Origin of the sequence: Archangium sp. (genome assembly GCF_036277355.1) — a bacterium.
In the GTDB taxonomy this organism is placed as follows: domain Bacteria; phylum Myxococcota; class Myxococcia; order Myxococcales; family Myxococcaceae; genus Archangium.
The window spans coordinates 1-56,799 of record NZ_DASUNC010000187.1; the positions used below are offsets into that span (position 1 = coordinate 1).

Genomic DNA, 56,799 nt, shown 5'->3' on the forward strand with positions numbered 1-56,799 from the left:
ACCACGCAAGACTCGCTTCCGGCTGGCGGCCTCCTTTGCCGGGCGGGGTTTGAACCCGCAGGGTCCCTTCGTGAAGTTTCCGCTCCTACATCGCTTCCTCCTCACCCAGGCTTCGCCTGGCGCACTCCAACTGTTGGACAAGTTCGTGAAGACCGCGCCCGGCTGGGACCTCCTCCGAGGGCCCGGCTCAGCGGCCGGCCGTGGCCGCCCCGGGTGCCAGGACGATCTCGATGCGCCGGTTGAGGCTGCGGTTCTCCGGCGAGTCGTTGGGCGCGATGGGCTGGTACGGGCCATAGCCCGCCGCCGACAGCACCGTGGGGTCCACCCCCGCGTCCTGCAGCGAGCGCACCACCGCCATCGACCGCGCCAGGCTCAGCTCCCAGTTCGACGGGAACGGCCCCTTCGGGTCCGTGGGCACGTCGTCCGTGTGCCCCTCCACCCGGATGATCTTCCCCTGCACCCCCTTCAGCGCCTCGGCGATCTTCGCCAGCGCATCCTGGCCCTCCTTGCCCACCCGCGCCGAGCCCGAGGCGAACAAGATCTTGTCCTTCAGGTTCACCGTCATCCGGCCCTTCAGCTCCGACAGCTCGATCTTCCCCTCGGAGATCTCCTTCTCCAGGCTCTTGGCCAGGCTCTCGTACTCGGCGCTCCGCTTCTCCAGCGCCTCCTTCGCCTCCGCCAGCTTGCGCCGGGAGCTGGCCAGCTCCTCGTTGAGCGCGGTGAGCTCGGCGTTCTTCTGCTCCAGTGCCCGGCGCTCGGCCGCGCCCGCCGTCAACCGCGCCTCCGCCGTGTTCAGCCGCGTGCTCAGCGCCGCCTGGTCCTGCTCCAGCCCCGCCACCTTCTCCTCCAACCCCTTCACCTGCTCCTCCAGCTGGCGCACCTTCGCGTCCGCCGCCGCCCGGGCCCCCTTCTCCTCCTGCAACTGCTCGTCGAGCGTCTGCGCCCTCTGCATCGCCGCGTCGTACTTGCCCTGCGGCACGCACCCCGTGGCGAGCACGAAGGCGCACAGTGGTGCCAGCAGCTTCTTCCCCATGTCCCGTCCTCCTGGAATATAGTTTGAGCAGCAATCATACCCCTCCACGGGCGCCTGGCGAGCGGGAAGCGCCCGCTCCCCCGCCGCTGGACGTGGGCCTCGCGCTTCGCTCTTCTCCCCGCCATGAGCCATCCGCGCGGCCTCCACCGCCGCTCCTTCCTCAAGGCGAGCACGGCCCTCGCGCTGCCCTTCGTGCTGGGCCGCTGCACTCTTCCCGAGAACGGCAGAGGCCTGCTGCCGGACCCCGACGGCGTGTTGGAGCTGCCCGAGGGCTTCCGCTACCGCATCCTCGAGCGCCGGGGAGAGCGGATGAGCGATGGCTACCGCGTCCCGGGACAGCCCGACGGCATGGGCTGCTTCGCCGGGCCCGAGGGCGGCAACACCCTCGTGCTGATGCGCAACCACGAGCTCGAGGCGGGCCAGGAGAACATGGGCCCGTACTTCCCCGGGCAGCCGGTGCCACCCCAGGCGTACCGGCCCCAGGGCGGCAACCCCGGCGGTGTGACGCGCGTGGTGGTGGACGCCAACACCTTCACCCGCGTCTCCAGCAACCTCGTGCTCACGGGCTCCGCGCGCAACTGCGCCGGTGGCGCCTCACCGTGGGGCTGGCTCACCTGCGAGGAGACCGTCAAGGAGGGCCACGGCTCCGTCTTCCTCTGTGACCCGGCGGCCAGCGAGGTGCGGGACGCGGTGCCCATTCCCGCGCTCGGCAAGATGAACCACGAGGCGGCCGTGGTGGACCCCACCACCTTCGTCACGTACCTCACCGAGGACCGGGGTGACAGCTGCCTCTACCGCTTCGTCCCGGAGCGCCCGGGCGAGCGGCTCGGGCCGGAGTCGCGGGGCCGGTTGCAGGCCCTGCGCGTGGAGGCTGAGCCCGGACGGGACATGAACGCGCGCGTCCGGCCGGGCGACACCTTCCAGGTGGACTGGGTGGACATGCCCCGCCCGGATGCCCAGGACGACTCCCTGCGCGCACAGGGTGCCGGCCGCGGGGCCGCCCTCTTCCGCCGGGGCGAGGGCATCTTCTTCCACGAGGGCGCCCTCTACTTCTGCGCCACCACGGGCGGCCCCGAGTCCGGCGGGCAGCTCTGGCGCTACACGGCCTCGGGGCCGCAGGGCGGTACGCTGCGGCTGCTGGCCCAGGCGGAGGATCGGGGCCTGCTCGACATGCCGGACAACATCTGCGTGGCTCCCTGGGGCGACGTGGTGATGGCCGAGGACGGAGACGACCCGCGCAGGCCCGACGAGCACCTGCGCATCCTCACGCCCTCCGGAGAGGTGAGGAACCTCGCGCGCAACGCGCTCTCCCAGGGCGAGTTCGCCGGGGTGTGCTTCTCTCCGGATGGGCGCGCGCTCTTCGCCAACATGCAGAGCGACGGCCTCACCCTGGTCATCACCGGCCCCTTCCAGCGGTACACCGGCACGGGGCTCTGAGTCCCTTCAGGAAGTCACGTCGACTTCCCGGGTTGGAGAACAGGGACAGACACCCTCACCCCGACCCTCTCCCGGGGGGAGAGGGGATATATCCCTTCACTTGTGGTCGCGTGAGCCGCCCACCCGGCCGGCGTCGAGCACGGCCCGGGAGAGATCGTCCATCACCCGCAGCAGCTCCTGCCGGACCTCGTCGGAGGAGCTGCGCAGCTGCGTGGTGAGGATGTGCAGCGCGTCTCCGGGGGCGGAGGCCTCATGCAACATGCGGGCGGCCGTGCGCGTGGCGGTGAGCGGACCTTCCACGTCCTCCGCCACGAGCCGGCGCAGCCGCTCCAGGACGGTGTTGGTGGCGCTGGCGGCGGGCGCCGGAGCCGGAACGTGGGCGGGCTCCGCGCCCACCGTCACCGGGCACACCCGGTTCCGGCCCTGGCGCTTGGCGTTGTAGAGCGCCGCGTCGGTGAGCTCGATGAGCTCGGACATGGAGGTGGCGTGCGCGGGGTAGCAACCCACTCCGGCGCTGATGGTGAGCGCGCGGCTGCCGCCCCGGGCGCCGTGCACCGTGGCCCCGTCCACCGCGGCCCGGAAGCGCTCGGCGGCGATCAACCCGTGCTCCAGGTCCGTCTCGGGGAGGATCATCGCGAACTCCTCGCCTCCGTGCCGGGCCACCACGTCCGTCGAGCGCGCCGTCTGCCGCAGCCGCAGGGACACCTCGCGCAACGCCTGATCCCCGGCGGTGTGGCCGAGGTTGTCGTTGACCTGCTTGAAGTGGTCCAGGTCCAGCAGCACCAGCGTCATCGGGTGCTTGTAGCGCTGGGCACGGCGGAACTCGACGCCCAGGGCCTCGTGGAAGTAGGCGCGGTTGTACAGCCCGGTGAGCGGATCCGTCACCGCCACCAGCATGGCGCGGTCACGCGAGGTGCGCAGCTGGCGCTGGCGGCGCTGGCGGCGCAGGGCACTGGCCAGACGCGCGGCCAGCTCGGCCATGGGCGTCTGCAGGGTGAGGTAGTCGTCCGCGCCCGCGTCGAACGCCAGCACGCGCCGCGAGGTGGACTCCACCTCGTCCACCACCAGCAGGGCGGGCGCCTCCTCGTCGAAGCCGAAACGCTTGAGCAGCGGCTGCTCCCCCTCGAGCGCCACCGGGTAGCTGACGATGAGCAGATCCGCGTCCGACGTGCCCAGCCGCTGCGAGGGCGCGCGCTGGGTGAGCTGGAACTCGCCGCCCACGGGCGTGCCGCGCAGGGCCCGGGCGAGCCGCTCGCTCACCACGGGCATGTGGTGGACGATCTCCACCCGCGCCTGGGGAGGGGTGGGCGCGTCCGGCTCGCGCATGACGCGGGCCATGGCCTCGTGCTGCGCCTGCAGCTGGGCGCGCATCTTCCCCAGCGAGATGAACGAGCGCACCCGCGCCAGCATCTCCGCGTCCGGCGCCGTCTTCGTGAAGAAGTCGTCGGCGCCCGCCACCAGGCCATTCACCCGGTCATCGGTGGAGTCCAGCGAGGTGAGCAGGAGGATGGGCGTGTTGCTGGTGCGCGAGTGGCTGCGCAGACGGCGCGTCAGCTCGTGGCCATTCATCTCCGGCATCATCACGTCGAGGATGAGGAGATCGAACGGCTGGGGGCCCTCGGTCGCGAGCCCGAGGGACTCGCGAGGCGAGGTGGTCATCACCACGTCCAGCCCGCTCTCCATCAACCGGGAGCCGATGGCTTCGAGTGCGATGGGGCTGTCATCCACCAGGAGGATGCGGCCCGTGGTTCCGAGGGAATTGAGCGCTGCCATGGGATCCGATCTGTCTGCCGACCTTCAGGCTATCAGGTGGAAGGGAGGGAGGGAGGGAGGGGGGCGGGAATTGCTCCCTCCCGGACACCCTCCCCTGCCTGCTGGGGAAGCCCCCCTCACCAGGTGATGACGTAGGTGCAGCGATCGCCCCGCCACTTGCGGCACGGCTTCGTCTCGTCATGCACCACGCGTGCACTCGACTCGTAGCGCTGGGCCATGCCCGTGAGCACGCCGTGGTCGAACGCGCAGGGGTACGGCGTCTCGCACAGGCTGATGATCTTCCGCTGCCGCGGCACCGGCTCGTAGCCGTAGTGGCCGATCCCCTCTTCCATCCGCCCGGTCTCCAGGTCGAGCATGGGCCGGCCATTCTTGCGGTGGTTCAGGTGGTACGACACGTCCACCGTCTTGAGGGCGCTGTGGATGTCGCGGATGCTCTCCGGCAACCGCACGCTGCGGGGAATCGCCATGCCGATCTGCATCAGCAGCCCGTCCCCCACCTGCTTGCCGATCTGCTGCAAGCACAGCAACCAGGAGCGCTGCGGGTACCAGCCCTCCAGCTCCAGGTGTGCCAGGCCCTGGGCAGTGGGCGTGCCAATGCCCTCGTCCAGCAGGTAGGCGCTCCCCAGCACCGCGAAGTGGCTGAAGCCATCCACGACCGCTTTCACCGCATGTCCCTTGACCTCGATGCCCTCTTCGAAAGGGACGAATTGCATGTCGCGGCCCCTCCCCGTGGCCCTACCTTTCAGGACTGTAACACCCAACGCCGGAAAGCAGACAAGTCCGGCCTTCTTCCCTCTGCACGTGACCGGGTACGTCTTGACACGTGACCGGGTACACGTTGACCCCTCAATAGGGCTTCTCAATAGGGGTTTCCCGCTACCGCCGCGCCGCAGAAGTGGGTGATGGCGCGGGTCAGGTACGCCTCGCAACGGATCAGATCCTCCAGGGGGACGTACTCGCCCGTCTGGTGCGCCACGCGGATGTCCCCCGGGCCGAACACCACGGCCTGCGCGCCCAGCTCCGTGAGCTGCGGGGCCTCGGTGCCAAAGGGCACCGTGATGGGCGCGTTGCCGGACAGCTCCGCCAGCACCCGCACCACCTCCGCGTCCGCCCGCGTGTCCACCGCCGGCTCCGCCCGCAGCAGCTGGATGCGCGCCTCGTAGCCGGGCTCGTCGCGCACCAGCTCGTGCCGGATGGACTCCAGCAGCTCCAACACCCGCTCCTTCGGCTGGCGGGGAATGGGGCGCCACTCCACCGTGAAGCGGCACGCCCCGGAGATGACGTTGGGCGCCTTGCCCCCGCTGATGAGGCCCACGTTCACCGTGGTGAAGGGAGGCTCGAAGGACTCGTCCCGCTCCTCGCGCAGCCGCGTGCGCGCCAGCGTCTCCAGCTTCTGCAGGAAGCGCCCCGCGCGGAAGATGGCGGACGCGCCCTCGTCCGGGTACGCGCTGTGCCCCTCGCGCCCCCGCACCTCCACCTCCGCCAGGCAGTACCCCTTGTGCGCCCGCACCGGCACCAGCCTCGTGGGCTCGCCCACGATGGCGTGCCTCGCCCGCCCCTTGCCCAGCGCCACCAGGTGCTTGGCTCCCTCGCAGCCCAGCTCCTCGTCCGCCGTCAGCAGCACCATCAACGGCGCCTTCAGCTTCCCCGTGAAGTGCGTGGCCGCGTACAGCGCGCAGGCGATGAAGCCCTTCGTGTCACACGATCCCCGGCCGTACAGCTTCCCGTCCCGCTCCGTCAGCCGCAGCGCGTCCGTCCACGCCGCGTCGTACGGCACGCAGTCCGTGTGCCCCACCAGCGCCAGCCCCGCGCGCTCCTCGCCGCCTCCGCCCTTCACGGCCACGAGGTTCACCTTCTCCACCCCCGCCCCGTCCCGGTACGTGACGCGCTCCACCTGGAAGCCCGCGGCCTCCAGCCGTGCCCCCGCCAGGTCCACCAGCGGCGCATTGGGGCGCGTGGACGTCGTGTCCAGCGCCACCAGCTCCCTCAACGTCTCGCGCAGCTCGGGCAGGGTGTCACTCACGGTGGGGCCTCCGGGGCTCGGGATTCCGCGCTCCGCGCGGGGTGGGCACCGGAATGTAGACCCTCACCCTGGCCCTCTCCCAGGGGGAGCGGGGATTTCTCCTAGGCCTGCACCTCGGCGCCTTCGTCGGCCACCACCCAGGGGCGTTGGCGCACCGCGTCCTTCACCCACGTGATGTGCCGCTCCTCGTCCCGCCGGTTCTTCTCGATGAGCGAGCGCACCGCGGGGCTCCACTCGAAGTTCAGCGCCAGCTCGTAGGCCCGGTTGGTGAACTCCTCGTTGCCGAGCATCGCCACCAGCGCCGCCTCCGTCCCCATCATGCTCGTCATCGCCGTCAGGCCCTTCATCGCCGCGCCCTTCAGGTCCGGCCGCAACTCCACCGGCTCGCCCCCGAACTGGCGGATGAACGCGTTGAGGTCCTGCACATGCCGCACGTGGTCCACCCGGAAGTCGTTCAGCCGCTCGCGCACCAACGGCTCCTTCACCCGCGCGATCGCCGCGTCGTACGCCCCCACCGCGTCCACATCCATCTGCGCCAGGCTCCGCAGCTTCTCCACCTCGGACTTGCGACCCATGTCTCCTCCCCGCCCCCTCGCCTCAGAGTCCCCGGCAATCTGATCGGACCCGCCCGCACGGCCAACCCCACCGCCCCGGCGCCCGCCCGGACAGCAGGCGGGGAGGCTCACCCGCTCCGCGTCCTCCCCCGTGCGCACCTTTGCCCCACACCTCTCTCCCAGTGGAGGCACTGGAACATGAAGAACGAAGACGCGGTCACCACCCATGTCGAGATGCAGACGCGGCGCATTCCCTCCATCGGCTTCCTCGGCGTCGCCATCGGGTGCATGGCCGCCAGCGCCCTCCTGATGATCAGCGGGCGCAAGACGTGGGCGAACTTCGTCGGCCAGTGGGCCCCCACCATCCTCATCCTCGGGACCTACAACAAGATCGCCAAGACGTTCTCCGCGCCCCTCGACGAGGAGCAGCGCGTCCAGCACGGCGGCCACCCCTCCCTGCTGAAGTCGCCCGAGGAGCTCACCCGCCAGATGTCTCCGCAGCCGGTGAGCTGAACCCGGTGGCCCCCTGCCCCTCCCCCGGGAGGCGCCTGGGGGCCCTCACGCCCTCGCGGGGCGCATGCCCGTGGGCGCCGGGCCGGGCTGGGACTTGCGCCGCTCCGCGCGCCGGTGCTTCAGCACGATGGCGAGCCCCAGCAGAGCACTGAGCAACATCAGCGCGTTGGTCACCACGAAGACCCAGTTGTCCACCAGCACACTGTAGAGGGTGAAGCCCGTGGAGGCGGTGAGCTGCCCCACGAAGAGCCACCTGGACACGCCCTGGCTGCTGCCCGAGCGCCACTGTTTGTAGACCTGCTGGGCGATGGTCAGCACGAGCACGAACGAGCTGAACCAGCCGATGGCTTCGCTCCCCATGTTCTCAACGATGCGCACGCCCACGGCCGCGCGAGGCCCTTCCGCCTGGAGGGCGGGCGTCCAGTCACGGGCAGGGAATGCGGAATACGCGGCAACCACGCCGGAGCGGACACACCCTCCCCTGCGAAGCATCCACATCCAGCCCTGAGGTGCGTCCCATGAAGATTCGCGACGTGATGACTCCGGACGCCGTCGCCGCCCACCCGGAGACGACGTTGATGGCCGCCGCCGAGATGATGCGCCTGCTCAACGTGGGCTCCCTGCCCGTCGTGGAGGGCGAGCGCGTCGTGGGCATCCTCACCGACCGGGACATCGTCGTGCGAGGACTGGCCCTGGGCTTCAACCCGCGCACGGCCTCCGTCGCCGACGTGATGACGCGCAACGTGCAGACGTGCTCCGTGGACGAGGACGTGGAGGACGTCGCCCACCAGATGAGGGAGCTCCAGGTGCGCCGCCTGCTCGTCGTGGACGAGCGCGAGCGGCTCATCGGCATCGTCTCCCTGGGGGACCTGGCCATGGAGATGGAGGACCAGCGGCTCGCCGGCCGCGTGCTCGAAGGCATCTCCGAGCCCTCCTCCTCCATGACGCACTGAGGGCCCCGCTCAGAAGCCGAGCGGCACCAGGAAGGCCGTGCCGTTCTGCGTGCCGGTGCGGTAGCTCAGCGGCGCGCCGACGACGAGCGTGGGCGGAGAGCTGCCACTCCCCGCCAGCAGCGCCAGGTCGGTGCCGAAGCCCGAGCGCTCCGCCACGTCTCCCGTCAGCGTCAGCATGGGCGTGAGCGCGCCGGCCAGGTTCGGCCCGCCCGCGTACACGAACACCGCGCCGCCACCATCCGAGGCCACCGACGCGCCCGGTGCGCTCACCACCAGCTCCGGCGCGCCGTCACCCGTCAGGTCCACCCCGCCGGCCAGCGCCGAGCCGAAGCCCACCGCCCGCGTGCGGTGCACCACGATCTGCGGCTGCACGGCGGCCTCCATCGCGCCCACCACGTCCTTGCCGGACGTGCCCAGCCAGGCGTCCTTCAGCTTCTCCGTGTCGAAGAGCATCACCGCCGGCTGCGTCACGCCGTTGTAGGGCACGTTCGTCGCGCTCACCGCGAGGTAGTCCGCGCCCGTCTTGCCCAGCACGCGGCCCACGCGGGCGATGGACAGGCCCAGGCCCAGGTAGTTCATCCCCACTTCCGGGTCCGCCGCCAGCCGCACCAGCTTCGCCGTGGTGCGTCCACCGCACCGGGCGCCGCCCTTGTCGAAGCCGAACAGCACCGCCACGCCCGAGCGCGTGCTGCCATCCGAGTAGCGCCACGCCACCTCGTGGCAGCCATCCCCGTTCAGGTCCCCCAGCGCCACGGGCACCGAGGTCGTCTGCGCGAAGAAGGGCGAGGAGTAGACGGGATCGCACCCCATGGTCCGCCTGGCCAGCGAGGCGTCATCCGGCGCACGTCCCAGGAAGAGCTCGAAGCCGTTGTTGCGCAGCGCGCCGATGTCCTGCAGACCGTCGCCGTTGAGGTCGAAGCCGCCCACCACCCCGCGCCCGATGCCGCCGCGCGAGCAGGTGCCACTGCAGTTCTCCGTGATGTTGCCGATGGCCCACAGCCGGTACGCGGCCTTGTAGGTGCCATCCGCCTGGGCCAGCGACACCAGCACGCCGCCCGCCTGCAGGTCGGTGGAGCCCGTGGGCAGACACTCGGTCCGCACCGTCTGGTACGCGTTGCCCAGCTCCGTGGCGCTCGAGGCCGTCCTGGGCACGGTGAAGGACGGCGCGCCCAGCACCAGGTCCGCCCGCCCATCCCCGTTGAAGTCCGTGAAGGCCACGTCCGTGCCCACGTTGCGCCCGTTGTACAGCGGCGAGTTCGTCCCCTCGGCCACCAGCGTGCCCGCGCCACCGGCCGCGCCATACGTCCACGCCCGGCCCGCCGACAGGTCGTTACCGTCGGCGTTGATGCCCGGGCCATGGAAGCCCGGCGAGCCCACCAGCGCCACCACGGCCCCGGACGCGTCGCGCGACACCGCTACCGCCTCGCCGAAGCGCTCCACGCTCGGCTTCGCCGGCACCAGGTAGCTCGTGCGCGCCCACTCCGCGAACGAGGCACCCGCCTTCACGAAACCATCCACCCGTCCGGTGAAGGCGCGCCCGTCCGGCGCGGAGGCCCGGCCCGCGAACACCACCAGCCCCGGGTTGCCCGGCAGCGCCCACGGCGCGATGCCCACGCCGAAGGCGTCCGACTTCGCCACGCCCGGCAGGAAGGTGACGGGCTTGTTGAGGGCGGTGCCCCGGGCCAGGTCCTTCAGCGGGTACACCAGCACCTTGCCGCCATAGCGCAGCGAGGTGGTGCCCGAGCCGACGGTCGCGTAGGGCGCGCCCAGCAGCAGCTCCACGCCGGGCGTGCCGTCCACGTCCGCCAGGGCCCAGCCGCGCCCCGCCACGATGGAGCTCGCGTCTCCGTAGAACCGCGCATACGCGTTGGCGAGCAACTGCTGCGGCGGCGTGGCCGAGGGCTCGCCCGTGGGCGCGTACGTGCTCACGTCGAAGAGCAGCGCCCCGCCCGCGTCCGTCATCGCCGCCAGGCCGCCGGTGCTCCGGAGGTCCGGCGAGTCCGCGCGGTCCAGCAGCACCACCAGCAGCGGCGGCCGCGACCCCTCGGCCGGGAGGGTGCCCAGCCGCCAGGAGCCCTCGTTGCCGTCCGCGGTGTTCGTGGGCAGCACGAAGACGTCCGGCGAGGCGCGGAAGCGATTGCCCTCGGCGCGCGCGAAGAACACGGACACCGCGGGCTGGATGACACCCAGCGAGGTGTTGTCCGCCCGGTAGCGCGACGTCTTGCCCAGGGCCGCGATGTCCGCCCGTCCGTCCCCGTTGAGGTCCGCCACCACCACCGCCTGGCCCAGGTTCGTCCGGGAGCGCTGCTCCACGGCGCCGCTCACGCTCTGGTCGCTGCCGCCCAGACGGAGGGTGGGCAGGTCCGGCACGGGCTGGCCCGGGGTGAGCTGGAAGATGTCCACCACGCCGCGGTTGGTGAGGCTGCCGCTGGACGCCAGGTCACCGTTGGGCGAGCCTGCCAGCAGGTCCAGGTCCCCGTCTCCGTCCACGTCCTCAAGCGCCAGGCCCGTGCCGAAGGCGGCCCGGCCCACTCCGGCGAGGGGCGGGCGGATGCGCTCCGGCCCGCTGGTGCCGAAGCGGTACAGGTACACCGCGCCCGAGCCGTCGATGGTGACGTCCGCGCCCGGCGAGGACACCACCAGCTCCGCCCTCCCGTCCTTGTCGATGTCTCCCGCGGCCAGTCCGTCGCCGAACCGGGCCGTGTCCGTCTCGCCGGTGAGCACCCACGTGGGCTGCGCGGGCAGGCCCGACGTGCTCCCCTTGAAGATGAGCACCGCGCCCCCCTGGGGCCGGGCCAAATCACTCTCCGGCCGGCCCACCGCCACGTCCGGCACCCCATCCCCGTCGAAGTCCGCCGTCACCACCGCGGCCGTGTCGGTGATCTGCCCGTGCGGCAGCGTGTCACGCGTCAGCTCGTCCAGCACGCGCACCGACACCGAGGCCTTCTGGCCCGTGAAGGGATCCGCCGCCTCCAGCACCGCCGCGCCCTTCGCACCCGGCTCGGCCAGGAAGCGGCCAGCCGCCACGGAGCCCGGGCCGGACACCTTCGTCCAGATGACGCGGTCACTGCCGCCCACCGTCGCCAGATCCACCGAGGAGCCCGCGGGCACCGCCAGCAGCGCCGGCTCTCCGCGCAGCACCGCGTCCGTGCGGACCTCGAATTGGAGCAGGGCCTCGTCGCCCGTGCGGCTGTCACGCACGCGCACCAGGTCCACACCCGTGCCCGTGCCCGCCGTGTACAGGCCCGAGGGCGTCACCGTGCTGTTCGCGTCGCTCCTGTCCAACGAGAAGACGGGCTCACCCATCTGCCCCGTCACCTGCACCTGGAAGGACGTGCCCGGCTTCAGCATGGCCCGCGCGGGCGCCACGTCGAAGGCCGCCACCACCTCCACCTGCGCGCTCGCGTCTCCGGGGCAGCGCAGGTCCTCCACCACCAGCGTGTCCTTGGAGGGAGTGAGCCCGGCGATGAAGCGCGAGCCGCGCATCTCTCCCGAGGAGCCTCCGGGCTCGACGAGGTAGCGGTAGTGGCCGCTGCCGCCCGTGGCCGTGAGCGTGACGGGGTCATTCACCCGCGTGCGGGTGGGGCTCGCGGAGAGGGCCAGGGGCGGCAGGCCCGCGCAGGGATCCACCGCCGGAGGGGGCTCGGGAGGCGGCTCCTCCGGGATGCAGCCAGCCGACAACAGGGCGAGCACGAGCGACGCGCGGGTGACTCGAATCATGATGAGAGCGCCTCAGGGGTTCGCGCCGGTGGCCGCCCAGCGCTGGATGAGGGAGATGAGCTGCGGATCCAACGGGCCATCCGCGGGCATGCGCTGATCCTTCACGGCCGCGATGATGAGCTCCGCGTTGTCCTTCCACAGCGTGTACGTGGACAGGGGCCGGGCCGGGCCCGTGTCGTGGCACTTCGCGCACCGCGCCACATGGATGGGACGGATGTCCTTGTCCCAGCCGAGCGCCACGGAGGTGAGGGGCTGGTAGTCGAAGCTCACCGAGCGCCGGGCCTCGGTACCATCCGCGTAGCGCGCCACGGCGCTGAGGGTGTGCGGCCCGGGCTCCAGGCCCACGAAGGAGTAGGCCTTGGGCGTGCCGTCCGCCTCCGTGCCACCGAGGCTGTAGGTGGGGCCACGCACCGGCACCTCCACGCCCGCCACCTCGTAGGTGAAGCTGAGCGGCGCCACGCCCGGCACCAGCCGCGCGCGCACCACCAGCGAGTCCTCCACCACCTGCGTGCCCTCGAGCAGTCCGAGCACCCGCGGCACCGGGCCGTTGGTGAGCGCCACCGTCTCGGCGCCGAGCTGCACCCAGGCACACCCGCTCTCGTCGGCCGACAGGAAGCGGAACTCGCGCGTGTCCACGCCCGAGGCCTCGCCCCACGTGCCCGCCTCGGCGTCATGGACGAGCAGCTTGCCGTCCATGTTCACCCAGACGAAGCGCCCCGCGGCCAGCACCTGCTCCGGCTTGCGCGCGAGCGCCACCTGCCGCCACCCGTCCGCCGCGAGCCGCAGCAGCCGCGACGACGTCAGCACCCACGCCTCGCCCTTGCCCTTCTCCGAGGCGCCCAGCCCCGCCAGCCCCACCACGCGCTCGCCCTCCTGCAGCGGCAGCGAGGTGACGGGACGCACCTGCCACGTGCCCGGGGCCGTGCGCACGGCGACGCTCAGCGTCTCCTGGCGGAGGAACCACAGGCCCTGTGCCCCATCCTCGGCGGGCGCCGAGGCCAGCGCGGTGATGCCCTCCAGCGCCTGGCCATTCACCTTGAGCGCGGACAGCGCGCCGTCCTGCAGCCGGTACAGGCCCGAGGAATGTCCAAGCCACACCGCCCCATCCGGCGTCGCCGCCGTGGCCACCAGCCCCGTGCCTGGCACCTCGCGCCAGGGCGGGGCGATGAGCCAGCCGGACTGCGCCAGGAAGAGGCCGTTGTCCGCCTCCACCAGCGCCGAGCCCGCTCCCAACCGGAAGACGGCGCGGGCGCGGCCCGGCGTCACCGTGTTGCCCGGGTGGCTCTCCAGCGCCGCCCTCGTCCCGTCCAGCCGCAGGCGGATGACGCGTCCATCCGCCGTCGCGAAGATGCCGCCGCCCGTCTGGTCCGCGAAGCCGATCGCCGGGGCGATGGCCACGTCCGTCCGCACCTGCACCGGCGCGAAGGGCTGGGGACTCGGGTGGTCCCGCGGGAGGGAGGGCGTGGGCTCGCAGCCGGACAGCAGGGCCGCGAGCATCAGGGGGCCGATACGGTACGAAGCTCGGTTCATCATCACGTCGCCAGCAGCGGCTTGAGGGGTTCCACGCGCGTGATGCTGTAGTCCAGACCAGCGGACGCCAGCACCGTCGCGATGATGTGCTCGGGGAGGATGTTCTCTCCGTTGTTCGGGTCCCTGGCGCCCGTCTTCAGGTCCACCAGGCCCGCCGCCATGGCGATGTCACCGCTGTGGCCGAACACCCTGTTGTGCTTCACGCCAGCGCCCATCAGCAGGCAGCTGTTCGTCAGGTGGTGGTCCCGGCCGTTGGTGGCGTTGATGAGCGGAGTGCGGGCGAACTCGGAGAACACCAGGAGGGTGGTGTGGTCCATGAAGTTGCCGCCGGACGGGTGCGCGGTGCGCTCCAGGTCATCCACCAGCAGCGACAGCGCGTTGAAGCCCGTGCGCAGGTTCGTCAGGTGCGTCGTCTGCGTGCCGAAGTGGGTGTCCAGGCCGCCCACCAGGTTGATGGACACGCACTGGCTGATGCCCAGCTTCAGCGCCGTGGCCACCAGCGCCGCGCGTCCCGCCGCGCTGTCGTACGGCCCCGCGTCCGGCAGCCCGTAGAAGGCACGGACCGCGTCGTTCTTGGGCTTCAGCGCGAAGTTGAAGGCCTCGTTGAGCCCGCCCGACAGCACCTGCTGCACCTGCTCGCGGCTCGTGTGGTAGGTGTTCCCCACCCCGCCCGCGCCCAGGGCCGCCTCCTCACACGTGACGGGCTCGCCGCCCAGGGCCAGCAGCTCGGTCTCGATCTGGCTGTCCAGCCGCTTCGTGCTCGGCGACAGCGTGTCCACCAGGTCCTTCGAGCGGCTCACCCGCAGCGCGTTGGCGCTGCCGGCGTAGCGGTCGTTGTACGACTCGACGCCGTACGCGATGGACGGAATGGGGACGGAGGGCACCATCTGCCCGACGATCTCCGTCGCCGTGGACGAGCCACGCGCCGCGGAGCCGATGGGGCGCTTGCCGGTGATGAAATAGCGCATGCCCTCTTCATGCGCGAGCGTGGTCATGTTGATGCCACGCACCACCGCCATGCGGTCATAGTGCTTGGCCAGGTTGGCCACGCCCGGACCGAAGGTGATGTTGGAGCCGGCGGGCGTGATGGGGAACGGGGCCGTCCCATCGGTGAAGAGGTTGTAGCCCGGGAGGATGCGCGTCTCCGCCACGCGCTCGGGCGTGAAGACGTCCGGGTCCCTCGGATCGAAGGCGAGGAGCTGGTCCCACCCGCCCGAGAAGTAGACGAAGACGAAGCAGCGGTCCGCGGGCTTGAGCGAGGCGGCCTGCGCGAAGGTGCGGAAGGGCATGCCGCCCAGGAGGCTGGCGCCCAGGAAGCCGGCGCCGGCCTTCAGCAGGGTGCGGCGCGAGGTAGGAGTCGGTTCGTTCTTCTTCATGGTGACATCTCCCCGGAGCCGTCAGTAGGTGAGGAAGCGCGAGTCCGTCATCAACGCGATGCACACCGCGGCCAGCGCCTGGTCACGGCCGTTGGTGATGGCCTCGGCGCGCGCCGCCGCCTTGGTGAAGAAGGCAGCCCAGCGCGTCAGCTCGTCGCCCTGCAGCGGCGAGCCCCAGAAGCGGATGGACAGGTACACGAGCAGCTCGCGCACCTGGGCGTCGGAGAGCTTGCGCAAGTCCGTGAGCGGGCCGGGAATGGTGCGGCTGAGCACGCGCGCCTCGGGGGACGCCAGGCTCTTCTCGGCGGCCGCCTGGGCCATGCACACCTCGCGCGCCCCGTCCTCGAGGAACTTGGCGAAGACGAGGTTGGGCTCGGTGCTCTCCTGGTTGACGAGCGCGTAGTCGGCGCGGCCCAGGGTGGTGGCCAGGCCGCCCTCGAGGCTCGTCCACGGGCGGCCCACGGCCACCTCGATGGAGCGGGCGAGCTGGTTCACGTTGAGCCGGCGCGGCGAGCGGCCCACGCGGCCCTCCTGCAGCTCGGGGTCCGGCAGCGGCGTGCCCATGTCCCCGTGCGGGTTGCCCACGGGCTCGAGCTGGCCGTCCACCGGGGGCGGAGCGGCGGGAGTCTTCTCACACCCGGTGGCGCCGAGCGCGAGCAGTGCGAAGAGGAGCAGGCGGCGCATCAGTCGATCCTCCGGTAGGCATCGGACATCACCACGCGCTCGATGAGCGCCTTGAAGCGGTGGCCGTCCCGCGCGAAGTCATCCGCGAGCGGCTGGAGATACATGCGCTGCTCCTCCGCCGACATGGGGCGGCCGAGGAACTCCTGCCAGACGCGGCGCACCGCGCAGCGCTCCAGGTCTCCCGTCTGCAGCATGCGCTGCGCCAGCAGGGCCGGGCCGCTCTCGATGTTCTTCTCCTCGTCCGCGGTGCGGTAGAGGTACGTCTTGAGCAGACCGAGCGAGTTGGCGCCATCGCCGTCGTAGGCCTGCATCACGTACTGGCCGCACTCGCCGCCACACGAGGTGTTGCCCGAGAGCGCGCAGTCGCGGCACTTGGGGTCATAGCGGGGGAACTGCTCCGGGTGGAGGAAGAGGGCGGCGCGCTCGGCGTAGCGGCCCCAGTGGGCGCCGGTGGGCTCGATGGTGGCGTGGCAGTAGTTGCAGCCACAGCGCCTGGCCAGGTTGTTCTCCCGGTTGCACGCGTCCTCGGCGGCGGGCTGGCGGGCGTTGTCCGGCGGCGCGAAGGACTTGCACAGGAAGGCCGCGTAGAATTGGTTGACGCGCGCGCGCTGGGTGGGGAAGCGGTAGAGGAACGAGGGCGTGGTGAGCACACCCGCGTGCTCGGCGTCACGCACGTACTCCTTCCAGGTGTCCACCTGCGCGTAGGGGATGTCGGGCACCACCTCGGGCGGGGCCGGAGCCGTCACGCTGAGCACGCCCACCGCCTGCTGGGGGTCATGGTACAGCGCGGACAGCGGGCCGTTGACGAAGGAGCGGCGCGTGGTGAGGATGTTGAAGTAGGGCTCGTCGCGGCGCACCACCGACTCGGCGATGAGCTCGGGCTCCTCGTTGATGGCCTCGATGCGGGCCGTGTGCGTGGAGCCGTTGGGCGCCTCGCAGCGGCGCATGCCCTCGCCACAGCCGCAGCTGCGGTCGCCGTTGAAGCGCGCGGTGGTGCAGGGCTCCAGCGTCCAGGGGTTGGCCAGGCGCGTCTGGGCCTCGATGGCGCACACCTTCACGTCCGCGCCGCCCGCGTTCCAGAAGGGCGCGGGCCGGGTGACGTAGCCCTCGCGCTGGACGCAGCCGCGCTGCGGCTCGTAGGAGCCCTTGATCTCCACGCCACCGGTGCGCTTCTGGGTGAGCTTCAGCGAGCAGCGATCGAGCCGGGTGCTGGCGTCCGCGTAGGCCACCACGCGGTTGTTGTCCGCCGCATCCACGACGGCGGCGAGCGTGGCCGTCCGGGGCTTGCACTCATGCGGCACCAGCGTGGAGCCCACCAGGCGCATGTCGCAGAAGTAGCGGATGGAGTCGAGCGACGGCTTGTTGGCGATGGCCGTCTCGCACGAGGTCACCCCGGGGATGGCCGCGCCGCTCGCGTCCCGGTCCAGCCGGGTGCAGGTATAGAAGTTGGTGTCGTAGTCCCAGCTCACCGGCATGGGCACGCCGCGCTCGTCGTAGCGCTCGGCGGCGCACGCCGCGGCGGTGGAGGGCAGCGGCGGGTCCACATGGGTGTCCTGCCGGGCGGTGCACACGTCCTGGGCGATGGCGTTGTCGCAGGTGACGCCGTTGGCGCCGCGCAGCGGGCGGCTGCTGTTGCCGCGCAGGGACAGGGCGTCCGTGGCCGAGCCCGCGCCCGACAGGCGCGAGTTGCCGTTGTTGAAGACGCTGTTGCTCACGTTGCTCCAGAGGAGCGCACGGTGGTAGGCACGGACGCGGGCGTAGAACTCCTCCTTGTCCATGAGGGCGCGCACGTCCTCGACCGTCACCTGCCCCTTGGCCCGGGCCGCCTGGTACTCCTCATGGGTGGGCGGCCGGCCGAGCAGGTCCAGCGAGAGTTGGCGCAGATGACGCTCGAGCGGAACCTTCGAGACCGGGGCACACACCGGTTCTTCCGCGAGCGCGGGGAGAGAAGCCAAGAGAACGGCCGTCGCCAGGGGGGCGAGGAAGCGTCGTGCGAGTCGCACGGGGACCTCCGGGGGGGCGCAGCGGGGGTGACTGCGCTTGCCCTTATGCCAGGAATTCCCGTTAATGGCTATACGCTTGCTCATGTCACGAAGAAGCAAGCGTCGGCAGTTGCATGCGGGGCACAGTCGGGACAGAAAGCTACGCCATGTCTGACGCGACTTCTGCTCCGCAGGCCCCGGTGAGTGACCGTGGCTTCTACGTCTTCACGGCGGTGGTCTCCGCCGCCGCTCTCTCATTTCTCGCGTATCTGCTTCTCATCCGCCGAGGAGGAGCGGTGGAGGGGGTGGATCTGCGCTTCCTGCCGGCGGTGAACGCGAGCCTGAACGCGCTCGCGGCGGCGTTGCTGACGGCGGGCTGGGTGGCCATCCGCCGCAAGGCGAGGCGGGTGCACCAGTACCTGATGGTGTCCGCGTTCGCGGCCTCGGGGCTGTTCCTGGTGTGCTACCTGGCGTACCACTTCGTGCACGGGGACACGCGCTACGCGGGCGGCGGGGTGATGAAGACGGTGTACCTGAGCATCCTGGCCAGCCACGTGCTGCTGTCGATGTTCGTGGTGCCGGGCGCGCTGCTGTCCTTCTACTTCGCGTGGCGCAAGGCCTTCGACAAGCACCGGAAGGTGACGCGGTGGCTGGCGCCCATCTGGCTCTACGTGTCCGTGACGGGCGTGGTCATCTTCTTCATGCTGCGCGACAGCCTGCCCGCGGTGCCCTGAGGGGCCCGGGCTGCTTCAGCCGGCCAGCGCGCGCAGCCACGCCCAATCCACCTGCAATTGGCGGATGTCCTCCGGGAGAGAGGCTTCCTCTTGCGCGGGCAGCAGCCCGGCCGCCGCACGAAGACTGGTATAGGCAACGCCCCGGAGCTCAGCGGCCGCGCTTTCGTCCAACGCGACGCGCGCCAACGTCTTGAACGACTGCTCATCCGGGTGGCCACACCGCTCGACCATGGAGCCGATGGAGCGGGCGGCGAGGAGCTGTACCTCCAGATCCTTCTCGCCGCCCTCCAGCATGGCCCGGAGCATGGGGAGCGTGCGCGGGTGCCCCCAATGAAGACACAGGGCCCAGACGGCTTCGTACCGCAGCTCGGAATCCGGGCTCTTCATCAACTCCAGACCCGCCTCCATGACCTCCTCGGACGGTGGCGTATCCCTGTCCAGCTTGAGCTCCCGAAGAGCCTCCAGGACCTCCTCCGGATGGGAGGAGGTCAGGTGCCGCACTCGCTCCCTATTGTCCACGTGGCCGTCCTCCAGAAAGAGCATCCTCCATCCGGGAGATCATGGACCGGGCCTTGTCCATCGCCCGTTGGACGTACGAACGCACGGCGGGCGAGTGTGCCGGATTCTCCAGACTGCCCTCAAGTGCTCGAACGTGTCTCTTGAGATCCCTGATGGACTGGAGCATCTCGCGCCGGTGATCCCAGTAACCCCCACCGGGTTTGGGAAGCTTCTGGCCAGCCAGCTCCCTGGCAACCCCTTCGAAATCACCCGGCTTGGCATGATCTCGGATGATGTTGTCTATCTTCTGGATATGTTTGGACTGTGATTCGAGCAATGCCTGGGGTGGTGAACCATCATTGTCATCCCGGGTTTGAGCATTGTGCTCGGGAGACAACCCGCCACCCGGCCCCAGGACACTGGCGGCCACGGCCGTGGGCGCCAGGCCCACCACCAGCTCCCTGGCCCCCAGCACCACCGTCCTCACCTGCCCAGCCGCCTCCAGGCTCACCCGCGTGCGTGCCGCGGACGCCAACGCCGCCTGAGGGAACCCGGGCAACCCCGGCCCCCTGCCCACGAACTGTGTCTGTCCCCCGATGGCCGCCGTCGCCAGCAGGAGGAACACGCGCATCCCGTTGTCCCCCAGCACACGACCAAAGCGCCGGCCTGCCTGCTTCACCGCCTCCACGGTCCTCGCCCCCTCGGACTCCTCCAACAACACCCACCCGGCCTTCACCATGGACCACACCGGCCCCAGCCCCAGGTACGCCACCAGGTACACCGTGAGCACCGCCGCCAATCCCTTCGTTACTGGCTCGGGCATCATCAGTGTCAGCAGCCAGGTGCTCATCGCCGTGTAGACCATGACCTTGAAGGCCACCGGGTCGACGAGCTCGCCAAGAGGCACGGCCGCGCCTTCCCAGACGCTGTCCAAGGAGAACGAGAGCGCCAGCCGCATCCGCTCCAGCGTCTCCAGAGGGGGGCGTTCTCCGGCAGCACGAGGCACCCCTCCTCTGGTTCCATGGGCGAACACTGCCCGCGCAGCATCTGTTGGAGCGCATCCCGCTCCCCTCCTCCCCAGGAGGCGAGCACCACCCGGCCCTCCCATCGTGGCGGGGAGAGCTTCAGCGGCATGTGCAGCACCAGCTCCGTCATGGCCTGGACGAGCTCTTCCGGACGCACCTGCACCGGTGGGGGCTCGGCGGCTGGGATTGTGTGGACGATGGGGGCACCACCGCCCGTGTCCAGGACAACCCTGGGCCCACCCATACAGCCCGCCATCCAGGGCACCAGCAGCAACAACCCGAGTCCACGCCACCTGCCGCGCATGTGCACCTCCTCGCCACCTCAACGAATGCCATGTGGGCTCGCGCCAGCCTCGCCGCCCTACATTCCTGGGCGCTTCAAGCGCGGGTGTGCGGGCCGAGCGGAGTATGGTAGATCACGGGAACCCGGCCGGGAAGGTATGCGTCCCGTCCGGGTTCAACGGCAGCCTCGTGACGCTCCGCACGGCCCCGAGGGGAAGCGGGCCGTAGAGGTGTGGGAACAGGCCGGGGCGGGAACGGCTGGCAGCTGGTTCCCAGCGCAGGACGTCCCCGAGCGCGGCGACGTCCACCTCGACCAGGAACAGGTCCGGCTCGCCGGCGCGGTGCTTCGCGGCACTGGCGCGCACCTGCGCGGCGGTGGAGAAATGCAGGAAGCCGTCACGCGTGTCGTCCGCGCTGCCGCGGTACTCGCCCAGGGCTTCGGCCGCCCGCCAGTCCTCGCCGCGCACCAGGGTGTAGATGGAGGTGACGGATTCGGGCGGGCGGGCTCGGTCGCTCATGCGGGCATGATGCCACGCCTCACCGCCACTAGAAGTCCGGGTAGTTGCCCAGGGCGCACTCGAAGTAGGCGTACTGGGTGTTCGACTCCGTCGCCTGGCTGTCGACCACCTTGAAGGCGACCGTCAGCCACTCGGAGGGCTGGCCGTAGCTGGGGGGCGCGCACTGATTGTAGCTGCTGTCCCAGCCGCCCGCGTTCCATGAGCCGCTGCGCGAGTCGAACCAGTATGGTGTGTAATCACCGGTCCCGTTGCTGCCACTGGCGGAGCAGGAGACGACGGAGGAATAGCCGCGCAGGCAGGACAGGGACGCGGTGGGGTTGCAGTACTCGAGGACGCTCGTGGAGATCGTCGTGGGGGTGACGCCGCAGGTGCTGCGGTTGCCCGCGCTGTCGATGACCATGGGCAGGGCCCGCACCTCGACGGAGTGCCAGCCGCAGGACATGCCCGACATGCTGAAAGACCAGGAGCCCGAGCCGGTGCAGCTCGTCGTCCCGCCCAAGGCGTTGCAGCGCTCCTCCGAGCCGCGCCAGACTCCATTGACGTAGTAGTCCAGCCGAATCGCGTTGGCGGGGTAGTTCACCGCCCAATTGCCTCCGCCAGCCAGCTCGCCCTGGTACGAGCTCATGCCTCCAAGGGAGAGGTTGCTGACGCTCGCGCCAGAGCACAGCGCCGACGTCTCGGTGGCCAGCGGCTCCTCGGAGCGCAACGGGTCAGCGCCGGGGACCTCTCCGCACGCGAGCAACCACATCCCAGACAACACGGCATACAGGGGGGAACGAAGCGTGGATCGCTGCATCGATGCCATTCCTCAAGGAGCGTCAGCGTGAAGGAGCGTCAGCGTGACGGCTTCATCACTGACCGCGTTCAATCAAGGATACTAAACTATTGCCACTTAGTTGTAAATACCAGGAAGGTGGGATTTACGGGTGCCGTGGGTGGGACCTCCAAAGGAGGCTCACGTTGGCGTCGTGAACATGGGCGGAGGCAAGGGCCCCAGCACGGCGGTGAGCCGCATGAGCGCCTCGTCCACGAGCCCTCCCCGCGAGGCCGCCAGGCACGGTGCCCACCACCGTCCGTGCTACGCTGCCCGGCCTCCACCCGTAACGCTGTTGGCCGAGGGGTGCCCGTCGTGAGCTATCTCAACCCGCTGCGTCTGCATTTCGCAGGCAAGTTCCAGTCGAACGTGTCGACGGTCAACAACGATCCGGGACACTTCGACAACGCCTCATTCAAACCCAGCTACCAGGACATGCAGACGAGAACCGCCATGAATGGCTGGTTCAATCCGCAGGGCGACGCGGTGTGGCGGCTCCTCGGCTGCCGTGTCACCTCGGCCTGGATGCCGTCCTCCGGTGCGGTCACGTCGGATCCCGTGCTGCAATGCCTCATCGCCGACTCGGACACGCAGGCGCCGGCGAAGCTGGTCGATCTGGATCCCGAGCAGCAGCTCGTCTCGGAGATCTGGGGCCTGCAGGTGCGCATCGCCGACAGCAACGGCAACACGCTGCTGCGCGGCGATTTCACGCCCGCGGCGTTCCTGGACATCTGGGACCGCGCCATCGGCAACCTGAGCGGCGGCGATATCGACGCCGGTGCGACGTACCAGTCCGTGCTCACCAATCTGCAGTGGGCGGACGTCTCCGCTTCCCCGTTCCTCACCGCGCTCCAGGCCGCGGCCAGCGACGGACTCCTGTCCATCAAGTTCAACGTGGACAACATCAACCTGGACTTCACCTCGCCCGACTTCATGTGCGGACGCATCGTCGGGACCATCGGTCCAGCGAGCGCGTCCGAGCCCCAGCACATGGTCCTGGGTCGGCAGTTCATGGCCGCGCCATCCTCGACCCAGTTCAACTTCTTCTTCCCCGCGGGCAACATCAACTTCTTCCCGGCCGTGGTGGATTCGAGCGCCAGCTGCATCCTGCTCGATCTCGGCAATGCCCTGAGCACCGATGCGACGACGGGCCAGCCGAAGGACATCGGCGACCTCTCGCTCACCGTCCCCGGCATGAGCACACCGCTCGGCACGATTGCGTCGACGGGCACCGGCGGCTACTCGTCGGATCCAACCTGGTACTCGCGAACCGCGGGGGTCGTCTCGTTTCCGCTCAGCAGCGCTCAACTCCAGGCCATCGCGGCCGCGCCGTTGACGCTGGCGTCGTCCTCGTCGTCGATCAGTGAAGCGCCGGCCGGCACGTTCGTCCGCGCGGACCGCTTCGTCTACCGCATGAGCCCCGGCGACTCGGCCCAGGTCCAGGTCTACGCGACGCAATGGGGCAACCCGCTCGCCAACACGAGCGTGACCTTCACGACCGATCTCTCGGGCCTGCAGCCGAGCAACTCCATCCACCCGAAAGACGTACCGCCGGTCGGCACGCCGTCGAGCGCGCTCACCTTCTCGCCAACGGCCACCACGAACTGCAATGGCCTCGCGACGCTCACCTTCAACGCCAGCGATCCCGGCACGCCGCGCTACTTCAACGGCGGCCAGGACTACGGCATCGACGGCCAAGTCTACGGTGTCCGGCCGAGCTTCACCGACTCGAGCGACAACGGCGGCCCGGGGAACCCCTGGAACTTCATCAGCTTCCTGGTGTGGAGCGGTTTCACCGCGTCCAATCCGGTGACGTGGACGGACGTCGAGCCCATCTTCGTGCAGTACGGGAACCTCTACCCCGTCATGAATCGCTTCCTGCAGCTCGGCGATTACGCCTCGGTCGTGAAGCACGCGTCGCTGCTCACGCTCGCGTTTGGCCTGGATCCGTCCAATCCGAACGCGATGCCGGTCACGCGAGATCTCTCCCCCGCCAAGCGGCAGGCGATCCTCTCGTTCCTCGCCAATCCCCAGCAGGGCGTTCAGAAGGAGAAGGGGCTCAGGGCCGTGGCGCGCGCCGCCGTGGCCGCGGCCCAGGCGGAGGATCCACCGGGCAAGGTCAAGCTGGCACGTATGGGTGGCAAGGCCGCTGCCGCGGTACGGCGCGTGGTCGTCCAGAGCGCGGTGAAGGGAGGAGCAACGTCATGATCCTGCTGAAACGACAAGTTCTCGAGGGCCTCACCGCTCCCACCAGTGCGCAGGCGCTCTGGCCGGCGCTGCAGCAGGCGATCGAGCTGGAACACGCCACGATTCCCGTCTACCTGTACGCGAAGTACTCGCTCGATCCGACGAAGAACGCGGAGATCAGCAGCATCCTCGACTCGGTGATCATCGAGGAGATGCTGCACATGACGCTCGCCTCGAACGTGCTCAACGCACTGGGCGGCTCGCCCTCCATCGACAAACCCGGCTTCATCCCGAGCTACCCCGGGCCGCTGCCCGGCGGAGTCCAGAGCGGATTAATCGTCAACCTCGCGCCGTTCTCGATGACGCAATTGCAGACGTTCCTCGACATCGAGCAGCCGGAGGATCCGCTCAACTTCCCCGTCGCCGCGCTGGCGGAAGAGGCGGCGCAGCCGATCACGATCGGGCAGTTCTACACGGCCATCTCCGACGCGATCGCGTTGCTGGGCGACGGTGCGTTCGTCAATCCGCCGAGGAATCAGGTGGGGCCCGACATCATGCGGGAGGCGATCGTCGTCACCGATGTCGCCACCGCGCAGCAGGCGCTCACGACGATCATCGAACAGGGAGAGGGCACCAGCACCTCCCCCGAGGAAGTCGTCGGCAAGGGCGTCGCCCACTACTACCGGTACATGCAGATCCAGAAGGGGAAGCTGCTCGTCCCGGCCCCGCCGCCGGCCCACTACGCCTACGCGGGCGCGCCGGTGTCCTTCGACTCGACAGGCGTCTACAACGTGCCGACGAATCCGAAGTCGGCGAACTATCCGGCCGGCGGCGCGCAGCAGTTCGCCTGTGACAACTTCAACTACACGTACACGAGCCTGCTGCTCGCGCTGCACTCGCTCTTCAACGGGCAGAACACGCAGGCACAGTTCAACACGGCCATCGGTCTGATGATGTCGCTCAAGGGGCAGGCGAAGGCGATGATGTCCGGCATCCCGAATCCGGCCGTGTTCACCGGCCCCAGTTTCGAGTACCAGCCGGTCAATCCCAGCCAGACACAATCCCGAGACAGCGGGGCCCCGGCCCAGGCCCGCGCGACTCGCGCAGCGGGTGCATGACGGGCAGCACCCTCCACGGAGCCGGCCATGCGGAACTCCACCGCATGGCCTAACGCTCCAGGTGCTTGGGGTCCAGGGTGTCGCGCACGGCATCACCGAGCAGGTGGAAGCCGAGCACGGTGAGGGCCAGCGCGAGCCCGGGGAAGAGGGCCACGTGGGGAGCGACGAGGAGGTACTGCGTGCCCTGGTCCACCAGCGCGCCCCACGAGGGCGTCCCCGGAGGCGCGCCCAGCCCGAGGAAGCTGAGCGAGGCCTCGGCGAGGATCGCGCCGGGCAGCGCGGATGTGGCCTGCACGACGAGGGGCCCGGCGGCGTTGGGCAGCAGGTGGTGGAAGAGGATGCGCGCGTTGCTGGCACCCAGCGCCCGTGCCGCCTGCACGTAGTCCCGCTCGCGCAGGGTGAGCACCTGCCCGCGCGCCAGCCGGGCGTAGCCCGTCCACCCGGTGAAGCTCAACGCGAAGATGACGTGGGTGAGCGAGGGCCCCAGCACCGCGGTGATGAAGATGGCCAGGAGCATGCCGGGGAAGGCCAGCAGCACGTCGGTGAGCCGCATGAGCGCCTCGTCCACGAGCCCTCCCAGGAACCCCGCGAGACCGCCGAGCACGGTGCCCACCAGGGCCGAGAGCGCCACGGCGAACGCGGCGACGACGAGCGAGACGCGCGCGCCGTACAGCACATGGGTGAGCAGATCGATGCCGTTCTCCCCCGTGCCGAGCGGATGGCCGGGACGAGGAGGAACGAGCTCCGTGGCGAGGTCCATGGCCTCCGGAGCATGAGGGCTGAGGACCGGGGCGAGCAGCGCGACGAGGACGAGCAGCCCCGCCACGGCGAGTCCGAAACGCCCGCCCACGGAGCGGAGGCGGAGCCTCATGCGCGCCTCCGCACGCGCGGATCCACGAGCCCGTAGGCCACATCCGTGAGCGTGTTGACGAGCACGTAGCAGCAGGTGAAGACGAGCACGATGGCGCGCACGGTGTTGTAGTCGCGCTTCTCGATGGCGCTCAGCAGCAGGGTGCCCATGCCGGGCCAGGCGAAGACCTTCTCGGTGACGATGGCGCCGCCGAGCAGGGCGCCGAACTCGAGCCCCAGCACGGTGAGGATGGGCAGCAGGGCGTTGCGGAAGGCATGGCGCCACAGCACGGCGCGGGGAGAGAGCCCCTTGGCACGGGCGACGGTGACGTAGTCCTCGCGCAGGGCCTCCAGCATGGCGGCGCGCGTCATGCGCGCGAGGAAGGCGGAGAGCGCGGTGCCCAGGGTGAAGGCGGGCAGGACGAGGTGCCGCCACGAGTCGGCGCCGGACACGGGCAGCCAGTCCAGCTTCAACGAGAAGAGGATGATGAGCACCGGCCCGAGCCAGAAGCGCGGCAGGGCCACGCCGGCCACCGCCGCGCTCATGGCGGCCGTATCCACCGCCGTGCCCCGGCGCGCCGCGGCGGCCACTCCGAGCGGCAGGGCCAGCACCAGGGCCACGGCCATGGCCGCGAGCGCGAGCACCAGCGTGAGGGGCAGGGCCGCGCCAATGGCCGGCATCACCTTCCGCTGGAAGGGAGGCACCGAGGTGCGCAGCTCTCCGGTGACGAAGTCCCGGGTGAAGCTCCAGAGCTGGAGGTGCACGGGCTGGTCCATGCCCACGGCGCGGCGCAGGGCCGCTCTATCCACCTGGGTGGACTCCTCGCCCAGCATCACGTCGATGGGGTCTCCCGGCACCAGGTGCAGGAAGAGCGAGACGAGCAGCAGCGCACCGCACAGGGCCACCGCCGCCGAGGCGAGCCGCTTCATGGCTCCACCATCCTCGCCCACGCGAGCGGGGTGAACCGGCCGTGAGCGCTCGGCTCGAAGTCCTGGAGCCGGCGGGAGGCCACGGCCACGGAGCTCTCGTGCCACAGGGGCACCACAGGCATCAGCACGTCCAGGCGCTCCTGGGCCCGCGCATAGAGCGCCTGGCGCTCGGGGGTGGAGACGCGGCTGGCCTCGTCGAGGAGGGCGTCGAGCGCCTCGTCCCGCAGCGCCCCCCGGTTGAAGCCGCCCCAGTGGTTGGCCTCCGTGGGCACGTTGCCCGAGTGGTACGCGCTGCGCATCAGGTCCGGCTCGATGACGGAGGCCCACTTGAGGGTGAAGAGCTCGAAGTTGCCCCGGCGGATGTCATTGAAGAAGGTGCCGAACTCGAGCGAGCGCACCTCCACGGCCACGCCGCCGCGTGAGAGCTGCTCCTGGAGGACGAGCGCCACGGAGCGGCGGAAGCGGTCGGTGCTCGTCTTGAGCTGGAAGGAGAGGCGGGGCGCGCCTCCGGGGCCATCCGGGTCCGGGTAGCCGGCCTCGTCCAGGAGCCGGGCGGCCTCCTTCGGGTCGTACCGGCAGCCGGCGACGGGAGCCCAGGCCCAGTGCGTGCGCGGCAGCATGCCGTGGGCGGGCACCGCCAGCCCGTGGAACTTGTACGTGACGAGCGGCCCCACATCGACGAGGTGGCACAGGGCGCGGCGCACCCGCGCGTCCGCGAGCGGCCCGTGGCGCAGGTTGAGGCCCAGGTAGGCGAAGCCGGTGCCCTCCTTCGTGAGGACGCGCAGCGAGGGCTCTCGCTCCAGCGCGGGCAGCACGGCCGGGGACAGGGCGTTGAGGACGAGGTCCGCGCGCCCCTTGAGCAGCTCCAGCACGCGCGTCGTCTCGTCGCGCACCACGCGGAAGTGCAGCCGGGGGATGGCGGGCGCACCCCGGTAGTAGCCCGCGAAGGGCACCAGCGTGAGGTGGTCCTCGTCCGGCTGGGACTCGAAGCGGAAGGGGCCCGCGCCCATGGGGGCCCGGCCCTGGACTTCCTTGCCGGCGGCCGAGGCCCGCTCGGCGGGAAGGATGCCCAGGGACAGCTCGGAGAGCAGGGGCGCATAGGGCCGGCGCAGGTGGAAGCGCACCGTGCGCGCGTCAACCACCTCCACCCGCTCGACGGCCGCGTACCTCTCGGCCCGGGGGCTGGCGATGGCCGCGTCCCACATGCTGTCGTAGGTGGCCTTCACGTCCTCGGTGGTGAGGGCACTGCCATCATGGAAGGTGAGCCCCGGGCGCAGCGTGAGCTCCACGAGCGTGGGAGACAGCTCGCGGAAGGACTCGGCCAGGTCCGGCACCGGCGTGCTGCTGTCATCCAGGGTGACGAGCCCCGGGGTGATGAGCTGGGCGAGGCGCTGGCCCATGGCCGAGAGCGTGAACCGGTCGTCCAGGCTCTCCGGTGGGGCCTCGATGAGCACGGTGATGCCCGGGGGCGGCCGCTCGGCGTGACAGCCGGGGAGGAGCGCCACGAGGAGCGACAGGACGGCGAGGCGGAGCAGCGGGGGCATCAGCGCCTCCGTTGTGTCACATACGTGCAACTTTCTCCAACGCCGGAGTGTGCGGAGTCCGGATGTCTGTCATTCGGGAGCGCTCCGAACACCGGCCCGCTTTCCTCACCCCGGCTCACGCCCTGGCTGAGGGGCTGTCCAGCAGGTACAATGCGCCCCTTCACGCGGGTGATCCGGGAGCGAGGCCATGTACTTCGACCTCAAGCGCATCACGAAGAACCAGGAGTACCGCTGGGAAGTGGTGGAGCAGAGACCTTCCGGCAGCCCCTCCTGGAAGGATGCCGCCGGAAACGAATACTGGGCGGGCGACAAGATGTACCGCATCGCCTTCATCGGACACGGCAGCACCGTTGCCTACTATCTGACCGCCCTGGCGCAAGCCAGCGTGTCGGGCAAGGTCTCGAAGAAGGACCTCTACGAGCGAATGGTGGTGTTCGGCTCCGTTGATCCCTGGGACAGGACCGTGCGGGGCGACGGTTACATCAATCACGAGCGCCATCAGATCAGCCATTGGGGCAAGAAGGTCCCCCAATACAGCCAGGAGTACATGCAGCGGTCCGCGTTCGCGGAGGAGAACGCCAAGGCCTTCGAGAATGCCTTCAGCCAGGGCGCGACCCTCGTCACGAACGAAGTGGTCTCCATCGAGAAGCTCGGAGACGTCTTCCGGATCAATACCCGCCAGGGCTCGTACTCCGCGGCGTTCGTCGTGGTCGCGACAGGACTTGGCGCTCACCGCGGGCTGGGCGACTCCATCTGCCCCAAGGTACCGAAAGACGACCGGGAGGACATGACGGTCTCCCAGATGAAGGACGCCCTCCGGGGCAAGGTGGTGAACCTGGATGAGTTCATGACCTTGTTCCCGGAGACCTCTCGCATCCGGGGGAACACCCGGCACCGGGAGACGCCCGTCCAGAAACTGACGGTGGCCGTCCATGGAACGAACGCTGGAATCGATGCCGCGCAGCGGGCCTGGCAGCTCGGCCACAAGGTGATGTGGATCTGGGGGAACGGAACCCCCATCTTCCTCCCCGGCCACCGGCTCCCCATCGAGAAGCCGCAAACGGACATCGACATCAAGAAGATCGGCCGCAAGCCCGTCACCGTCGAGCCGCAGGGAAATCGCGTCCTCATCAAGACCCACGAGCAGAGCCAGTCTCCGGAAACCCTGGGCGAGGTGGATGTCTATGTCATCTCGCTGGGACAGGATCCGTTCGCCACGGGCTGTGCGGGCGATCTGTTGATCACCCAGGGCAACATGGAGGTGAGTGACTTCGAGCCCATGTACGACTGGAATCAGCACTTCGGCATGCCCTTCCAGACGGTCCTGGGATTCCAGACGAAGGGCACGCGGATGGGGCTCGGACTGCAGATCATCGGTGGGGTGACCGAGAGTCTCGCGAAGGACCTGCAGAAGAGGTTCGCGGTCCAGCACAATTACAAGGACCAACTGGGCCCCGCGGAGCTGAAGCCCACCCGGGAGAGCTGCCAGGCCCAACTGGATCGCTCTCCCTCCATGAAGAAGAAGCACGGCACGGCGGAGAACCTCCTGAAGGAGAAGCTCCCGAACTGGGAGCGGGCTCAGCGGCATCGCGACAGCCACCTCAAGCTGTCCGCGGAATACCTCGGGGCCTCGAGCATGATCCAGCTCCTCACCCACCAGGTCGATCCCAAGGAGGTGCCCCAGGGGCTCCAGGAGATGCTCAAGAAGTACAACTACAAGGAGATGGATTGGTTCCAGAAGTGGCAGGTGGCGACACCGGAGCGGCCATCGGGCTCGGCGGTGGCCTCGGTGTTGCTGCCCTCCCAGCTCGGAGCCGTGCGCGCCGTCGTGGCGGCGCTGAACACGATGATTCCGGACTACGTCAGCGGGGGCGACGCGAACTACAACACGGACGATCGCACGATGCTCGCGGTGTACATCGCGGAGAACTTCCCGAACCTCTCCCCGGAGGAAGCCAATGCGAGGGTGGAGGCCATCATCGATCTGCGCCGCAGGGAGTACACCCCGCTCGGCTTCTATGACGATGACACACGCAAGCTCACCCAGGAGCGGATGCGCCAACAGAAATGAGCGCGTGGCGCCCCCGGCTCAGTATGGAGAGCGCTGGCACTCGGCGTACCCGGCGCGGCCCGTCTTGGGGTCTCGCTGGTAGCACTGGAGCTGCTCGTTCAAGACCTCCGTGCAGTCGCTCGTGTAGACGCTTTCGCCCGAGGGCATGTCGACGAAATTCCCGCACGTCCTGCTCGACTCCTTGATGAGGAGCTGGCGCGGGAAGCCGGCGCCCTGGGCGGTCACCTTCGCGGTGGACACGCCATTCATGAAGCCCATGTGCTCGCCCGTGGAGATGGAGAAGATGTGGCGCAGCTCGCCGTCCTGGGCCTCCCAGTAGGACAGCTCGAAGTAGGTGTTGCGCGAGTCCTCCCTCTGGGAGTCGACCTTGAAGACCTGGCGCACCGGGTCGATCAGGTTCTCGAAGCCGAAGACGGTCTTGCGGTGGTAGGTGTCCGGCAGCCCGGGGAGGAAGGGCATGTCGATGGCGCAGTGGGTGTCCTTCCCCTCGAGCGGGTGGAGCACCACGCCACTCAGGAGCTGGGCCTCCTCGCACACCCGGCCACGCGCCTGGACGACGAGGTCCTGCTGCTCGGCGGAGACGATGCGGGCCTTGAAGACGTCGAGCACCACGGAGGGAGGCTCCTCCTCCTCCTTCTTGGAGCACGACAGCCCGTTCCACTCGATGTTCATCCCCAGCGAGCCGAGGAGCTGCTTCAGCTCCGTGCGCGAGGTGGCGCCACGCACCTTCTTCTTCAGCTCCTGGGGTTTCACCTGGACGCGGCGGCCCTTGGCACAACCCTCCCCGGGCGCCTTCGCGGGAGCGGGCACGGCCGGAGCGGGGTCTGTCTGGGCGAGGGCGGCCGGGACGGTCATGGGGGTGGCCCACAGCACGGCCGCGGCGGCCCAGGATGCATGACGACGAACACGGAGGGACATGAGGGCTCCGGAGAGGGTGTCAAAGAATTCGGGTCACCGGCCTGGCCAGGAGGCTATTCGAGCGCCTTCAGTGTTACCGAGCACGATGGATGAGGGAGAAGTGGGCCCGGGTGAGCGAGTTGGTTGATGGGCAGGCCCCCCGTGAGCAGGGGTAGCCCATCACCGAGACTGGAAAGGTGAGGCACGTAGGCTGATGGGATGGCCACGAGCCCGCGGGTTGGGCGGGTGATACTACTCCGGAAGGAAAGCGAGCAAGAGAGCGGGCAAGAAAGCGAGGGAGCAGCACAGGGCTACCGGAGAGGTCATGGTTCAGGGACGACTCCGAAGGGAGGGAGCCATGGCCCTGGAAGCCATCCTGGAGCGATTCAAGAAGAGCAGTCCGCTGACGGTAACAATGGTGCGGTTGGTGATGCAGCAGGCGCTGAGCCGGGAGTGGATGGAGGAGGTGTTCGAGCGCCACCGGGACAAGCAGTACACGCGCGAGTTGATGTTCTCCACGGTGGTGGACCTGATGGGATTGGTGGCGCTGGGGCTCAAGCCCTCCTTGCATGCGGCGGCGCAGGCAAGCCCCGAGTTGGGGGTGTCCCTCACGGCGCTGTACGACAAGGTGAAGCGTACCGAGCCGGAGGTGGTGGGCGCCCTGGTGCGAGGGAGCGCCGAGAGGCTGACTGCGGTGGTGAAGCCCATGAGGCAGGGGCGAGCGCCCTGGGCAGCGGGATACGTGGTGAGGGTGCTGGACGGCAACCACCTGGCGGCCAGTGAGAAGAGGATGAAGCCGTTGCGAGAGTTTCGCGGAGCGGCGCTGCCCGGACAGTCCCTGGTGGTATATGCGCCGGAGTTGGACCTGGTGGTGGATATGGTGCCCGCCGAGGATGCGCATGCGCAGGAGCGGGCCCTCATGGGGCCGGTGCTGGAGCAGGTGCGGCCGGGGGAGTTGTAGTTGGCCGACAGGAACTTCTCCACCACGCGCATTCTGCTCGGCATTCATGACAAGCAGGCCGCTTTCGTCATCCGCGAGCATGGAGCTTCTCCCAACCCGACGCCAGTGGAGGAGCGGCGGGAGGAGGGGCGAGTGGAGACGGGGCTTGTGTATGAACAGGCCGTAGGGATAGAGGACGAGACAGGGCGCCAGTTGAGGTTGCGGCGCATCGAGTTGCATTTGGACGAGCCAACCCGGCACGGTGAAAACATCATCCGCCTGTTGACGAATGTGCTGGCGGAGCGAGATGATTGCATTACCAGAACCCACATGGCGGCCTTATGAGTTGCAGTCAGCGCCCGAGCTGAGCCGGACGCTGCTGGAACTGGCGGCGAACGTGAGAGTGGCCAGGCTGCGCAAGCACCCGCGCAAATCCAAGAAGAAGACCAAGAAGGAGTACGTCCCGGGAGAGGTCGCCCGACGGCATATATCGACTGCACGAGTGCTACGAGGGCAAGAGCAGACCTGACGGAATGCAGACAATGAGCGCCCCCAGGGTGAAGCCAGGTGTCCCCTGATTCCAGAGGACTGTGCTGGGGCATTGCTTTCGATAAGGATTGGCGGGCCAGCAGCCTTGTCCTGCTCTTCTGCGCCCTGCTCGAGGCTGCCTTTCCATCTCCAAGTGCTTTCTTGCAGGCCCTGCCAGGAGGCGGTCCTCTCCTTCACCTTGAAAGGGCTCACCCTTACGGCGCACGCCCACAATACTGGCTTGTCGCGTGCGCGAGCCTCGGCTTCTACCTCCTCCACTCAGTCCCCGCACCGCTGCACGCCGCCTCACACCTCCCCCAGCTCTTTCCAATCTATTGAAGCGGTATTCCTACTTCGGGCGGGCCACTCCGCCCTTGCGTTTGATGTCGAACCCATACCGGTAGATGTCAGGAACATCAATGCGACCGTCATCACGCTCTTTGAGGACACCGATCCTCAGGAGTTCGTCCAGCACGCTCTCTCCATTCTGCGGGAGACCCGCATGCTCTGCAGGCACAGGCTTCGCCAACCGCCGGATGACTTCATCCCGTTCGAGCATGACCTCCAAACCACGCAGGTTCTCCAGTCGGTTCACGATTGGGTATTCTTCGGAAATCTCTTTGACACGGGCTCGCGAAGTTGGGACCAATGCAGCAACGAGGCTTTGTGGGCTCATCAACCGGTTAATATTACCCGGCGAACGGTTTTTAGCATCTTCAGCAGCATGCCCTAGGAGGACAAGAAACGAACGCGGCACGATGCGCACATTCGCATCTTGCAGGCGGTTCGGAATCCATCTGTAGGTGAACCCTTTTTTTAAACCCTTGCCCATCAATCTGCCAGTAAGGCGATCAGCAAATGCCCTTTGCACTGTTTCTGGCATCTCCCCAGGGAGGAGACCAAAGCCCTGACGTTCCGTGAGTTGAAGCCCCGCGATAGACCGAAGCCATGTACGCATCTCCTTGAGTCTTGAGGGGTGCTCATCGGAGGGTGCGGCAAGTTGACGCACGACAACGCGGTAGAGTGCTTCAACAGTCCAATCGAGCGCAATTGAGCGTGGTCGCAACTTGCTCGCATCGGCAAAACTACCCTCCGCGTCCTCGAATAGATCGTCTCGAAGGAAGATCTTCGCGCGAAGGTGGCGAAATCGGTTTGACAGCGAAAGCCAAAGTGCCAGCAAACTACTGGCGTATCGACTTCGGACCTCACGATCAAACTCTCCGAGTCGGTCAAGATGATCGTAGGTGGCAAAAACCGTGCGCTTCTGCTTCGAGAGATAGCTCTCCAGCCCATCCAAGGCGGAGGCCACCTGACCGATATTCGCCTCGGCCCACGGCAGCCATTGAGCCAGATCATGCTCGCGCCCCTCACGAACCGTCACAAGTTGTGGAGGAAGCGGAGGGCTACCTGGCAAACCAGCTTGGATGCGTACGAGCAGATGCGTCATCCAGAAAACACGCAAAGAGCCCATGGACCTAGTGGCGGCGATACTATCCAGCACGATCGGCTGCGGGTGCGCCTGACTGTCATCGGAGAACGCGTCAATGAAAGAAGCGTCAGGCAGGCTCGTATCCTGAAAAAAATCTCTCAAAAGCGGTCCCGAAGTCCGAAGGAACCGGAACAACGCACTCTTTCCCGTCCCACGGCCTCCTCGGATGATAACCATCTCCGGCCGCAAGGCCATCCGATGCATCGGCAGTGGTAGAAAGACATCGGCCGTGCTGACGTTCTCGTCCTCGACATGCTTGAGGCGGGACATTTTCTCCAGAAGCTTGAGCCTCTCCTGGTTGGTCATTGGATGCCTTCCTCACTCGTGCTTTCCACGTCTTCTTCTGGTTCGCACAATTCGACAATGCGTTCGAGGAGTTGCTTGTAGCCCTCTGAGAACAACACCTCACGTGCGGCACCGAGATGCGTCAGGCGCTCAAGGAGCGGGTGGCGCCGAATGACTTTCGGCCAATGTGGCTCCTCGTCATCCTCAAGCTGAGGACTCTCCGGCAATTTGCCATAAAGGCTTTGGTCAAACGCACGGTAAGCCCTCTTGAGGAACTCCTCCTCCTCAATCTTGGCTTCCTGAGAGGCTGGATCTGGAGGGGCCAATGAGTGAGCCACGACGCAAAGCAGGTCATCCACCTTCTTGCGCCTGCCCAGAGCCTGGAGCGTCAGTTCAAGTCCGCGGTACCCCTGTTCGGATGCACGACTTACGAACACATCTACGTGTGCGAGCCCGTGAAGAGACAGTCCTGCGATGTCATGTAAGCCAGCCCGTGAATCAATAAAGATGTAATCGGCTTGACGACCGCGCAACGCGCCCAGGAGGTGGCGTAGCCCCCGTTCAACGGGACTCTCTCCCTTAACATCCAGCAGCCCGCCCCCGATAAAATCGAGCCGGGACAGCTTCTCGAAGTAGCGCTCATCAAGGTTTCCCGCTGTAACAACCTCAATGTTGCCTTTCAACGGACCCAAGGAACCCGGCGCAGAAACCAACCCGTCCATATCAATTTGGCCAGTCCCAATGAAGTCCACGAGAAAGTCAACCACGCCCCGCCGACTCTCAACCTCGAATAGGGCTGACAATCCAGGAGCCTCGACATCCAGGTCGACTACGACCACCTTCTTGCCCAATTCGGCGAGTTGCCACGCGCACGATGCGAGCAGAGTGGTACGTCCAACACCTCCCTTGAAAGAATAAAAAGTGACGATCGGTGGAGAACCTTCTCTCAAAGGCCATGGGGGCGTCGCTCTCTCGTCCCGAACCCAATCGTACTTGGAAAGCCGCCGTTCGATCTTGTTCCAGCGACCAGGGGTGGCAGGCACCTCTTGGAGCGTGCTCGACTGTACGTAACGGGCATCAGGCCACTGTATGTTGCTCTTGCCCATCAACGCTCGCGCTAGCCGCCCGGGCTCCCGCAGGTCCGTCGTCATTAGCAAAGGGGGCTCGATCCACCGCTGAAGGGCTTGCACGAGAGCTTGCTCCAACGCGCTCATATCTGGTATTGGCTGAGATGGATCTGGCTCTATGATAAGGCGAACACGGCCCTCCAGATCCCGGACCACACCGGCACGCCGAATCGTCGCGGCGACCGACGATTCCTCGATGACGCGCACGAGCGTGGGCAGGACGTCGTCAAAGGTTACCATGTGAACGTCCTCGGAAGCCGACCATCGGCCCAGATCGCCCACACAACCTCATCGACAGCCCTACGAGCGTCGGAGAGAAGCGCCTGAACCTCGGTTGCCGTGAAGCGGCCTGTGCGCGCATATCGGGAGTCGACAGACCACTGCCTCAAGGTTGAGAACCGCTCAGCCCAGTCCCCCAGTCGGTAGCGGTGCGCGACAACGTCCCAGGCAAGAGCTGCGCTTAGCGCCATCTCAGCGCTGGGCCCTACCCCATGTCCAATCGCCTTGTCCAATGCGCGATCGCTCAAAGTCGCCTTCCGCACGCACTCCGGCCCAAATCCCGCCAGATGGAATGCCTGATCGAGAGAGGCATGTGGGTTCGAAGCGTCTGCGAGATGCTCTGCGTCCCGCACATGGCGGAGAGCAGCGGAGAGAGAATCCTGCGCTTTCTCTGAGAGACGTTCCATTAACTCACTGATTCCAGTAGATAGAGAGAGGTCACCAAGGTAGGAGTGCCGCTTGCTCCTACTAGCACGAAGGTTGAGAGCACGAAACGAGGCTGCTTGTCTCCCAACAAAAAGAGATAGAGGCCCCGCTGCGGGCAGCGGGCTGGTGCAGGGCGTCCGCGTAGGGCAACTGCTGGGGTCAGCAAGGCCATGTACGGCGCCAGTGCTGAGGGCCGAGCAACCCCTTGGGGCACACAGCCTCTCCCGAGCCACGGCTCCTCAGAAGGCTAGAGCGACTTGATAGTGGCTGCGCCAGCTTCAGCACCACGTCTGCCAAGCTAGCGTGTTCCAAGTGCCGCAACCAGCATCGGCCCGCCTGAGCAGTCCCTGGTGCTCCAGGATGGCGAGGACCCCACCGAGTGGCCTCAAGTACGCCTGCACCTGCCTGCTGCATCCGCATTGAGAACGGACGAAGACACCCAGCACGAAAGTACGGCGCAGCAGATGCGCATAGTCCACCTACAGCGTCCTCTGCTTCATCGGCTCTTCCAACGTCGCGACCAAGCACGGGCCCTCAACTCTCCTCCGGCCTCGGTTCCGCTCATTGAACCCACCGCCCTACCGCGGACGTGGTATGGCCCGGGTGGACAATATTGACCTGTATGGTCATCAGCCGTGTCGCCGTGCTAGGAACCCGGGATCGGAGGAGCGAATGAAAGAAGAAGACAAACCCTGGAGCGGAGGAGCACTGGGGCCGTATCGCGTCACCCTGCGCCATCGCGCCATCGGCGGTGGGCTGGGCCGCCTGTACGAGGCTCGCAACACCGAGACGGGCAACCCCGCCCTGGTGCTCATGCCCGCCCCCAAGGGAGATCTGCGCGCGGAAGAGAACTGGCAGGTGCGCGCCACCGCCAACGTCACCCCGCCCTACCTCGCGCTGGAGGTGGAGCACGCTCCCGGGAACGGACAACCCCGGCAGCTCACGTGGATGCTCGAGCGATGGGCGGCGACCTTCATGCGCATCGACGCCCGGCCGGAGGTGCGCGCCCACCTGACGGGAGGTCCGAAGGAGTCCCGTCCGCGTCCGGCGGGCCGGCTCGGCTCGCCCAGGGCGGCTCTGGCGCTGGCCGCGCTGCTCGCGCTCACGGTGGTCCTCTGGCCACGGGCCACCGAGCACCCGCCTCAGGAGCTGCACTCACAGGAAGCGCACTCCACGGTGGAAGAACTGGTCCTCAGCCGCACGAGTGACGACTCCTGGGCCGGGATTGAAGGATTCCCCATGCCTGACAAACCCGTGGCGGGTCAGAAGAAGCCTCCGTGCAATCCCAAGCGAGACGAAGTGGAGATCCGCGGTGGGTGCTGGCTGGAAGTCGCCAGACGCCCTCCCTGTTCCGAAGGCGCGGCCGAGTACCAGGGCAAGTGCTACATCGGCGTGGGCGCCCCGATTCGTCCCCCCACTTCCATCGGCCCCTGAAACCTCAGGCCGACTGCTCCTGCTCCACCTGGGACTCGCGCACGCTCAGCGCTCGGGGCAGGCGCACGGTGAAGCAGGAGCCCCTGCCCTCCTCGCTCTCCACCGTGAGCGTTCCGCCGTGCAGCTCCACCAGCCGGTGCGCGCTCGCCAGTCCCACGCCACTGCCAGAAATCACCGGGGCCACGTTCCGGCCCCGGCGGAAGCGCTCGAAGATGTGCGGCAGGTCCGCCGCCGGTATCCCCATCCCCTGGTCCTGCACCTTCAGCCGCACCCAGCCCTCCGGCCCCGAAGACTCCTCGGCCAGCCACACGTCGATGGAGCCTCCGCGCGGGCTGTACTTCACCGCGTTGCCCAGCAGGTTGTCCAACACCCGCTCCAGGCTCGCCTCGTCCCACTTGCCCTGGAAGTCCGTGCCCTCCACGTGCAGGTGCACCGGGTGCGTGGCCACCAGGGGCCCCAGCTCGCGCACCTTCACCCGCACCAGCGCGAACAGGTCCACCTCCTCGCGCTCGAGCGGCCGCTCCCCTCCCCGCGTCACCTCCAGGAGGTGGAAGTCCAGCACCAGCGCGTCGGGCGCTGGAGGGTGGCGCAAGCGCTCCAGGGCCTCCTCGGCGGAGCTGGCCTGCTCCACCTCCCACCGCGTCTCCGTGTCCTTCTCGAGCGCCCTGCGCAGCGCCCGCTGATCCGCGAGGCTGTCGTCGATGAGCAGCACACGCAGGCTCATCCCGTGGGCTCCTCCAGTCCGGGAAGCAGCGCGGCGCTGAACCAGAAGCACTCCAGCGCGCGCGCGGCCTCCTGCAACTCGACGGCGCCGCTCGGCTTGAAGAGGTAGCTGTTGGCACCCCCGCCGTAGGCCGAGCGCACGTCCCGCGCCTCGGTGGAGTTGGAGAAGATGATGACGGGAAGGGAGCGCAGCACCGGGTCCGCCCTGAGCTGGGCGAGCACCTCCTGGCCCCCGATGCCCGGCAGGTTCAGGTCCAGCAGCACCAGCACCGGCTGGGGAGCCTCCGCGTACGCCCCCCGCTGGAAGAGGTAGTCGAGCGCACCACGGGCGCGGACAGCGGCAGCTTGCGGGCCACGCGCAACAGCGCCTCCGAGTCCGGATCACTGTCCTCCACGAGCAGCAGGGGCCGTTGCATCAGCGGGGCCTCTCTCCCAGCGTGAAGGAGAAGGTGGAGCCCTGGCCGGGAGAGGACTCCACCCACAGCTCGCCCCCGTGCAGCCGGACGAGCCTCCGGGCGATGGCGAGACCCGCCCCACTTCCGCCCCCGTAGGCGTGGGCGGGGTGCAGCCGGCGGAACATCTCGAAGATGTCCTCGTGGAACCGCTCCGCGATGCCGATGCCGTTGTCCCGGACATGGAAGACGTACTCATCCGGCCGCCGCCGTGCCGGATGGGACAGGGGCTCGCCCGGGCCGTGGAAGCCCAGCTCCACCCACCGCGGCCCGTCCTTCCGGTGGTACTTGGCGGCATTGGTGAGGAGGTTGGCCCAGACCTGCTGGATGCGGACCCCGTCACACCGCACCCGGGGCAGACGCCGGGGCATCCGCACCTCCAGACGGTTCTCCTGGAGCCGGGCGGACACGGTGAGCAGCACCTCGTCCACCAGCTCCTGCATGTCCACCTCGCCCCAGGCCAGCTCCACCCGCCCCACGCGGCTGTATTCGAAGAGGGCATCCATCTGCCCCTGGGTGCGGCCCGCCAGCCACCGCACCTCCTCGAGCTGCCGGCGCCCGTCCTCGCCGAGCTGCTCGCCATGGTCCTCGAGGAGGAAGCCCACGTACTGCTGGATGCCGCGCAGCGGCTCCTGGAGGTCGTGCGCCACCGTGCCGCCGAAGGCGTCCAGCTCCGCGTTGGAGCGGGCGAGGGCGGCGGCATGGCGCAGCAGCACGCCCACCAGGGCCGAGCGGAAGCTGACGGCGGAGGCCACGTCCTCGGGCGTCCAGGGGCCGCTGGCCCCGCGCACCGTCTCCTGCCAAGCGCCGAAGGAGGCACGCGGGTGGAGGCGGCTGGCGCCGGGCCCGGGCACCACCGGCTTCTGGGGATTGCCGGCCCAGGTGACGGTGCGCGCCACCTCCGGGCGGAACCAGAGGATGAAGCGCGGAGAGGCCGCGTCCAGGCGCACCGCGAGCAGCCCGCTGGCCACGTCCGCGTACTCGGCGGCCGGCGGGTGCGCCTTCGCGAGGCGCTCCGTGTGGAAGGTGCCGTCGAAGTGCTGTCCGGCGAGCCAGGTGGCCAGCTCCCGCACGTCCTCCGCGGAGGGCGTGGTGCCCACGAGCATGAGGGCCTCGCCGAGCAGCAGGGCCACTCCGCCCGCGCCGGTGAGGCCGAGCAGGAGCTCCGTCTGCTGGGAGAGGGCCGCGGGCAGCGTCCCCGCCTGCTCGGAGAGCCGCTCCACCAGCAGGGTCTGCAAGTGGGCGCGGCGGGCGAGCTCGGCGGACACGCTGGCGCGCTCCTCGGCGGCGAGCTGCAGCGACACCAGCCGGGCCAGCACATCACAGGCGCGGCGCGTGGCGGCCGGTACCACCAGGGGCGTGCGGTGGTGGCACGCGATGAGGCCCCAGAGGCGGCCGTCGCGCACCAGGGAGATGGACATGGAGGCCCCCACCCCCATGTTGGCGAGGTACTCCAGGTGCACCGGGGACACGCTGCGCAGGGCCGAGCCGGACAAGTCCAGCGGACGTCCCTCGGAGGGCAGCACGGGGGGCCGCAGCGGCACGGGCGCGGCGCGCGCGTCGGCGATGAGGCGCAGCGTGTGGCGCGTGTAGAGGGCGCGGGCCTGGGCGGGGATGTCGCTCGCGGGGAAGTGCAGGCCCAGGAAGCTGTCCATGGCCTCGTCGCGGCTCTCCGCCAGCACCTCGCCATGCCAGTCCGCGTCGAAGCGGTACACCATCACCCGGTCGAAGCGGGTGAGCGCGCGCACCGCCTCCGCCGCCGCCTGGAGCAGCCCCTGGGGGCCCCGGGCGCGGGCCAGCGGCGTGAGGAGCAGGTCCACCATCCCCAGCGCCTCCTCCTCGTGGGCGCCCGGCGTGCCAGGCTCCAGGTCCAGCACCACCAGCCCGTCACTGCGGTGCGGAACGCCGGTGAAGAAGCGGCCCGCGGCCTCGAGGCGCAGCTGGCCGGAGGCCGGCTGGGACAGGGCCCGGGTGAGCAGGACGAGCGAGGAGGCGTGGAGGACGTCCGACAACGGCCGGCCCAGGAGTGCCTCCGGCGGGCGTCCCAGCAGGGCCTCGGTGTTGGCGCTCACCAGCCGCAGGGTGAAGTCCGGCTCCGAGAAGGCCAGCAACACCCCGTGGGGCTGGATGCCGCCCAGCAGGTGGATGGGCTCGCGCTCGCACTGCGAGAGCTCCACTTCAGAGACGGGAGGGCGCATCGACATGGGCCTCCCGAAGCCAGGCCTCGAAGGCCTCGAAGGTGTCCTGGGCACCCCGCACCACCCGGGGTGCCAGTGCCGGCTCCGGGCAGGCGCGCGTCAGGGCCTCGCCGAAGGCCTTCCACATGGGCCCCACGGCCTCGCCATAGGCCCGGAAGAAGGCGAACCCGCCCACGGCAGCACCCGCGAAGTGCCGGGTGAGGTGGCGCAGGATGAGCTGCCCCCCGAGCGTCGCGCCCTCCAGGACGTACAGGGCCCCGAGCGCCTCGGGCACCCCGGACAGGCAGGGCAGGCCCGGGTGACGGGGCAGACAGGCCAGCGAGGCATCGTCATGGCCGAGGGCCCGGAGGTCCTCCTCCAGCAGGGGCACCTTCCACCGCTCGGCGAGGCGCAGCCCGGGGATGCGGCCCTCCAGGCACGCGGCGAGGGAGGCTTCCACCGGGGCGTAGAGGCCATGGAGGGCCTCCAGGTGGCGCCGGTAGCCGGAGGGGGTGAGGTCCGGAGACAGCAGGCGCACCACGCGCTCGGCGCGCTCGTGGTGCGGGCGGGTCTCGGCCTTCAACGTCTGCAACAAGGAACGGGGCTCTGGTGTACGGGGCTCTGGTGAGAACAAGGCTTTTCCGAGCATGTCCATTGGCCGCGCACCGGGAAACGAGGATTGCGGCCGAGTGTCAACCCCAGGCCAGCCCGGAGAGCCGGCGGAGAGGCAGTCACCCCCTCGCCGCCCGGCCCGTCCTGTCGCGAACAGCGGATCCCTCCCAACCCTCAAGGGGTGTCACATGCTCCGCCACCGGCCCCATCGTCGTAGCAGACGTAGCCTGTCCGGCAGGTGCCCTGGCCTCCCACGCCCGTGCAGGTCGCGAAGCAGTAGGCCTCCGTGCCCTCGGTGTTGGCGTAGCACTTGGAGCCCACCGGGCAGGCGGCGGTGAGACACTCCCGCGTGCAGTACCCTCCCGGGTAGCCCTGCGAGGCCGTCACGCACAGGCCCCCGGTGCCACACTGCGCATCGCTGGTGCAGGACTGTCCCACCACCGGCTCGGGCGACTCCTCCACGGACCTGTAGGGCACCAGGGTGAAGCTGACGTCCTTGCTCACCTGGTCCTGCTTCACGTCGATGGCCTCGAACTCGGTGGCGTCACGCCAGAAGCCCACGCGCTCTCCCTCCTCGAAGAACTCGTTGTCCCCGTCATCGTCGATGGTGGCCAGCGCGTAGTAGGTCCGCGGAGGCAGGGAGAGGGAATAGGCATAGCCGCTCGCCGCCGGCACCAGGGCCACCCCCTCGTCGTCCACCTGCCACTCCCCGAGCAGCGTCTTGTAGGCGAAGGCGATGACGGCGTCCTTGTCCTGCGAGGCCCCCACCCGGAACTTCACCAGCACGTCGGCGGAGCCCGTTCCGGTGGTGGCTCGCAGGGAGAGCTGGGCCACGTAGCTGCCATCGGGCAGCGTGCCCGGGTTGACGCTCACCGTGAGGGGCACCGAGCCGTAGGCGGGAATCGACAACGTCCGGCTGGAGAGGGATACCGAGGAGGCCTGCGCGCCGGTGACACTCGCGCTGGCCTGGAGCGTGCCCCCGCCCAGGTTGCGCACCGAGAGCTGCTGGGAGCCCCCGCCGGAGAAGGAGAGCTGGGTGGAGCCCACCCCGAGCTTCGGCGCCACCTCGGTGCCGGAGGAGCCCTTGGCCCGCAGCACGGCGGCCTGGGCGTTGACGAGGCCGGCGCCACAACCCTCGGCGCACTGGCTGGAGGTGTCGGCCGTCTCCTTGAGGATGGCCTCCACCTGGGCGGCGGTGAGCGAGGGATTCACCGCCAGCATCAGCGCCACGATGCCCGCCACGTGCGGGGCCGCCATGCTCGTCCCGTTGTACCACTCGTAGGAGGGCTGGTTGCGGGCGTCCATCAGGGTGGAGAGCACGCCGTCCGGGTAGCTGTCGCCGTTGCGGTCCTCACTGGTCTGCCCGCCCGCGGCCATCACATCCACCGGAGGGCCATAGTTGGAGAAGCTGCTGCGCTTGCCGTTGAAGCGCACCGAGCCCACGCAGATGACGTTCTGCATGTTGCACGGGAAGGTGTTTGTGGCGTTCTGGTTCTCGTTGCCTGCGGCGATGACGAAGACGGAGCCCCGGGCCACGCCCGCGTTGACGATCTCCTGGACGGACTGGGGCACGCTCCCCGCTCCCCCCAGGCTCAGGTTGACGACGCGCGCGGGCGTGGGGTTGACGGGCACGCCGGGCACCGAGCCGCCCGAGGCCCAGTTCATCCCCGCGGCGATGTCCGCCAGCGAGCCGCCCGAGGCGCCCAGCACGCGCACCGGCTGCACCTTCCCCTTCCAGGTGACACCGGCCACGCCCAGCCCGTTGTTGGACACCGCGCCGATGGTGCCGGCCACGTGCGTGCCGTGGTACGAGGAGCCGCCGTTGGGCGAGTCCTTGCCCATGTCCGTCGGATCATTGTCGACGCCGTTGCCATCCCCCGCGTTGGCGGGGTCCGAGATGAGATCCATGCCCGCGATGACGCGGGAGTCCAGGTCCGGGTGCCGGACGATGCCGGTGTCCACCACCGCCACCACCATGGAGTCCAGGCCGGTGGTGATGTCCCAGGCTGCCGGCAGGTTCATGCCCGGGTAGTGCCACTGACGGGAGTAGAGCGGATCATTCGGAAGGGAGAAGGCCTTCACGCGCAGGTTGCTCTCCGCGTAACGCACCCCGGGCACCGCCGACAGCCGCTGGACGAGCGCGGTGTGCTCCGCGCTCGTCAGGGCGCCCACGGACCGCGCGTCCCCGGCGCCCGGCTGCGACTGAGCCTTCACCCCCGTGGGCTCGTAGCGGATGACGTGCAGGTGCTCGCTGACCCGGCCCCGGTGCACGGCGCGGTAGCCGGGCGCCCGCGCCCGCGCGAGGGCCGTCTCCACGGGCAGGTTCGCCTCGTCGAAGCGGACGATGACTTCTCCCAGGATGAGGGACTCCCGCGCCGGGAGCGGTCTTTCGGGAATGCCCGTACGCAGCACCCCCTTGGAGGCGAGGGCACCGACAACGGCCCGCGAGAGGCTCCGGTCCCCGGTCTCCAGCGGAGAGGGGGTGGTGCGCACGCTGGCCGACTGCCCCTGGAACGGAGTCAGCACGCCCTGCACCGTACCGGCGAGCTCGGGCGTGGGTGGATCTTCTTCGAGGATGGGACAAGCAGTGAGACTCAACAGCCCCAGGATGGCGAGACGACGGCGCATGAACGGCCCCCTGACCCGGAAGTGGGTCCACACCGGACGCTAGGGTGCCATGATGCGACGCGTCCAGCCCCAGACGCACCGGTGAAGCCCGCGCTCCTGGCGCTGGACCCGGTGAGAGCCTTCTCCCTACGATGCGCCCGCGGTCACTCACGGCGCAGCGCATCGAGGGGACACACCGGGTGAGCCATGGCATCGAGCTGGAGAACGTCACCCGCGTGGTGGAGGGGGAGACCCACCTCGCGGACATCCACCTGAAGCTCGAGCCTGGCGCCTTCCACATCCTGCTGGGCCGCACGCTGGCGGGGAAGACGTCGCTGCTGCGGCTGATGGCCGGGCTGGACAAGCCCACCACGGGGACGCTGCGGGCGGATGGGGCCGACGTGACGCGCGTGGACGTGCGCCACCGCAACGTGGCCATGGTGTACCAGCAATTCGTCAACTACCCTTCCCTCACCGTCTACGAGAACATCGCCTCGCCGCTGCGGCTGGCGGGGAAGCTGCGCGGGCCGGAGTTGGACAAGCGCGTGCGCGAGACGGCCGCCGCGCTCCGCCTGGAGCCCTACCTCCAGCGGCTGCCCGCGGAGCTGAGCGGCGGACAACAGCAGCGCACGGCCATGGCGCGCGCGCTGGCCAAGGACGCCTCGCTGCTGCTGCTGGACGAGCCCCTGGCCAACCTCGACTACAAGCTGCGCGAGGAGCTGCGCACGGAAATCCGCCAGCTCTTCCGCAACCGCCCCGCCGTGGTGGTGTACGCCACCACCGAGCCCACCGAGGCGCTGCTGCTCGGCGGGAAGACGTCGGTGCTCCACGAGGGCCGCCTCTTGCAGACGGGCCCGACGCTGGAGGTGTACCAGGCCCCCGCCACCGAACGCGTGGGCCGGATTTTCAGCGACCCGCAGATGAACCTGTGGGACGCCGAGCTCTCCGAGGAGGGAGCGCGCCTGTCGCCCGAGGTGGCCTTCCCGCTGTCCGGGCACCTGCGAGGGCTCGCGCCGGGGCGCTACCGGCTGGGGGTGCGCGCCCACCACGTGCGGCTGTCGCCCGGAGGCCCCGGAGACGTGCGCATCCCCGCGCACGTGGAGGTGGAGGAGGTGAGCGGCTCCGAGACGCTCGTGCACGCGGCGCACGCGGGGCTGGCGCTCACCGCGCAGGTGGAGGGCGTGCACCGGCACCCGTACGGCGCGCCGCTGGAGCTGTTCGTCCCGCCCTCCCGGATGTTCGTGTTCAGCCCCGAGGGCCGGTTGATGGCCGCGCCCCCCTTCTCCTCCGAGGCGCCCGCCCATGGCCAGGATTGAGCTTCGCGGCATCGCCCACGCCTACGTGCCCGCGCCCGCGTCCGAGCAGGACTACGCGCTGCGCCCCCTGGAGCTCGTCTGGGAGGACGGTGGCGCCTACGCGCTGCTGGGGCCGTCCGGGTGCGGGAAGACGACGCTGCTCAACATCATCTCCGGCCTGCTGAAGCCCACCCGGGGACAGGTGCTCTTCGACGGCGTGGACGTCACCGCGGCCCCGCCGCAGCGGCGCAACATCGCCCAGGTGTTCCAGTTCCCCGTCATCTACGACACGATGAGCGTCTCGGAGAACCTGGCCTTCCCGCTGCGCAACCGGGGCATGGGGGCCGCCGAGACACGGGCCCGGGTGGAGGAAGTCGCGGAGTTGCTGGAGCTCACCCCGGACCTGCGCATGCGGGCCAGCGGGCTGTCGGCGGACATGCGCCAGCGGATTTCGTTGGGCCGGGGGCTGGTGCGCCGGGACGTGGCGGCCATCCTCCTGGACGAGCCCCTGACGGTCATCGACCCGCACGTGAAGTGGCTGCTGCGCCGCAAGCTGAAGCAGGTGCACGAGCAGCTGAAGATGACGCTGGTGTACGTGACGCACGACCAGGTGGAGGCGCTGACGCTCGCGGACCGGGTGGTGGTGATGAACCAGGGGCGCGTGGTGCAGGTGGGCACGCCGCAGGAGCTCTTCGAGCGCCCGGCGGACACCTTCGTGGGCTACTTCATCGGCAGCCCGGGGATGAACCTGCTGCCGTGCACGGTGGAGGACGGCGCGGTGGTGGTGGAGGGGCAGCGGCTGCCGCTGGACGCGGGCGTGTGCGCGCGGGCGCGGGAGAACGGGGGCGAGCTGCGGCTCGGCATCCGTCCCGAGTTCCTCCGGCGCGTCCCCGAGGGCACGCCGTCCTCGGTGCGCGTCGAGGTGACGCAGGTGGAGGACCTGGGGCGGCACAAGCTGGCCACCGCGCGGCTGGGGACGCAGGCGCTGAAGGTGCGGCTGCCCGAGGAGGAGCGGCTCGCGCCGGGCGAGGCCTGCTGGCTGGAGCTGCCGCCGCGCTGGACGACGCTGTACGCCGGAGGCCGAGCCATTCCATGAACAAGCCCACGAATCAGCGTGCCTGGCTGCTGGTGCTGCCGGTGCTGGTGGCCGTCGCCTTCAGCGCCATCATCCCGTTGATGACGGTGGTGAACTACTCGGTGCAGGACATCCTCGGCCCGGAGCAGCGGGTCTTCGTGGGCACCGAGTGGTTCCGCAAGGTGTTGAGGGACCCCGAGCTGCACGGAGCGCTGCGGCGGCAGCTCGGCTTCTCGCTGGCGGTGCTGGCCCTGGAGATTCCGCTAGGCGTGGCGCTCGCGCTGGTGCTGCCCAAGGAGGGCCGCGCCGCGTCCGTGTGCCTGGTGCTGCTGGGCCTGCCCCTGCTCATCCCCTTCAACGTGGTGGGCACCATCTGGCAGATCTTCGCCCGCGGGGACATCGGCCTCTTCGGCGTGCTCATCAACGCGCTCGGCTTCCCATACAACTACACGGCCAACGCGCTGGATGCCTGGCTCACGGTGCTGCTCATGGACGTCTGGCATTGGACGCCGCTGGTGGCCCTGCTCTGCTACGCGGGCCTGCGCGCCATCCCCGAGGCCTATTACCAGGCGGCCCGTATCGACGGCGCCTCGGCCTGGGCCACGTTCCGCTTCATCCAACTGCCCCGGCTGCGCGGCGTGCTGACCATCGCCGTGCTGCTGCGCTTCATGGACAGCTTCATGATCTACACCGAGCCCTTCGTCCTCACCGGCGGCGGACCCGGCAACGCCACCACCTTCCTGAGCCAGTACCTCACGCGGCTCGCGGTGGGCCAGTTCGACCTCGGCCCGGCGGCGGCCTTCTCGCTCGTGTACTTCCTCGTCATCCTGCTGCTCAGCTACATCTTCTACACGGCCATGACGGCGACGGCTGGCTCGAAGGAGGCGCGATGAGACGGCTCGCCGTGCCCCTCTACCTGCTGCTCAGCTTCATCCCCATCTACTGGCTGGTGGGCATGTCGCTGAAGACGAACGAGGAGATATTGGGCGGCTTCACGCTCTGGCCCCGGAATCCCACGTTCGCCAACTACGTCACCATCTTCACGGACCCGGACTGGAGCAACGGCTACCTCAACTCGCTCACGTACGTGGGCATCAACACCGTGCTCTCCGTGCTGCTGGCGCTGCCCGCGGCCTATGCCTTCTCGCGCTACCGCTTCCTCGGCGACTCGCACCTCTTCTTCTGGCTGCTGAGCAACCGCATGTCGCCCCCGGCCGTGTTCCTCCTCCCCTTCTTCCAGCTCTACTCGAGCATCGGCCTGTTCGACACGCCGTGGGCCGTGGCCCTGGCGCACATGCTCTTCACCGTGCCCCTGGCCGTGTGGATTCTCGAGGGCTTCATGTCCGGCGTGCCGCGGGAGATCGACGAGACGGCATACATCGACGGGTACAGCTTCCCCCGCTTCTTCCTGCGCATCTTCCTGCCGCTCATCCGCTCGGGCGTGGGCGTGACGGCGTTCTTCTGCTTCATGTTCAGCTGGGTGGAATTGCTGCTGGCGCGCACGCTGACGTCCGTGGAGGCCAAGCCCATCGTCGCCACCATGACGCGCACCGTGAGCGCCGCCGGCATGGACTGGGGCCTGCTCGCCGCCGCCGGAGTGCTGACGCTCGTGCCCGGCGCGGTCGTCATCTACTTCGTGCGCAACTACATCGCCAAGGGCTTCGCCCTGGGAAGGGTGTGAGCCCCCATGGACCTGGAATGGATGGCCTGGACCGCGCCCACGGCCGGCTTCTTCGTGGTCATCGTGCTGCTGCTCGCCGCCTATACCGTCTGGGGAATCCGCTCCCCTTCCCTGCCCCGCCGCGGCCTGCTGCCCATGGCCACCACCCGCGGAGACCGCCTCTTCGTGGGGCTCATGGGCAGCGCCTTCATCCACCTCGCATGGGTGGGGCTGACGGATGCCTCCGTCTGGTTCGCCTTGGGTCTGTCGTTGCTGTTCATGCTCTTCATTGCTCGCTGGGGGTAACCCGTTGAAGAACACGTTGAAGTGTGTGCTGGCACTGGCCGTGGCAGTCCCCATCGCCGGGTGCAAGAAGGAGTCGAAGCCAGAGGAAGGTGCGAAGCCCGCCGCCACCGCCCAGCAGCAGCAGGCGGACCTGGCCGCGCTGGAGAAGGCCGCCGAGAAGTGGGTGGACCAGGAGTTCCAGCCGAGCACCCTCACCCGGGAGCAGCAGCTCGCGGAGCTGAAGTGGTTCCGCGAGGCCGCCGCCCCCTACCGCGGGCAGACCATCAACGTGGTCTCGGAGACGATCGACACCCACGTCTACGAGGCCAAGACGATGGCCAAGGCCTTCGAGGAGATGACGGGCATCAAGGTCAAGCATGACCTCATCCAGGAAGGCGATGTCATCGAGAAGCTGCAGACCCAGATGCAGTCGGGCCGCAACATCTATGACATGTATGTGAATGACAGCGATCTGATTGGCACGCACGTGCGCTACGGGCATGTGATCCCGCTGTCGGACTTCATGGCGGGCGAGGGCAAGGACGTGACGCTGCCCACGCTCGACATCGACGACTTCATGGGGAAGAGCTTCGTCACCGGCCCGGACGGGAAGCTGTACCAGCTGCCGGACCAGCAGTTCGCCAACCTGTACTGGTTCCGCCAGGACTGGTTCAGCCGGCCGGACCTGCGCGAGCGCTTCAAGAAGAAGTACGGCTACGAGCTGGGCGTGCCGGTGAACTGGTCCGCCTACGAGGACATCGCCGAGTTCTTCACCCACGACGTGAAGGAGCTCGACGGCGTCCGGGTGTACGGCCACATGGACTACGGGAAGAAGGACCCGTCGCTGGGCTGGCGCTTCACGGACGCGTGGCTGTCCATGGCGGGCGTGGGAGACAAGGGCCTGCCCAACGGCAAGCCGGTGGACGAGTGGGGCATCCGCGTCGAGGGCTGCAACCCGGCGGGCGCCTCGGTGGCGCGCGGTGGCGAGACGAACGGCCCGGCCGCGGTGTACGCGCTGACGAAGTACATCGAGTGGCTGAAGAAGTACGCACCGCCCCAGGCGGCCGGCATGACGTTCTCCGAGGCGGGACCGGTCCCCGGCCAGGGCAACGTGGCGCAGCAGATCTTCTGGTACACGGCCTTCACGGCGCCGTTGACGAAGCCGGGGCTGCCGGTGGTGAACGCGGACGGAACGCCGAAGTGGCGCATGGCGCCCTCGCCGCACGGCCCGTACTGGCAGGACGGCATGAAGCTCGGCTACCAGGACACGGGCTCGTGGACGATGCTCAAGAGCACCCCGCTGGAGAAGCGGAAGGCGGCGTGGCTGTACGCGCAGTTCACGGTGGCGAAGACGACGTCGCTGAAGAAGTTCCTGGTGGGGCTGACGCCGGTGCGTGACTCGGACGTGCGCTCCGAGCACGTGACGAAGGTGGCGGACCGGTACGGCGGCCTGGTGGAGTTCTACCGGAGCCCGGCGCGCGTGGCGTGGACGCCCACGGGCACCAACGTGCCGGACTACCCGAAGCTGGCGCAGCTGTGGTGGCAGAACATCAGCCTGGCCGTCGAGGGCGAGAAGACGCCGCAGCAGGCCATGGACGCGCTGGCCGAGCAGATGGACGACGTACTGGGCCGGCTGGAGCGCGCGGGCATGCAGAACTGCCCGCCCAAGCTCAACCCGGTGAAGGAGGCGAGCTTCTGGCTGGACGCGCCGGGAGCGCCGCACGCGAAGCTCGCCAACGAGAAGCCCAAGGGCGAGACCGTGCCCTATGAGCAGCTGTTGCAGGCGTGGAAGGAAGGGCGCGCGAAGTAGCGCGTTGTCCGCAACGGCGAGGCGGCGGCCCTGGAAGACCCAGCCGCCGTCTCGTCGAGCCATCCGGCGCATGTGTAGTCACCACGCGTCTTGAGAACAATCCCGATGCGCATGATTGTGCTGCTCTCGCTATGGCTGACCATCCTCGAGGGCTGTGCGGCCGTATCCGGCCCCATGCGCCTGGGGCTCGATGCCAGCGATGAACATGGTTCTGAAATCGTAGCGCTCGGTCCCAAGTTCTTCCGCACGCCACGTATCCGCAACACCCCTTCTCTACCGGTCAAGCCTCCTCCCGCTGAGCAGCCCAAGCCGCAAGCCTCTCAGCCCAAGGCAACCCAGCAGCCCAAGCCCGCTGGCCCATCACCACTCACGAAGATCCTGGACCCGAAGGTCGCGCGCGAGAACTTCGACAAGGGTCAGGCGGAGGCCCGAACTGCCTTCCCCCATTTATTCGGGAAGCCGAAGCAGAAACACCACCTGCATCCCAAGTATCTCGGTGGTGTTGACGATGGGCCGACGGTTGATGTGGACCCCGCCTATCATCAACTCATTACCAATGCCTTCCGGCGCGAGCATCCCTATGGGCAGGAAATCCCCAGCCCCGCTCAACAGCAAGAGATCATGCGAAAGGTCTACGCAAAATATCCGCTCCCCGGGGTGCATTTCTAGACGCCATGCGTGAAACCATCGAAATCCGGATCTCCTCGGACAAAGCCCAGCACTTCCTTCCGCCAGGTGTTGGCGAGGATTGGGACATCACCCGCCGGCTCGAACTGGACGTGGATGACCCACTGGTCGAGGCCATTCGCAAGCACGAGCAGGAAGAGCACCGCCAGGGAACGACGATGGTTACCTTCTGGCAGGTGCGCCGCCGCTATTCACAGCGCGAGCTACAATCCGCCGAGCTGCTCTGGATGAGGGTCCGGCCCTTCTTCGAGCCCACGGGCGAGGAGTGCGGCACCCGCTATGACGAGTCCCAGGCATGCGCCACCTGTGGATCCGGCGCACGGCAGGTCTCCGAGCTGCGGCTCGACCTCAAACGCATCCCCAAGGGGCGGGACATCGCGCAGACGCTCGGGGGTGAACTCGTGGTTTCCTCGCGACTGGCCGAAGCACTGCGTGCGCACGGCATCACGGGGATGGAATTGCGGCCCGTACTGGGAAAGCAGGGCGAGCGGAGCAAGGCATGGCGGCAGCTCGTCATTCCCTCGTGTTCATTGGAAGTGGCCGCACCCACCCGGGTCGGCAACAGCTTCTTCGCGCCAGAGCCCGATACGGCTCGCTGCCCCAAGGGACACGTCCTGGGACTCCGTGTGCTCTCCGAGGTCTACGTTTCTCGGTCGAGTCTCGACGGAAATGATTGGGCGTGCACCCGTCAGCGAGTCGGTCTGCGGCAGGGCCTGTTCCGTACCCAACCGCTGATACTCATTTCTCAGCGTCTATACCGTTTGCTCTCGGAGATGAAGGTCCGACGCTTCGATGTAGAAGTGGCCTGGCTCTCCCCCATAGCTCTGGCAGTACGCCGTTCTGCCGAGAGAAAGTAGATTTCATGACACTACATCAGTAAGTGCCTGGGCAGTTGTTGTGCGCTATGCTCTACAGAGTTCCTTCTACACGAGGTCATCCTTGGACTGGCAAAAGTTGCTCTCGACAAAGCGCCTCAGGAATGACGGCACACTCCTGGAGAAGACCGAGGAGCCCGAGCGCAGCGCATTCGAGCGAGACTGGGATCGGATCCTCTTCTCTACGGCATTCCGCCGTATGCACGACAAGACGCAGGTGTTCCCATTGCCCGAGGACGATGTCGTCCACTCGCGACTGACCCACAGCTTGGAAGCGGCCTCGGTGGGGCGGTCGCTTGGAATCGCGGTCGGGAAGCGGATCCGAGAGAGAGACCAGTTGCCTGAGCGGTTCCCGCAGGATGTGGGTGCAGTTGTTGCTGCCGCATGCTTGGCTCACGACATCGGGAACCCTCCCTTCGGACACAGCGGTGAGTCCGCGATTGCTTCCTTCTTCGAGCACGGTGATGGACAGCAATTCCTAACCAATCTCACCGGCCGCGAGCGCATGGACCTCTTGAAGTTCGAGGGCAACGCGCAAGGGTTCAGACTGTTGTCCCGCCTCCAGCTTGAAGGAGACGGGGGCATGCAACTGACTGCAGCGACGCTTGCTACATTCACCAAGTACCCAAGAGAGTCACACAAAGCGCTGGAGCTCTCCAACGAGAACAAGAACTCACTGCGAGCGGACTTGAAGAAGCACGGTTTCAACCAATCGGAGGCACCCTTGTTTCGGCTGGTGGCTGACGAGGTTGGCTTGGTACCGCAACAGCCCAGCTTCGATGGCTTGGCCTGGACACGACACCCTCTTGCGTTTCTGGTCGAGGCTGCAGACGATATTTGTTACTCCATCCTTGACATCGAGGACGGGGTGCGGCTCGGCTACGTCGCGGCAGAAGCCGCCGAATCAGTCCTCCTCCCAGTAGTCCGGAAAGTCTCGGGGTTCAAAGAGGACGAATACAAGCGAACCGAGGACAAGCGCAGCGCCATTGGATATCTGCGCGCCATGGCAGTTGGTCAGTTCCTAAGGGAATGCGTCGAGGCATTCATGGCCAATGAGCCCCAAATACTCGAGGGGAAGTTCGAGCGCTCTCTGTCAAAGGTTATTCCCTCCGCAAGTGACTTGCAGCAACTGCAGCAACTCGCTCAAGCAAAGTGCTACAAGGCCACGAGCGTACTGGAGATTGAACTCGCTGGATACGAAGCGCTGGGTGGGCTTCTTTCGTCCTTCGTCGTTGCTGCGATGAAGGAAAAGCCCTCGCAGCGAGATGAAAAGCTGGTTGCGCTAATGGAGCAAAGGGCCGGCAAGAAAAGCTTCTCGTCCACGTATCACCGACTCCTTCGGGTGACAGACTACGTCAGTGGGATGACTGACCGCTATGCTCTCTCTCTATTCCGGCGGATTAGTGGAATCTCCGTTCCAGGGCGCGCACTCTAATCCCCTTCAGGTAGATCCGCGAAGGACGCTCCTGGGAAACTGCACTGACAACTTGCTCGCGGCAATTTCCCTTTTCCCAAGGGACGAGGGGGGCATCAATCCCCATCAGGTACGCCTGTAAAGGTGTGTCCCCAAGAGCATGCGCCGCCCCCCTCTTTGACACAATCCCCATCGCAAGCAGCTCCACCCTGGGAGTCCAAGCATGAAGACCTGTCTGCTCCTCATGGGAGCCGTCCTTCTTGCGAGCGGATGCAGTCATGAAAGCAGCGCGGTCCGCCAGGTGCCGGGTACACCTCAGGCAACGGACACGGCTGATGAGAGCTGCAACACGGTCTCCGCTCGGATCTGGGCTCTCATCAACAACGGCCAGTTCGCAGAGGCGCAAGTCCTGATTGCCGAGGCAAAAGCATCGGGACTCATCGCTGCCCCAATGGCCGCGCGAATGTTGGACAGGATCTCCTTGCTGAATATGCGGGTGGGACAGCTTCCCGCCACGCTTCAGCGTGCGCGCAATTTTCCCTCACAACTCAAGGACTACACGCTCTTCGAAGTCAAACAAATGCTGGAGCGGGAAGACTTCAGCCTGGCGACCAAGGCGCAGCTCAATAGTGTGGTCAAGATTCTTCAGAATCCAAAACGGCTGATGGAGAAGCTGTAGGGGCAACCTCATGACACATCTCAGCGTGGACGAACTGGTCAAGAGATTCGAGGCAGCCAGAAAAGCCGGTGAGCACGAGCGAGGAAACCGGGAGCAACTGAGACTGCTTCGCGAGCTCGCGGAAGAATGTCCTGCCTTCACCCCCAACCTTCTCTACCTGGCCCGGGTACAACAGGTCATCGACCAACCCGGCAGAAACCCGGAGGAGGTATTCTCTGAAATCCAGCGCCTCCTCGAACTGGCCATCCTGGGTTCGAACCGTGGCGCTCCCGTCATTCTGGAGCTGGGTAATTTCCTGGATACCTTCCAGAACGATCCACTGGGAGCGATGAAGCTCTACGAAGAAGGGGAACAGAAGGCATTGGCCATACTCGAGGATGCGTGGTTCTTCAAACTCAGATATTGGAATCTCGAGCGGACGAAAGAATCCCTGGAAAAAGCCCTTCGACTCTGTGCCCTGGTGGAGCAAGTCTTCCCCGAGCCCAACACCTATCTCGAGGATGAAATACAGACCACGAAGCGCCTCGCCGCACTGGAGGGATTGCTCCCTGACCCGAACAGTTCGCCCGGATGAGGTCAGTTGGTCTGGGCCGTCTCGCCAGGGCTGGACTCCTCCACCCCATCCTCGTCGTCTCCCCGCGCGTCGAAGCCCTGCGGCACTCCGTCCACATAGGTGACGACGTTGCCCACCGTCGCCGGCACTCGCGGGCCCGGCGTCACCACTCCCGTGAGGTTGAGTGGATCCACCGCCGAGAGCTGCACCCTCACTCCCGAGGGCGCCTGCCGCCGCACTGCTCGCGCGACGTCCACCGCCTCTGGCAAAGCGAACTGCTCTCCCACGAAGCCCGCCACGAAGCGGCCTCCGCGGATTTCTCCTCGCGCCTCCATCCGCCGGTACACGTACAGCAGCTCGCGCCACGTGGGCGCCAATGACTCGCGCATCACCAGGTCCCTCCAGACGATGCCGTAACGCTGGAGGAACAGCCGGGCCAGTGACTCCCGGACTTCCTCCTCCGCCTTCGGCTCCGAGGGCACCAGCAGGCTCCAGCGGCCCGGGCCTCCTCGCTGCAACAGCTTCTGGCGCTTGCGCTGCGCCGGGCTCTGCAGCACTCGCAGGTTCTGCACCGCGTCCGCTGTGACGAGGCCTCGCGCCACGAGTTCCCACAGCGCGTCCTCCACCTCCGCGGGCAGCCGGCGCGAGCGCGAGCACAGGTCGTTGAAGAAGCACGCGCCTCGCTGCTCCAGCACCGCCACCACGTCCCTCGCCGGCCCCGACAGGTCCGGTGGCACCCAGACGCCCCCGTCCGACAGCACCGCGTTCGGCCTCGCCGCCGAGAGCATCCAGTCCAGGTCCTCTCGCCGCACGAAGGTCAGGCTCGCGTTGCGGTTCGGTGTCGCCGCTCGCGAGCGGGTGGGCTCGGGCTCGGGGGGCGTGGCCGGGGCTCCCCGGCGCGGGCCGGGCGCGGGCTTCGCGTCCTTCTGGGTGAGGCGTCCCCAGGCCACCTCGCCCGAGTAGCAGGCCCGCTCCAGCAGGTCTCCCAGGTAGCCCTTCATCCGCGCGGGCAACAGGTAGCGCTCCCACGCCGAGGCCGGCGCTTCGTAACCCTGCAGCAGGGTGATCGCCTTCGAGAGGCCCGTCGAGCCTCGCAGCGCGTCCAGTTCCTCCAGGTGGTGCCACCGGAAGAGGAAGCGCATGAAGTCCTGGGCACTGAGTGGCTCGATCTCCTTGCGCAGGCGTCCCACCGTCAGCCGGTGGATTCGCTGGAGGAGACGGCGATCGCACCACTCCACCACGGCCGGGGTGGAACCCGGGATCTCCGACACCCTCACCCCGTCCCTCTCCCGGAGGGAGAGGGGATCTGTCCTTGGTTGAGGATGTGATTGGGGCTGTGATTGAGGCTTTGATTGGGGCTGTGACTGTTGTTCCTGGTGAGGGATGAAGGGGCGGAACCGGCCTCGCAGGATTCCTCCCGTCGCCTCCAACTGGTGCAACGACAGGAAGACCTCGGACTCGTCCAGCGCCGTCTGCTCCGCCAGCTCTCCCGCCGTCGTCGGCCCCAACAGCTCCATCCACCCTCGCACCACCTGCTGCACCGCCGCGTCCCGCTCCACCGGCTTGTCCCCCGGCAACGGCTGCAGCTCCGGCTGCAATGGCACCTCGGGGAAGAGCGCCCGGATCGCCCCCTGTCGCTCCGCCGGCACCAGGAACCGCCTCCCTCCCACTTCCAGCCATGCCACCCGCCGCTGCGCCAGCAGGCTCGAGACGAAGCGCCCTGGCACCTCCGCCTCTGGCAACAGCACCAGTTGCAGCAGCGCGTCGTGCAGCTCGTCCTCGTCCCGCATCGGCGGCGCCGCGTCCCGCACCACCTGGTCGATGGCGTCCGCGTCCAGCGCTCCGAACGACGCCGCGTCCTCCGCCGGCAAGGTCCGCCGCAGCACCACGTTGCGCACCCGCCGCTCCTCCGCCGGTGCGTCGTCCAGGAACGTGTACGGCTGGCTGTTCACCATCTGGTGCGCGAACAGGCTCGGCTCCGGCACGTCCTTCGCCACCAGCTTGATGCGCCCGTCCTTCATCCGCCTCAGCACCTCGCGCAGGCCGTCGATGTCCATCGCCTCGCGCAGGCAGTCCTCCATCGTCTGCTTCACCAGCGGATGGTCCGGCAGCTCGACGTCCGCCCCTCCATGGTTGTCCTGACACCCCACCTGTGCCGGGAACACCGCCGCCAGCAGGTCCTCGCTCCTCGCCCGCTGGAGGTTCGGCGCCACCCGCTTCCCCCCCGAGAACCGCGACAGCGACAGCGCCCGCGTCGCGTTCCACCGGAACCGCGTCCCGAACAGCGGCACCTGCAGCACCGCCTGCACCAGCACCTCCTCCACGTTCTCCGGATTCAGGAA

General features: G+C 68.3%; 49 protein-coding genes (1 of these 49 only partly in view). 21 read left to right on the forward strand and 28 right to left on the reverse strand.

The features are described 5' to 3' along the window. Positions 1-187: 187 nt before the first annotated feature. Positions 188-1,033, reverse strand: coding sequence for an OmpA/MotB family protein (locus VFZ09_RS46095; RefSeq protein WP_329734210.1), 846 nt, complete (start codon positions 1,031-1,033; stop codon positions 188-190). Positions 1,034-1,156: 123 nt separating this feature from the next. On the opposite strand from VFZ09_RS46095, the gene VFZ09_RS46100 reads away from it, so the two are divergent. Further along, positions 1,157-2,470 (forward strand): alkaline phosphatase PhoX, encoded by a 1,314-nt coding sequence (locus tag VFZ09_RS46100; protein ID WP_329734211.1) that lies wholly within the window; start codon positions 1,157-1,159, stop codon positions 2,468-2,470. A 96-nt stretch (positions 2,471-2,566) separates the two neighbouring features. On the opposite strand, the gene VFZ09_RS46105 is transcribed toward VFZ09_RS46100, so the two are convergent. The 4 genes from VFZ09_RS46105 to VFZ09_RS46120 all read right to left on the reverse strand — a co-directional run bounded on the left by VFZ09_RS46105 (position 2,567) and on the right by VFZ09_RS46120 (position 6,841). After that, complete coding sequence (locus VFZ09_RS46105) at positions 2,567-4,243, reverse strand: diguanylate cyclase (protein ID WP_329734212.1); 1,677 nt, start codon at positions 4,241-4,243, stop codon at positions 2,567-2,569. Between the two features lie 116 nt (positions 4,244-4,359). Beyond that, positions 4,360-4,956 (reverse strand): hypothetical protein, encoded by a 597-nt coding sequence (locus tag VFZ09_RS46110; RefSeq protein ID WP_329734213.1) that lies wholly within the window; start codon positions 4,954-4,956, stop codon positions 4,360-4,362. 146 nt (positions 4,957-5,102) lie between these two features. Beyond that, complete coding sequence (gene argE, locus VFZ09_RS46115) at positions 5,103-6,266, reverse strand: acetylornithine deacetylase (protein ID WP_329734214.1); 1,164 nt, start codon at positions 6,264-6,266, stop codon at positions 5,103-5,105. Positions 6,267-6,367: 101 nt separating this feature from the next. Further along, positions 6,368-6,841 carry a ferritin-like domain-containing protein gene (locus VFZ09_RS46120; protein WP_329734215.1) on the reverse strand — a complete coding sequence of 158 codons (474 nt, stop codon included), beginning with the start codon at positions 6,839-6,841 and terminating at the stop codon, positions 6,368-6,370. A 177-nt stretch (positions 6,842-7,018) separates the two neighbouring features. Here VFZ09_RS46120 and VFZ09_RS46125 point away from each other — a divergent pair, with 177 nt between their 5' ends. After that, the gene (locus tag VFZ09_RS46125; protein ID WP_329734216.1) at positions 7,019-7,333 is read left to right on the forward strand and encodes a hypothetical protein; all 315 of its coding nucleotides are present in this window, start codon (positions 7,019-7,021) and stop codon (positions 7,331-7,333) included. Positions 7,334-7,378: 45 nt separating this feature from the next. On the opposite strand, the gene VFZ09_RS46130 is transcribed toward VFZ09_RS46125, so the two are convergent. Continuing rightward, entirely contained in the window at positions 7,379-7,693 is a 315-nt protein-coding gene (locus VFZ09_RS46130; RefSeq protein ID WP_329734217.1) for a PQ-loop repeat-containing protein, read from the reverse strand. Between the two features lie 158 nt (positions 7,694-7,851). Here VFZ09_RS46130 and VFZ09_RS46135 point away from each other — a divergent pair, with 158 nt between their 5' ends. Continuing rightward, positions 7,852-8,286, forward strand: a complete 435-nt coding sequence (locus VFZ09_RS46135) for a CBS domain-containing protein (RefSeq protein ID WP_329734218.1) — start codon at positions 7,852-7,854, stop codon at positions 8,284-8,286. Positions 8,287-8,295: 9 nt separating this feature from the next. On the opposite strand, the gene VFZ09_RS46140 is transcribed toward VFZ09_RS46135, so the two are convergent. Genes VFZ09_RS46140 through VFZ09_RS46160 form a run of 5 tightly spaced genes read right to left on the reverse strand, consistent with a single transcriptional unit; the run spans position 8,296 to position 17,599 of the window. Beyond that, positions 8,296-12,006, reverse strand: a complete 3,711-nt coding sequence (locus tag VFZ09_RS46140) for an FG-GAP-like repeat-containing protein (protein ID WP_329734219.1) — start codon at positions 12,004-12,006, stop codon at positions 8,296-8,298. A 12-nt stretch (positions 12,007-12,018) separates the two neighbouring features. Further along, positions 12,019-13,539 (reverse strand): hypothetical protein, encoded by a 1,521-nt coding sequence (locus VFZ09_RS46145; RefSeq protein WP_329734220.1) that lies wholly within the window; start codon positions 13,537-13,539, stop codon positions 12,019-12,021. Then, positions 13,539-14,912 carry a DUF1501 domain-containing protein gene (locus tag VFZ09_RS46150; protein ID WP_329734221.1) on the reverse strand — a complete coding sequence of 458 codons (1,374 nt, stop codon included), beginning with the start codon at positions 14,910-14,912 and terminating at the stop codon, positions 13,539-13,541. Before VFZ09_RS46150 ends, VFZ09_RS46145 begins: the two co-directional genes overlap by 1 nt. Positions 14,913-14,933: 21 nt before the next feature. After that, a complete protein-coding gene (locus VFZ09_RS46155) occupies positions 14,934-15,596 on the reverse strand; it encodes a hypothetical protein (protein WP_329734222.1) in 663 nt (220 codons plus the stop codon). Then, complete coding sequence (locus VFZ09_RS46160) at positions 15,596-17,599, reverse strand: DUF1585 domain-containing protein (protein ID WP_329734223.1); 2,004 nt, start codon at positions 17,597-17,599, stop codon at positions 15,596-15,598. The genes VFZ09_RS46155 and VFZ09_RS46160 overlap by 1 nt, the downstream gene beginning before the upstream one ends. A gap of 146 nt (positions 17,600-17,745) precedes the next feature. Between VFZ09_RS46160 and VFZ09_RS46165 the strand changes: the two genes are divergently transcribed. Continuing rightward, a complete protein-coding gene (locus VFZ09_RS46165) occupies positions 17,746-18,312 on the forward strand; it encodes a DUF420 domain-containing protein (protein ID WP_329734224.1) in 567 nt (188 codons plus the stop codon). A 15-nt stretch (positions 18,313-18,327) separates the two neighbouring features. Here VFZ09_RS46165 and VFZ09_RS46170 read toward each other — a convergent pair whose 3' ends face one another. The 4 genes from VFZ09_RS46170 to VFZ09_RS46185 form a co-directional block, all read right to left on the reverse strand. Continuing rightward, positions 18,328-18,831 carry a HEAT repeat domain-containing protein gene (locus VFZ09_RS46170; RefSeq protein ID WP_329734225.1) on the reverse strand — a complete coding sequence of 168 codons (504 nt, stop codon included), beginning with the start codon at positions 18,829-18,831 and terminating at the stop codon, positions 18,328-18,330. Then, entirely contained in the window at positions 18,821-19,768 is a 948-nt protein-coding gene (locus VFZ09_RS46175) for a polymorphic toxin type 28 domain-containing protein (RefSeq protein ID WP_329734226.1), read from the reverse strand. Before VFZ09_RS46175 ends, VFZ09_RS46170 begins: the two co-directional genes overlap by 11 nt. A gap of 483 nt (positions 19,769-20,251) precedes the next feature. After that, positions 20,252-20,635, reverse strand: a complete 384-nt coding sequence (locus tag VFZ09_RS46180; protein ID WP_329734227.1) for a DUF952 domain-containing protein — start codon at positions 20,633-20,635, stop codon at positions 20,252-20,254. A gap of 28 nt (positions 20,636-20,663) precedes the next feature. After that, positions 20,664-21,431 carry a hypothetical protein gene (locus VFZ09_RS46185; protein ID WP_329734228.1) on the reverse strand — a complete coding sequence of 256 codons (768 nt, stop codon included), beginning with the start codon at positions 21,429-21,431 and terminating at the stop codon, positions 20,664-20,666. Positions 21,432-21,764: 333 nt separating this feature from the next. On the opposite strand from VFZ09_RS46185, the gene VFZ09_RS46190 reads away from it, so the two are divergent. After that, positions 21,765-23,657 carry a hypothetical protein gene (locus VFZ09_RS46190; protein WP_329734229.1) on the forward strand — a complete coding sequence of 631 codons (1,893 nt, stop codon included), beginning with the start codon at positions 21,765-21,767 and terminating at the stop codon, positions 23,655-23,657. Further along, complete coding sequence (locus tag VFZ09_RS46195) at positions 23,654-24,754, forward strand: ferritin-like protein (protein WP_329734230.1); 1,101 nt, start codon at positions 23,654-23,656, stop codon at positions 24,752-24,754. Before VFZ09_RS46190 ends, VFZ09_RS46195 begins: the two co-directional genes overlap by 4 nt. A gap of 49 nt (positions 24,755-24,803) precedes the next feature. Here the strand turns inward: VFZ09_RS46195 and VFZ09_RS46200 are convergent, their stop codons facing one another. Genes VFZ09_RS46200 through VFZ09_RS46210 form a run of 3 tightly spaced genes read right to left on the reverse strand, consistent with a single transcriptional unit; the run spans position 24,804 to position 28,077 of the window. Beyond that, complete coding sequence (locus VFZ09_RS46200) at positions 24,804-25,625, reverse strand: ABC transporter permease (protein WP_329734231.1); 822 nt, start codon at positions 25,623-25,625, stop codon at positions 24,804-24,806. Next, a complete protein-coding gene (locus VFZ09_RS46205; protein ID WP_329734232.1) occupies positions 25,622-26,533 on the reverse strand; it encodes an ABC transporter permease in 912 nt (303 codons plus the stop codon). Before VFZ09_RS46205 ends, VFZ09_RS46200 begins: the two co-directional genes overlap by 4 nt. Continuing rightward, positions 26,530-28,077, reverse strand: coding sequence for an ABC transporter substrate-binding protein (locus tag VFZ09_RS46210; RefSeq protein WP_329734233.1), 1,548 nt, complete (start codon positions 28,075-28,077; stop codon positions 26,530-26,532). The genes VFZ09_RS46205 and VFZ09_RS46210 overlap by 4 nt, the downstream gene beginning before the upstream one ends. Positions 28,078-28,264: 187 nt before the next feature. Between VFZ09_RS46210 and VFZ09_RS46215 the strand changes: the two genes are divergently transcribed. Continuing rightward, positions 28,265-30,148 carry a hypothetical protein gene (locus tag VFZ09_RS46215; RefSeq protein WP_329734234.1) on the forward strand — a complete coding sequence of 628 codons (1,884 nt, stop codon included), beginning with the start codon at positions 28,265-28,267 and terminating at the stop codon, positions 30,146-30,148. A gap of 18 nt (positions 30,149-30,166) precedes the next feature. Here VFZ09_RS46215 and VFZ09_RS46220 read toward each other — a convergent pair whose 3' ends face one another. Continuing rightward, on the reverse strand, positions 30,167-31,066 hold the full coding sequence (locus tag VFZ09_RS46220; protein WP_329734235.1) for a hypothetical protein: 900 nt from the start codon (positions 31,064-31,066) through the stop codon (positions 30,167-30,169). A gap of 337 nt (positions 31,067-31,403) precedes the next feature. On the opposite strand from VFZ09_RS46220, the gene VFZ09_RS46225 reads away from it, so the two are divergent. Further along, positions 31,404-32,006, forward strand: a complete 603-nt coding sequence (locus tag VFZ09_RS46225) for a hypothetical protein (protein ID WP_329734236.1) — start codon at positions 31,404-31,406, stop codon at positions 32,004-32,006. Further along, on the forward strand, positions 32,007-32,330 hold the full coding sequence (locus VFZ09_RS46230; RefSeq protein WP_329734237.1) for a hypothetical protein: 324 nt from the start codon (positions 32,007-32,009) through the stop codon (positions 32,328-32,330). A 532-nt stretch (positions 32,331-32,862) separates the two neighbouring features. Here the strand turns inward: VFZ09_RS46230 and VFZ09_RS46235 are convergent. Continuing rightward, positions 32,863-34,308, reverse strand: coding sequence for a hypothetical protein (locus tag VFZ09_RS46235; protein ID WP_329734238.1), 1,446 nt, complete (start codon positions 34,306-34,308; stop codon positions 32,863-32,865). After that, complete coding sequence (locus VFZ09_RS46240; protein ID WP_329734239.1) at positions 34,305-35,654, reverse strand: KGGVGR-motif variant AAA ATPase; 1,350 nt, start codon at positions 35,652-35,654, stop codon at positions 34,305-34,307. Before VFZ09_RS46240 ends, VFZ09_RS46235 begins: the two co-directional genes overlap by 4 nt. A gap of 1,137 nt (positions 35,655-36,791) precedes the next feature. Here VFZ09_RS46240 and VFZ09_RS46245 point away from each other — a divergent pair. Further along, complete coding sequence (locus VFZ09_RS46245; RefSeq protein WP_329734240.1) at positions 36,792-37,553, forward strand: hypothetical protein; 762 nt, start codon at positions 36,792-36,794, stop codon at positions 37,551-37,553. 4 nt (positions 37,554-37,557) lie between these two features. Here the strand turns inward: VFZ09_RS46245 and VFZ09_RS46250 are convergent, their stop codons facing one another. The 6 genes from VFZ09_RS46250 to VFZ09_RS46275 form a co-directional block, all read right to left on the reverse strand. After that, positions 37,558-38,277 carry a sensor histidine kinase gene (locus VFZ09_RS46250; RefSeq protein WP_329734241.1) on the reverse strand — a complete coding sequence of 240 codons (720 nt, stop codon included), beginning with the start codon at positions 38,275-38,277 and terminating at the stop codon, positions 37,558-37,560. Then, positions 38,274-38,546 carry a response regulator gene (locus VFZ09_RS46255; RefSeq protein ID WP_329734242.1) on the reverse strand — a complete coding sequence of 91 codons (273 nt, stop codon included), beginning with the start codon at positions 38,544-38,546 and terminating at the stop codon, positions 38,274-38,276. The genes VFZ09_RS46250 and VFZ09_RS46255 overlap by 4 nt, the downstream gene beginning before the upstream one ends. Next, positions 38,525-38,692 (reverse strand): hypothetical protein, encoded by a 168-nt coding sequence (locus VFZ09_RS46260; RefSeq protein WP_329734243.1) that lies wholly within the window; start codon positions 38,690-38,692, stop codon positions 38,525-38,527. Before VFZ09_RS46260 ends, VFZ09_RS46255 begins: the two co-directional genes overlap by 22 nt. After that, on the reverse strand, positions 38,692-40,926 hold the full coding sequence (locus VFZ09_RS46265) for an ATP-binding protein (RefSeq protein ID WP_329734244.1): 2,235 nt from the start codon (positions 40,924-40,926) through the stop codon (positions 38,692-38,694). Before VFZ09_RS46265 ends, VFZ09_RS46260 begins: the two co-directional genes overlap by 1 nt. Beyond that, positions 40,907-41,500, reverse strand: coding sequence for a biliverdin-producing heme oxygenase (locus tag VFZ09_RS46270; protein ID WP_329734245.1), 594 nt, complete (start codon positions 41,498-41,500; stop codon positions 40,907-40,909). The genes VFZ09_RS46265 and VFZ09_RS46270 overlap by 20 nt, the downstream gene beginning before the upstream one ends. Positions 41,501-41,691: 191 nt before the next feature. Then, a complete protein-coding gene (locus tag VFZ09_RS46275) occupies positions 41,692-44,145 on the reverse strand; it encodes a S8 family serine peptidase (protein ID WP_329734246.1) in 2,454 nt (817 codons plus the stop codon). Positions 44,146-44,276: 131 nt separating this feature from the next. Between VFZ09_RS46275 and VFZ09_RS46280 the strand changes: the two genes are divergently transcribed. The 11 genes from VFZ09_RS46280 (at position 44,277) to VFZ09_RS46330 (ending at position 54,478) form a co-directional block, all read left to right on the forward strand. Further along, on the forward strand, positions 44,277-45,440 hold the full coding sequence (locus VFZ09_RS46280; protein WP_329734247.1) for an ABC transporter ATP-binding protein: 1,164 nt from the start codon (positions 44,277-44,279) through the stop codon (positions 45,438-45,440). Then, complete coding sequence (locus tag VFZ09_RS46285; RefSeq protein WP_329734248.1) at positions 45,427-46,515, forward strand: ABC transporter ATP-binding protein; 1,089 nt, start codon at positions 45,427-45,429, stop codon at positions 46,513-46,515. Before VFZ09_RS46280 ends, VFZ09_RS46285 begins: the two co-directional genes overlap by 14 nt. Beyond that, the gene (locus VFZ09_RS46290; RefSeq protein WP_329734249.1) at positions 46,512-47,387 is read left to right on the forward strand and encodes a sugar ABC transporter permease; all 876 of its coding nucleotides are present in this window, start codon (positions 46,512-46,514) and stop codon (positions 47,385-47,387) included. Before VFZ09_RS46285 ends, VFZ09_RS46290 begins: the two co-directional genes overlap by 4 nt. Further along, positions 47,384-48,175, forward strand: a complete 792-nt coding sequence (locus tag VFZ09_RS46295; protein ID WP_329734250.1) for a carbohydrate ABC transporter permease — start codon at positions 47,384-47,386, stop codon at positions 48,173-48,175. The genes VFZ09_RS46290 and VFZ09_RS46295 overlap by 4 nt, the downstream gene beginning before the upstream one ends. 6 nt (positions 48,176-48,181) lie before the next feature. Beyond that, positions 48,182-48,460, forward strand: coding sequence for a DUF2160 domain-containing protein (locus VFZ09_RS46300; RefSeq protein ID WP_329734251.1), 279 nt, complete (start codon positions 48,182-48,184; stop codon positions 48,458-48,460). 4 nt (positions 48,461-48,464) lie between these two features. After that, positions 48,465-50,249, forward strand: coding sequence for an ABC transporter substrate-binding protein (locus VFZ09_RS46305; protein WP_329734252.1), 1,785 nt, complete (start codon positions 48,465-48,467; stop codon positions 50,247-50,249). A 105-nt stretch (positions 50,250-50,354) separates the two neighbouring features. After that, positions 50,355-50,918 (forward strand): hypothetical protein, encoded by a 564-nt coding sequence (locus tag VFZ09_RS46310; RefSeq protein ID WP_329734253.1) that lies wholly within the window; start codon positions 50,355-50,357, stop codon positions 50,916-50,918. A gap of 5 nt (positions 50,919-50,923) precedes the next feature. After that, positions 50,924-51,793: a hypothetical protein gene (locus VFZ09_RS46315; protein WP_329734254.1), complete on the forward strand. Its 870-nt coding sequence runs from the start codon at positions 50,924-50,926 to the stop codon at positions 51,791-51,793. An 82-nt stretch (positions 51,794-51,875) separates the two neighbouring features. Then, complete coding sequence (locus VFZ09_RS46320) at positions 51,876-53,246, forward strand: deoxyguanosinetriphosphate triphosphohydrolase (protein ID WP_329734255.1); 1,371 nt, start codon at positions 51,876-51,878, stop codon at positions 53,244-53,246. Positions 53,247-53,448: 202 nt separating this feature from the next. After that, on the forward strand, positions 53,449-53,904 hold the full coding sequence (locus VFZ09_RS46325; protein WP_329734256.1) for a hypothetical protein: 456 nt from the start codon (positions 53,449-53,451) through the stop codon (positions 53,902-53,904). Positions 53,905-53,929: 25 nt separating this feature from the next. Next, positions 53,930-54,478: a hypothetical protein gene (locus VFZ09_RS46330; RefSeq protein ID WP_329734257.1), complete on the forward strand. Its 549-nt coding sequence runs from the start codon at positions 53,930-53,932 to the stop codon at positions 54,476-54,478. A gap of 2 nt (positions 54,479-54,480) precedes the next feature. On the opposite strand, the gene VFZ09_RS46335 is transcribed toward VFZ09_RS46330, so the two are convergent. Next, positions 54,481-56,799, reverse strand: partial view of a DEAD/DEAH box helicase gene (locus tag VFZ09_RS46335; RefSeq protein ID WP_329734258.1) — the 3' portion only. It continues 2,139 nt past the right edge of the window; only the last 2,319 of its 4,458 coding nucleotides appear in the window; the start codon falls outside the window, past its right edge; its stop codon occupies positions 54,481-54,483.

What these genes read in the sequence shown, in the direction of transcription:
- VFZ09_RS46095 (WP_329734210.1), bottom strand. Translation starts at nt 1,033, where the DNA reads ATGGGGAAGAAGCTGCTGGCACCACTGTGCGCCTTCGTGCTCGCCACG.
- VFZ09_RS46100 (WP_329734211.1), top strand. Translation starts at nt 1,157, where the DNA reads ATGAGCCATCCGCGCGGCCTCCACCGCCGCTCCTTCCTCAAGGCGAGC.
- VFZ09_RS46105 (WP_329734212.1), bottom strand. Translation starts at nt 4,243, where the DNA reads ATGGCAGCGCTCAATTCCCTCGGAACCACGGGCCGCATCCTCCTGGTG.
- VFZ09_RS46110 (WP_329734213.1), bottom strand. Translation starts at nt 4,956, where the DNA reads ATGCAATTCGTCCCTTTCGAAGAGGGCATCGAGGTCAAGGGACATGCG.
- VFZ09_RS46120 (WP_329734215.1), bottom strand. Translation starts at nt 6,841, where the DNA reads ATGGGTCGCAAGTCCGAGGTGGAGAAGCTGCGGAGCCTGGCGCAGATG.
- VFZ09_RS46125 (WP_329734216.1), top strand. Translation starts at nt 7,019, where the DNA reads ATGAAGAACGAAGACGCGGTCACCACCCATGTCGAGATGCAGACGCGG.
- VFZ09_RS46130 (WP_329734217.1), bottom strand. Translation starts at nt 7,693, where the DNA reads ATGGGGAGCGAAGCCATCGGCTGGTTCAGCTCGTTCGTGCTCGTGCTG.
- VFZ09_RS46135 (WP_329734218.1), top strand. Translation starts at nt 7,852, where the DNA reads ATGAAGATTCGCGACGTGATGACTCCGGACGCCGTCGCCGCCCACCCG.
- VFZ09_RS46140 (WP_329734219.1), bottom strand. Translation starts at nt 12,006, where the DNA reads ATGATTCGAGTCACCCGCGCGTCGCTCGTGCTCGCCCTGTTGTCGGCT.
- VFZ09_RS46145 (WP_329734220.1), bottom strand. Translation starts at nt 13,539, where the DNA reads ATGATGAACCGAGCTTCGTACCGTATCGGCCCCCTGATGCTCGCGGCC.
- VFZ09_RS46150 (WP_329734221.1), bottom strand. Translation starts at nt 14,912, where the DNA reads ATGAAGAAGAACGAACCGACTCCTACCTCGCGCCGCACCCTGCTGAAG.
- VFZ09_RS46155 (WP_329734222.1), bottom strand. Translation starts at nt 15,596, where the DNA reads ATGCGCCGCCTGCTCCTCTTCGCACTGCTCGCGCTCGGCGCCACCGGG.
- VFZ09_RS46165 (WP_329734224.1), top strand. Translation starts at nt 17,746, where the DNA reads ATGTCTGACGCGACTTCTGCTCCGCAGGCCCCGGTGAGTGACCGTGGC.
- VFZ09_RS46175 (WP_329734226.1), bottom strand. Translation starts at nt 19,768, where the DNA reads ATGCGGCTGGCGCTCTCGTTCTCCTTGGACAGCGTCTGGGAAGGCGCG.
- VFZ09_RS46180 (WP_329734227.1), bottom strand. Translation starts at nt 20,635, where the DNA reads ATGAGCGACCGAGCCCGCCCGCCCGAATCCGTCACCTCCATCTACACC.
- VFZ09_RS46185 (WP_329734228.1), bottom strand. Translation starts at nt 21,431, where the DNA reads ATGCAGCGATCCACGCTTCGTTCCCCCCTGTATGCCGTGTTGTCTGGG.
- VFZ09_RS46195 (WP_329734230.1), top strand. Translation starts at nt 23,654, where the DNA reads ATGATCCTGCTGAAACGACAAGTTCTCGAGGGCCTCACCGCTCCCACC.
- VFZ09_RS46200 (WP_329734231.1), bottom strand. Translation starts at nt 25,625, where the DNA reads ATGAGGCTCCGCCTCCGCTCCGTGGGCGGGCGTTTCGGACTCGCCGTG.
- VFZ09_RS46205 (WP_329734232.1), bottom strand. Translation starts at nt 26,533, where the DNA reads ATGAAGCGGCTCGCCTCGGCGGCGGTGGCCCTGTGCGGTGCGCTGCTG.
- VFZ09_RS46210 (WP_329734233.1), bottom strand. Translation starts at nt 28,077, where the DNA reads ATGCCCCCGCTGCTCCGCCTCGCCGTCCTGTCGCTCCTCGTGGCGCTC.
- VFZ09_RS46215 (WP_329734234.1), top strand. Translation starts at nt 28,265, where the DNA reads ATGTACTTCGACCTCAAGCGCATCACGAAGAACCAGGAGTACCGCTGG.
- VFZ09_RS46220 (WP_329734235.1), bottom strand. Translation starts at nt 31,066, where the DNA reads ATGTCCCTCCGTGTTCGTCGTCATGCATCCTGGGCCGCCGCGGCCGTG.
- VFZ09_RS46225 (WP_329734236.1), top strand. Translation starts at nt 31,404, where the DNA reads ATGGCCCTGGAAGCCATCCTGGAGCGATTCAAGAAGAGCAGTCCGCTG.
- VFZ09_RS46235 (WP_329734238.1), bottom strand. Translation starts at nt 34,308, where the DNA reads ATGACCAACCAGGAGAGGCTCAAGCTTCTGGAGAAAATGTCCCGCCTC.
- VFZ09_RS46240 (WP_329734239.1), bottom strand. Translation starts at nt 35,654, where the DNA reads ATGGTAACCTTTGACGACGTCCTGCCCACGCTCGTGCGCGTCATCGAG.
- VFZ09_RS46245 (WP_329734240.1), top strand. Translation starts at nt 36,792, where the DNA reads ATGAAAGAAGAAGACAAACCCTGGAGCGGAGGAGCACTGGGGCCGTAT.
- VFZ09_RS46250 (WP_329734241.1), bottom strand. Translation starts at nt 38,277, where the DNA reads ATGAGCCTGCGTGTGCTGCTCATCGACGACAGCCTCGCGGATCAGCGG.
- VFZ09_RS46260 (WP_329734243.1), bottom strand. Translation starts at nt 38,692, where the DNA reads ATGCAACGGCCCCTGCTGCTCGTGGAGGACAGTGATCCGGACTCGGAG.
- VFZ09_RS46265 (WP_329734244.1), bottom strand. Translation starts at nt 40,926, where the DNA reads ATGCGCCCTCCCGTCTCTGAAGTGGAGCTCTCGCAGTGCGAGCGCGAG.
- VFZ09_RS46275 (WP_329734246.1), bottom strand. Translation starts at nt 44,145, where the DNA reads ATGCGCCGTCGTCTCGCCATCCTGGGGCTGTTGAGTCTCACTGCTTGT.
- VFZ09_RS46280 (WP_329734247.1), top strand. Translation starts at nt 44,277, where the DNA reads ATGCGCCCGCGGTCACTCACGGCGCAGCGCATCGAGGGGACACACCGG.
- VFZ09_RS46285 (WP_329734248.1), top strand. Translation starts at nt 45,427, where the DNA reads ATGGCCAGGATTGAGCTTCGCGGCATCGCCCACGCCTACGTGCCCGCG.
- VFZ09_RS46290 (WP_329734249.1), top strand. Translation starts at nt 46,512, where the DNA reads ATGAACAAGCCCACGAATCAGCGTGCCTGGCTGCTGGTGCTGCCGGTG.
- VFZ09_RS46295 (WP_329734250.1), top strand. Translation starts at nt 47,384, where the DNA reads ATGAGACGGCTCGCCGTGCCCCTCTACCTGCTGCTCAGCTTCATCCCC.
- VFZ09_RS46300 (WP_329734251.1), top strand. Translation starts at nt 48,182, where the DNA reads ATGGACCTGGAATGGATGGCCTGGACCGCGCCCACGGCCGGCTTCTTC.
- VFZ09_RS46310 (WP_329734253.1), top strand. Translation starts at nt 50,355, where the DNA reads ATGCGCATGATTGTGCTGCTCTCGCTATGGCTGACCATCCTCGAGGGC.
- VFZ09_RS46315 (WP_329734254.1), top strand. Translation starts at nt 50,924, where the DNA reads ATGCGTGAAACCATCGAAATCCGGATCTCCTCGGACAAAGCCCAGCAC.
- VFZ09_RS46325 (WP_329734256.1), top strand. Translation starts at nt 53,449, where the DNA reads ATGAAGACCTGTCTGCTCCTCATGGGAGCCGTCCTTCTTGCGAGCGGA.